The following is a 57671-nucleotide window of genomic DNA, read 5'->3' on the forward strand; positions in this document are numbered from 1 at the left end:
AAAGAGTAGGGTAAAGTTTAAATTTTTCTTAAATTCTTTATAAAATTTCAATTGGAGCATTTTCCTGCGGTAAACGTACTTCAAACACAGTACGTATCAAATTACTTTCAGCTTTTATCGTACCATTATGCTGCTCCACAATATTCTTTGCAATGAATAAACCAAGGCCTGTGCTATTTTCTTGCTGAGTTCGTGCTTTATCACCTGTATAAAACATATCAAAAAGAAAAGGGTGTTCTTCAGCCGGAATACTATCTCCATAATTCACAATCTGAACAACTACTACATTTTCTTCAACAAAACCATTAATGTCCACATACCGGCCATCATATCCATATCGAATAGCATTAGTTAAAAGATTTTCAAATACACGAGCTAATAACTCTCCATCTCCCCAAATAAGTAAACGGGGGAGAATATTTATTCGGGCAATCAAATCATTTTTTTCGAAAACAGGATATAATTCTTCTTTTAATTGAAGAAGTAAATCACTTATATTAATTTCCTTCTTATCAATTGGCAGCATCCCATAGTTCATTCTAGTAATTTCGAATAATTCATCAATCAATCTTTCCAAACGCTGGGATTTAGTATAAGCAATCGTTAAAAAATGCCTCCGTTGTTCTTTAGTCAACTTCTCATCCTTCAGGATTAAGTCTAAATAACCTAAAATAGAAGTTAAGGGAGTACGCAAATCATGAGCCAAATTTACAACTAACTGTTCCTTACTACTTTCTGAAAAGTCGCCTCTTTGTATGGCATCTTCTAATTTCTCGCTAGCCAGATTAATTGCTTGTCCAATATCTCCAAATTCATCATTTGAGTTGATTATTACTTTATGTTTAAAATTCCCATGAGAAAGATAATGAATTCCATTGGATATATCCTTGAAATAATTTGAATAAGGCTTTGTGAGTATATAAAAAAACAATAAGGACAGGCAGAAAAATAATATAAAGAAGAAGGCAAAATCTCCAATACTTTTGATGAATTGACGAAGTAGTACTAGTGAATCACCATATTGAACCATCGTATGATAGTAAAGTTGTAACACTTTATAAATGAAATAAGTGATGATACCTGTCAGAAACATACTGGCAGCAAATAATGCAGTTATTCTAGCACGAAAACTGCGCATAAATTTAGCCATTGAAAGCATACCCCACTCCCCATACAGTTTTGATAATCTTATTTTTCCGCTTATCTTCTCCAAGCTTCTTCCTCAATGTACGTATATGCACCATTACCGTATTAGCTCCTTCAAAATATGCATCCCCCCATACTTTTTGAAAGATATTTTCAACACTATAAACTTTTTTCGGATGACTGGCTAACAAATGTAATATATCAAACTCTTTCGGTGTCAGTTCAATCGTTTCTCCTTGAAGCAATACAGTACGTTGCTCAAGTGAAATGACTATTTCACCAAATTCCAAGATTGTTTTATTAGTGCTTGCGATTGGATTATTCAGCTTCATAAATCGTCGTAACTGAGCATTTACACGTGCCACTAATTCAATGGGAGTAAATGGCTTTGTCATATAATCATCTGCTCCAATCACTAATCCATGGACTTTATCAAAATCAGAAGTTTTTGCACTCAAAAAAATGATAGGCATATTATATTTTTCCCGAATCAGGCGAGTTACGTCATATCCATCCATTATCGGCATCATTATGTCTAAAATCACTAAATCAATGGACCGTGTCTGGATAGCTAATATTGCATCTTGGCCATTAAGCACTTTCACGCAATTGTAACCTTCTTTTTCTAGATGGATTGCAACCAGATCAGCAATCTCTTCCTCATCATCTGCAATTAAAATCGAAATAGTTTTCATCTGTTTCACTCCTTTAAGAAGTTTCATAGCTTTAATAGCACAACTCCAAGCTTCAATGGTTAGGAGGAATACCGTTTTTCAATATATCCTCTCCGAGTTCTATTCATTACTATAAGCTGTTATACTACTTTTACGCAACTTCTCCTGTCCCTATTTAGTATCACATAAATTCATTCTCAACTTTCAGCTATAAAAAAACCTCTTCATTAATATTAAGAAGAGGTTTTTTGGGAGAATGTTTTCAATTCAGCCATTTTTCTATATCTAAAATTTATTAAAGTCCACATTTTAATTGTGTGTTGCAATTCGTACAAGTATTACAGCCGCCAATTTCTTCGACGACGCCTTGTCTGCATACAGGACAAGTATCGCCTATCTCTGACCCAATCGTTACGTTTGTTGATTGCAATTCATTTATTGTATCAACAAGAACAACATATGTTTTTTCCTGTTTTTGTAGTAGTATATCTTCGAATGTATTCTCTTCTGCCTTTAATGTTAGCACTTGACTGTCACGTGAACCATCAACATATACCGTACCACCCTTAGCGCCGCCACGGTATAATCTCTCATATACTTTCTGAACCTGCTCTACACTATATCCTTTTGGCGCATTTACCGTTTTACTAATAGAGCTGTCAATCCATCGCTGAATGATACATTGTACATCAGCATGAGCCTCAGGTGCCAGATCCATTGCAGCAACGAACCAATTGGGAAGATTATCTGAGTCTGCCTCTGGATGTGCATCTAAATATTCTTGAACAATATCTGCTTTTACTTCGATAAATTTTCCAAGTCTCCCGCTTCGGAAGTAAGAGAAGGAGAAGTATGGCTCTAGACCAGTTGATACCCCAACCATTGTACCTGTGCTTCCGGTTGGTGCAACAGTTAGTAAATGGGAATTACGGATACCATATTGAAGAATATTGTCTCTAATATCCTCAGGCATTTTTTTCATGTAGCCAGTATGAATAAAAGCATTGCGTAATCCCGCTTCTTCCTCTTCTGTTTCTGCTTGTAAGAATGGGAAGCTGCCTTTTTCTTTTGCCAAGTCAATCGATGTTCTGTATGCAGTTGTTGCAATCGTTTCAAATACTCTATCTACTAAGACATTTCCTTCTTCACTGCCATATTCTGTTTCACAGTATATGAGTAAATCATGAAGGCCCATTACTCCAAGTCCAACACGGCGCTCTCCTAGAGCCTGGTTTTTATTTTCTTCCAAGAAGTAAGGTGTGGCATCAATAACATTATCCTGCAATCTTACGCCTACTTCTACTGTTTTCTTAAGCTTCTCAAAATTAACGGTCTTGTTTTCTTTATCTGCCATTTCTGCAAGATTAACAGCAGCAAGGTTACATACACTATATGGTGCCAGCGGCTGCTCACCACATGGGTTTGTCGCGACAACTTTTTGACCGTAGCTAGTTGCGTTTGTCATTTCATTCGCATTATCAATATAGAAGATACCGGGCTCTGCAGAATAAGTTGCACAGATATTAATTAGATTCCATAATTCCTTTGCCTTCATTTTACGATAAATACGAACTCTATTTCCCTTTGCCTCCCACTCTCTTACATCACCAACTTTATGCCATTCTTCATTATAATGTTGCATTTGCTCCTCATCGTAACTTTCTACATCTGGGAAACGAAGTGCATATTCTTCATCCTTTTCCACCGCTTCCATAAATTCATTTGTTAAGCAGACAGAAATATTTGCGCCAGTTAAAAATTCTGTCTGATGAACGGAATATGTCCCGCCGATTGAAAGCTTTTCTTCTGCATCCCTGAAAATTTCCTCGTTAAAACCACCTTGGCCAGGGATATTCTTATAATTTAGAATGCCTCGATACATGGCACGCTCTTTTTCCGTTAATGGCGTAAATTTTAATTTATCTTGTGCATATTTTTTAATGGTTTGATCTTGTGTATTATCGATCAAGAACCGTAAAATGCGGGGATTTTGCATTTTCGAAATAATGAATTCAATAATATCTGGATGCCAGTCAGCTAGCATAATCATTTGAGCGCCACGACGAGATCCACCTTGCTCTACTAAATGGGTTAATTTTGCAATATCATCCAACCAAGAAACAGAACCTGAAGATTTTCCATTAACTCCTTTGGCTAATGTATTCCGCGGTCTTAATGTAGATCCATTTGTTCCTACACCGCCTCCACGACTCATGATTTCCATAACCTGCTTACGATGCTCAGAAATACCTTCTCTTGAATCTGGAACAAAAGGCATTACATAGCAATTAAAATATGTAACATCTGTTCCTGCACCTGCTCCATATAACACACGACCAGCCGGGATGAAGTTCAAATTAACAAGCTCATGGTAAAACTTTTCGAACCATTCTTTTCTTTTCTCTTCCGTCTTTTCTACTGACGCTAGACCAGTTGCATTACGCTTAGCGATTTGCTCATAATATAGCTCCAGTGGTTTTTCAATAACCTCTAAAGAACGAATGACAACACCTGTTTCTGCTTCTTTTCCTTCCAGCACACCACGATAATCTTTTTCTACTAACACTGTTGCCGTGTTTAAGACATGATCAATTTCTTGAATAAATCCTAGTCCTCTTGCGGGAAACTTAGGATCCTCTTTAATAGTTAAAACCACAAAATCACCAGCAGTTAATGTAATTTTCTCTGTATCTTTATACGTATAACGATCAAGCATTACCAGTCGAGAAACGCCTTTATATGTTAGCTTCATATCTGGGGTAATTGGATGGACCTCCGGAAATAAAGCAATATCCTTATTCAGCTTCTCAACATTTAACTTAATACCCTGGCTTAACAATACTGACATGCAGACAACTCCTTCACTCATAAAAAAATGCTAACTAATTGATGAAAAATTTCTATTAAACTTAAATTAAGAAACTTCTATCCATAATCATGGTTAATTGATCCATACATACCTTTCCAAACAGTTGATATCTACCCTTCTCCTTATAGAAGTTTGAGAGTGGGATAAATCCATCAATAGGTGTCTAGTAATGTGATAACCTAAATCTATCACACAAAAACAGCGAAATCAATATATAGTATATAAACAAGTGCAAAACATCTATATATTGTATATAGATAGAGTGTTAACCTATTTGTCAAATGATAAAATAAATAGATTCTAAAGAAAAGGAAAGAGAAATTAAGATAACGGGTTATTTAAAAGGATTTTCAACTCTTTTTGCACTTGCAACATACAAAAAAGCATAAGCCATTGGAATAGAGCGATTTATCGATTGATAAAATAGCTCAAATTTTTTTGCATTTATAAGCGAATACTCGTTTTTCACATTAACAATTGTCCACAAAAAAACACGAAATTCCATTAATAAAAGAATTTCGTGTTTAAGGATGTTATCGTCTAAGGTTCCATTCATCGTTTTCATATTTTTCTTTGGCAATTTTTTCAACATATTCTACTTCTTCATCTGTTAGTTGATAGTTTTCTAATTGAATTTGCAGCCCTTCTTCAAACCCTTTTTTAAAGGCCTCTTTCGCCATTTCAATGGTAATATTTCTTGTGGTTAACTCATTAATTGCCACTGCTTTGCTCTTAAATGCTTTTTGCATTCTCTCTTTAACACGCTCATTTGGATACTTAAATAAACGGAATAATTTATCCTCATCTAAATCAAGTAAAATGGAACCATGCTGCAAAATTACACCTTGCTGTCTTGTCTGTGCACTTCCAGCAACTTTTCTGCCTTCCACAACTAATTCATACCAGCTAGGAGCATCAAAGCATACTGCGGACCTTGGGCTTTTTAAATTATTTCGCTGCTCTTCTGTTTTCGGCACTGCAAAATAGGCATCCAAATCTAAAAAATGAAAACCTTTTAAAATGCCTTCCGAAATTACACGATATGCTTCTGTAACTGTTTTAGGCATATTAGGATGCTCTTCTGAAACAATAACACTATATGTTAATTCGTGTTCATGCAGTACACCTCTTCCGCCTGTCGGTCTTCTAACAAATCCAAGTCCCAATTCTTTCACTGCGTCTAAATCAATTTCTTTCTCTACCTTCTGAAAATATCCAATAGATAAAGTAGCAGGATTCCAGCCATAAAAACGGATAACCGGCGGAAAAACTCCTTTAGAATGCCATTCTAATAAAGCTTCGTCTAATGCCATATTAAAAGAAGGAGAATGATTGCCTGAATCAATAAATCTCCATGTTTCTTTTACCATGATGAACCCTCTTTTTCTATGTATGATGTATTCCTAAATCCTTACTAAGGATATCAAAATATCAGATTATTTAAAAGTAACTTGCATGAAAAACATGCTATTCTTCAAACTTTAGAAGGTTCATGTAAGTATTTACTTTACTACTATACCAGTTGATAGATATAATAGAGATAGTGCAAGTAATTGAAAGGAGAAATGAGAATTGACAATGATTTATACTCTTCTCATCATTTTAGTCGCATTCCTTGTATATTCATTAGTGATGTGGCTGTATCAACGCCGAATTGTTAAAACTGTTAACCAAGATGAATTTCGTCAAGGCTACAGAAAAGCACAATTAATTGATGTACGTGAACCGAACGAATATGAGGCAGGACATGTACTTGGCGCAAGAAATATTCCACTATCACAGCTAAAGATGAGAAAAAGTGAAATCCGTCCTGATAAACCAGTATATCTATACTGTCAAAATGGGATGAGAAGCGGCAGAGCTGCTCAATTTCTATATCGTAAAGGGTACAAGGATTTAACCCAATTAGAAGGCGGATTTAAAAAGTGGACAGGGAAAATTAAAGCAAAAAAATAATAATGCTCTTATTGAAATTATTATATAGAAGAAAGCTGATGCCAATTTACTTGGACATCAGCTTTTTTATTACTTAAATCATAGCACCCAGACGAATTACTTTGTATAGCGTAAAACAGGTTTTCTCGCTGCTAATGTTTCGTCCAAGCGACCGATCACCGTTGTATGTGGAGCCTCCTGAACGATTTCCGGTGTTTCTTCTGCCTCTTTTGCAATTTGGATCATTGCATCGATAAAGCTGTCTAATGTCTCTTTTGACTCGGTCTCAGTCGGCTCAATCATTATACACTCCTCTACATTAAGCGGAAAATAGATAGTAGGTGGATGATAGCCAAAATCCAGAAGCCTTTTGGCTATATCAAGTGTTCTGACACCTAGCTTCTTTTGTCGTCTTCCGCTTAATACAAATTCATGTTTACAATGACGATCAAATGGTAAATCGTAATATTCAGCCAAACGACGCATCATGTAGTTTGCATTTAATACAGCATTTTCTGTGACCGCTTTTAAGCCATCTGGTCCCATAGAACGGATATAAGTGTAAGCACGGACATTAATCCCAAAATTACCATAGAATGGCTTAACTCTGCCGATCGATTGAGGTCTATTGTAATCTAATACAAATTCTTCCCCTACTTTAGTCAATACTGGCTTTGGCAAGAATGGAATTAAATCAGCTTTCACTCCTACCGGTCCTGAACCCGGTCCACCGCCGCCATGTGGTCCTGTAAATGTCTTATGCAAATTTAAATGAACAACATCAAAGCCCATATCTCCAGGTCTGGCTTTAGAAAGAACAGCGTTTAAATTAGCGCCATCATAATATAATTTCCCACCGGCATTATGGACTATTTCCGCCATTTCTAGAATATTTTCTTCAAATAGACCTAAAGTATTAGGATTTGTTAACATTAATGCTGCAGTATCTTCTCCTACTACTCGTTTTAAATCCTCTAGATCAACAAGTCCATGTTCGTTAGATTTAACCGTTATTGTTTCTAAGCCAGCAACAGTTGCCGAAGCAGGATTGGTTCCATGCGCAGAATCGGGAACAATTACCTTTGTACGATGCATATCTCCATTGGCTTCATGGTATGCTCTAATCAGCATTAAACCCGTCCATTCGCCATGTGCACCTGCAGCCGGCTGCAAGGTTACTTCATCCATCCCTGTGATTTCGACGAGATGCTGTTGTAAATCATACATTAACTCAAGAGCCCCTTGTACAGCTGACACTTCTTGGAGCGGATGAATATGGGCAAACCCATTAAATCTTGCCACATTTTCATTTATTTTTGGATTATATTTCATCGTACAAGAACCTAATGGGTAAAAACCAGAATCCAAGCCATGATTTCGTTTGGATAATGCAGTATAATGACGCATAATATCTAATTCAGAGACCTCTGGTAGTTCTGGATTTTCTTCTCTTATATAATCATTCGGCAGCAATTCCGTAAGATCTGCTGCTGGAATATCCATTTCTGGCAAACTATAGCCAATTCTGCCTGGTGTACTGCTTTCAAAGATAAGAGGTTGATTTTTATTAGACATGATAATCCTCCATTTCTGCAACGAATTCATCTATTTCTTCTTTTGTACGCAATTCGGTTACGGCAATGAGCATATGATTTTCTAATTGTTTGAAGTCTCTTCCTAAATCATAGCCACCAATCATACCTTTTTCTAATAACGCTCGGTTTACTGCCGAAATAGAGGAATTACATTTAATAATAAACTCATTAAAGGATGGTCCCTCATACACTATTTCAAATCCTGCTTCTTTTAATTTGGTTTTAGCATAATGGGCTTTCTGGATATTAGCAATCGCCATTTCCTTCACGCCATGTTTTCCAAGTGCGGTCATAGCAACGGAAGCAGCTAATGCATTAAGTGCTTGGTTCGAGCATATATTAGAAGTTGCCTTGTCACGGCGAATATGTTGTTCTCGCGCCTGCAGAGTTAACACAAAACCTCTTTGACCATTGTCATCTACAGTTTGCCCCACTAAACGCCCAGGCACTTTACGCATTAATTTTGACGTTACCGCAAAATAACCACAGTGCGGACCTCCAAAGCCCATTGGAATTCCAAAAGGTTGCGCATCCCCCACGACAATATCTGCCTGAAAATTTCCTGGTGGTGTCAACGCCCCTAAAGCTAATGGATTACTAGATACAACAAATAATGATTTATGGGCATGAATAATTGCCTCTAAGTCCTTAAGCGGCTCAACTCTTCCAAAAAAGTTCGGATATTGAATCATAACAGCTGCAACTGTATCATCTACCATATCCTCTAATGCCTCTATATCTGTTATCCCGTCTTTATGAGGAATTTCTTGAACTTCAATATACTGTCCCTTTGCATAGGTTTTCACTACTTCTTTTGCTTCAGGGTGGACAGCACTTGAGAGAAGAATTTTCTTCCGTTTCGTCGTACCGGCACTTAACATTCCTGCTTCTGCTAATGCCGTTGCTCCATCGTACATAGAAGAGTTTGCTACGTCCATTCCCGTCAGTTCACATATCATTGTCTGAAATTCGAAAATAGCCTGTAATTCCCCTTGAGAAATTTCTGGTTGATATGGAGTATAGGCTGTATAAAATTCAGATCGTGATAAAACATGATCGACAATAACAGGCGAATAGTGATCATAAACTCCTGCACCTAAAAAAGAAACATTCGCTTTTGCATCAGCATTCTTTTGGGCAAGTTTTGTTAATTCTTTCAATAAAGCTGATTCACTTTTTGCGCGTTTAATCGAATAGTTTCCTTGAAAACGCACTTTTTCTGGTATATCTGAAAATAAATCTTCTACTGAACTTACTCCTATTGCCGCTAGCATTTCCTTTTGATCCTGTTCCGTCATCGGTAAATAACGATGCTTCATTCGTTTTTCCCCCAGTCATTAGCCCATTTGATTTATTTGTAGAAAAAAGCCTAAAAATTACTTTCGTTTATAAAAAGGAATTTTGGTTACTTTTGCCTTTAAATACTTTCCTCTAATTTCTACTTCTACTTCTGTATCTATTGCTGTATAATCACTTTGAATTAATGCAAGACCAATGTTTTTCTTTAAGGTTGGTGATTGTGTACCAGTAGTTACTTCCCCAATACATAATCCATTTGCATATACTTTATAGCCATGTCTCGGTATTCCTCTATCTACCATTTCGATACCGGCTAATTTTCTAATCAGTCCTTCTTCTTTTTGCTTCGTTAAAGCTGCTTTTCCAATAAAATCTGCTTCTTTATTTACTTTAACAGCAAAGCCAATTCCAACTTCTAAAGGAGAGATATCTGCTGATAATTCTTGCCCATATAAGGCGAGTGTTGCTTCAAAGCGCAACGTATCCCTTGCACCTAACCCACAAGGAAGTACACCTAGCGGCTCTCCTGTTGTCAAAATTTCTCTCCATAAGTCAATAGCATCTTCACTTTGGCAATATATTTCAAATCCATCTTCACCTGTGTAGCCAGTACGGGATAAAAGAACTTCTTTACCTGCTATATTCACCTTGTTCTGAAAGTGAAAATATTTAATAGAAGCATAATCAATAGAAGGGGTTATTTTCCTTAGAACCTCTTCTGCTAATGGACCTTGCAGTGCTAATTGAGCAAAATCTTCTGATAAATTACTTAAGATTACATCCCCACTTGCATGCTTTTGTAACCATTCGAAATCCTTTTCAATATTGGATGCATTTACAACTAATAAATAGTGGTTATCCGCTAGCTTATATGTTAATAAATCATCCACAGTGCCACCATTTTCATAGCACATTGCTGAATATTGAGCAGCACCATTTTTGATTTTTTCAATATCATTCGTAAGCATTTTTTGCAGAAAAGCTAAACTATCGTTCCCTTTAACCTCGATTTCCCCCATATGAGAAACATCAAATAAGCCTGCTTTTGTACGAACAGCCTCATGCTCCTGTTTTATGCCAGAAAATTGTACAGGTAAATCCCAGCCTCCGAAATCGATTGTCTTTCCGCCATACTGTTTATACACCTCGTATAACGGTGTTTGCTTTAATAAAGTCAATGAACAACACTCCATTCCCCTATGTATTAGACATTCTCATTTATTGCATATCATAAAATGGCAACAAAAAAAGACAGAAACCCCCCTTTTAAAAAAAGTAAGGGCTCTGTCCTTGCACCTGAAAGTTTACCGATATAATGTCGGCTGTCCCCTTTGGTGGCTTACACATGTACTTGTAAGCACTCTCCAGAGCTGCGTCCAAATAGAGTTCTTTTGCCTGAGAGATTCACAAATAGTATTGCTTGCTCCTTCGGCGCTACGAACGTAGTCTCTCCCCTATTTCTCATCCGCGATTCATAAAATTTTCTCCATTGGTCATACTAAATACTACCAGAAATAATGTTTGTTTATGTACTTAGCAAAATACGATTAATATTTGATCATTTTTCATTTAATGTTCATGTTTTGTCCCAATATAAATAAATTGTGACAAAATTAAAAACTTTTTTACCCTTTTATCCTAACATCCGAATGAAAAGGTGGCAATAAGTTTTTATGTTTACTAGCTCTCTTTTTTTAATTCTTATATACATAATATTTTAGCTTTACCAAAGGAAACATTAGAAAGGATGAATAAAGATGACGCTCCAAATCAATTTTGATGATTCGTGGAATAATCAGCTATTAAAGCGAATTTCAGATGATGGCCCATGGGCCAATTGGGAACTATATAAGCTAGCAGTAGAAGTGGAACAACATAATATCATACCAGAATTCGAAGGTCTCCAAGCCCCTAAATACCTATCAGACCTTTCTCCATTACCTCACCAGCTGGAGGTTGCGAAAAAAGTAATAGAAGATATGAATGGAAAAGCTATTTTGGCAGATGAAGTAGGTCTTGGAAAAACGATTGAAGCAGGATTGATACTAAAAGAATACATGATTCGTGGTTTAGTAAAAAAAGTGCTTATTTTAGTTCCTGCCTCTCTAGTCACACAATGGGCGTATGAGTTAAATAGCAAATTTTATATTCCTGCAATGGTTCAGCGCAAAAGCTATGTTTGGGAGCAATGCGACATTGTCGTGTCTTCTATTGATACAGCAAAAAGACAGCCTCATCGTGATATTATAAACAATCTGGACTATGATTTGGTGATTATTGACGAGGCCCATAAACTCAAAAACAATAAAACAAAAAACTATGAGTTTGTCCAAAATTTAAAAAAGAAATTTTGTTTGCTATTAACAGCTACCCCTATCCAAAATAGAATTAGCGAAATTTTTAATTTAGTATCTTTATTAAAACCAGGTCATCTAGGAAGTGAATCATCTTTCTATGAAAAATATAAAAAAGATGCTCGCTCCATTGATGACGATGAAAATCTAAAAGCATTGGTCAATAAAGTCATGATCAGAAACAGACGCCATGATACAGGGATTGAATGGACCAAAAGAATTGTTGAAGCCGTTCCTATTGAATTTACGAAAGAAGAAAGAGCATTGTATGAAGGACTGGTAGATTTAAAAACAGAAACCAATCTTTCTAGCAACATCGAAAATTCCCGCAGTCCTTTTTCGATGATTACATTACAAAGAGAGGCATGCTCCAGCAGGGAAGCAGTATATTATACACTGCAAAACATGGTGAGAAAAGTGGAAAATCCAACACCACAATTCCAACAAAGAATACAAGAACTAATAAAAAAAGTCGAAGCAGTTCAGCAAAACTCAAAGGCAAACAAGGCACTAGAGCTTATTAAGAAGATAAATGATAAAGTAATCATCTTTACCGAATATAGGGCTACGCAACTTTATTTACAATGGTTTTTGAAGCAGCACGGTATTACATCTGTTCCATTTCGCGGCGGCTTTAAACGAGGCAAAAAGGATTGGATGCGAGATCTCTTCCAGAATCATGCACAAGTATTAATTGCCACAGAGGCCGGCGGTGAAGGTATCAACCTCCAATTTTGTCATCATATTATAAACTTTGATTTACCATGGAATCCAATGAGATTGGAGCAAAGAATTGGCCGGATTCATCGACTTGGTCAAAAAGAAGATGTGAAGATTTATAATTTTGCCGTAAAAGACACAGTGGAAGATCATATTTTAAAATTACTTTATGAAAAAATCCATCTTTTTGAAAAAGTTATTGGCGAGCTAGATGATATTTTGACGAAATTGGATTTTGGCAATATGGATGATTATATGATTGATATTTTCTCCCACTCTAAATCTGAAGGAGAAATGAAAATCAAAATGGATAATTTAACAAGCATGATTGAATTCGCACAAAGTATGAAGGAGGATCAGCCGTATGAAGCAGCAGGAAATTCATCAATTTCTTGAACGATTTTTTGTCGCAAATGATTGTGAGATAGTGGAGAATAAACCTGGTTATCTCATTGTCCAATTAACAATTGAAATGGACAAGGAGTTAATGAATCGACCGTTTTATTGGCATTATCTTGAAAAGACTGGTGGTGTTCCGAATCCTGCCAGTCTTACCCTCATTACTGATCCAAAGCTGGCACCAGAGGATTTGAAGGGTGAACTGATTCACTTTGGGTCTCCCCGTCTTCATCAACTTTTTGCTTCTGCAAAAAACTTATCGAAGTATATTCGTTTATATGAAAATAAGATAACACACGGAAAGCAGCAAACCGCTTTACAACCATGGCTTGCACTTAATGTGAAAATTTCGTATCAATGTGACAGAAAACGAGATGTATTTCAATCGATTGGACTGCAGCTTATCAATGGTCAAATCGCAACAGATTTCCAAGCAAAAGTAGAGAAAATGAACCTTTCTGCCAAAATTCCTGATTATGCGTTCACACTTTCTCCCTTAATCATGCCAATAAGTGGGATAACAAGAATTGAGAATATGATAAAGCAATCTTTATTAGCAGAAGATCATACATGGGCAGATGAAGCAAAAAAAAGGTGGAAAAAGGATTTAGACTTGCTAGAGCATTTTTATGAAGATATGGAAGGCATGGAGGAAGGACAAGAAACCTTGGAGACGGAAAGATTAGCTCTACAGGAGCAGTACGAACCAAAGATTAATATTTCGATTATTAATGGCGGACTTTTTTATTTAGCTTCAGAAGCTGTTTCGTAAAGATCATCTTTAGTTAAAAAAGGAGTAAATTACTGTCAAAGGCAGTATCTACTCCTTTCCCAAACTATTTTTTTAGTTTTCTACGCTTAAAACTGAATAAAATTAAATAAGGTAAAATCCCAAACCACCTCAACATGAAAGGTTCTTTCAGTCCTTTTCTTTCCGCTTTTAACTTTTTTCTTTCTTCTTTGGGCTGATCCATGTACTGGACAAATGTTTGGGTTAAATACTTCACATAATCATTGGTATTCATCTAATCACCTACTCTAGCATTTGTACTAGGATAGCCCTATCATTTGTTTTTTATTCATTCAACCCATTTCGTCATTTTATTCTGCTCTATATCAAAGTAACTTATCGCATAAATCGGCTTTATCGCCCCTTGCATCTTTAATTGATAATCGATTTTAACAGTCGTACGTGAATTTTTTTCCATTGTATAAAAGACATTACCATGTGAAAAATTCTTTGTACCTGAAAGGTCAGGATGTTCATTTGTAGAGAGTTCGTGCTCAATTTCTTTTAAGGAAGATAGAAAATAATATTCTTGAATATTGCTATTTTTCACTCCTGCATCTATCCCCTTCTTATTCACATAAATTCCATACAGTATAAATAAAAAATGGATAAAAAGAATATATACACATAAAGATAATGGGTAAATAAATCCTTTATTGTTCTTGATCAATTCCGATCACTCCAAAAATGTAAGATAAGATCTTATACTAGACTCTTTTTCCCTACCAAATCGGTCTACTACCTTAACTCGAAATCCGTTCTTCTGCATAATAAACTCTACTTTGTTAATAGCTTGTAATGCTACCTCATGCCCTGTTGAATCTACTCGCCTTCTAATGCTGCTGCCATATTTTTCATAAGTAACAACCCTTCCATCCACATAGAGCACCAATTTATTGTTTGAAACAGAAATCCCTTGTGACATTTTTGTTTCTTTTTTTAATTCAAGAATGAACACTTCCCACTCCATTTCTTGTAATTCTTTTTCCGAAAAGTGCTTGTCAAGCATAAGTCGCAAAGGAGTTAACAGGAGAGTAAGTATAATCGTGAAAATAAAAAAAGAAAGAAGCATTTCTGCCAAAACATAGCCCTTATTATTAAGAAGTATTCGTTTAATCATTCTTTCCACACTTCACAGATTTTTTTGTTTTTTTGAAATACATTTTTATATTGCAAACAGACAATACTATCTTTTTCCCAGACAATCGAGTAGCTCGTACCTTCGTTTTCAATAGTCGTATTTCCTCTTTCCACTTCCCCTAATTTAAGCTCTATTAAATGGTTATAAAATAATTCATTTACTAGCTTACTATGCTCGGAATCTTCTAGCTGTTTTAGCACATGGACATAAACCGGCATCCATGTTAGCGCTATCAACAACCATATCGTAAAGGACAATAAATAATCCGGCAGCATAAAGCCTTTACAATTTAGTCGCATAAAATCTTCCTTTCCCTATTAAAACGGTTAATTTATAGGGTTGTTTACCAATTCTAAATTCATAAGTGCCAAATTTCGAAAAATTACCATTTGAATTAATGTTAAAGGAAAGTGTCGCGTTAGTAGAAAAAATAATATCATCTGCATAATAACGTTCCACAATATTCCCAGTATTAGCATCAGCACGCATGTAGTAATAATGTAAAGTTGGATATATCCTCACTTGAATGGGCATTTGATTTTCTAGCGCATACGCTTGAGCATAATAAAGATCACCTTCCAATTGGGTTAAGAAGTGAGTTTCATTAAGAGAAGTTTGTTGGGAAGTAACAAGGAATATGGATAGAGAGGAAAGAACAACTAGTAAAGACATGGCAACAAACATTTCCATTAACGTAAAACCTCTTTGATTATTTATCATGGACTGTCTGATCCCGAGGTAGTAATTACTCCATTTTTAATAATTAACGCCTTGCCATTGGGACATTTTTTTTGGTCTGCTGTTATATAATTTTCTTCTTCCAGTTTAGCAAGATTCTCTGGATACGCTTTATGCTCTATATAGTAAGATTGAACCTCTGCTTGTACCATCTTTGTTAATGCTTCACACCCAGTATTATTGATTTTGGAATTATGCTTGGTTATATTGGGAATGGTGATAATCAATAATATGGAAATAACTACCAAAACAATCATCATTTCAATTAGGGTAAATCCTTGCTCATTCTTCATTTTTTTCTCCTTTCAAAAGCCGTCCAGTAATTGAAACATTGGCATTAACACAGATAAATAAATAGAAATTATTAGAATTCCAACAGCTGTATACAATGTAGGTTGAAGGACTTTTAATGTTTTTTGTAAATTTTCTTCTATTTGTGTTAAGCAATAGTTTCCGAAATAATAGAATTCCTGATCAAGCTTTCCATTTTCCTGGCCGTGCTGAATAATTTGTAATAGCTCTTTTTCCAAAAAATCAAAGGAAGCAAAAGCTTGTTCAAGTCGCACTCCTTTTTTTAACTGTGAAATAGTGATTTCGCCTATTTGGGAATATAGTTTTTGCTCCTTGTTTTCAAGAAAAAATTGCATACACTCATAAATCGAAAAACCACTTGATAATAAATAACTTAACTGCACGGATAGTAGATAGGAAAAATAACGTCTAACAAATATTCCAATCATCGGAATACTCGCTAGTGCATTTATTTGCTTGATAACATCTAATTTTCGAAAAGAAAAATAATAGTAGAGAAGCGCGGAAATAAAACATAGGGATAAGAAAACAAGAAGAAATGGAATAATGTGACCAATAAATTGGAGAAATAGGAGAAAGAAATTCTTGTTAATATTCATCGTTAAAAAGATAGAATTAAACTTCGGGATGAGGATACTTTGAACAAAGAAAAATAAAACGAAGGTAAAACACAAAAGAAAAAGAGGATAGGTAAGGATTTTTCTTAATTTTCTTATCGTATCTTGCTTATTCTGAATCATTCTACTTGCATCTTGAAAAGCACTAGCAAATCCGCCATGCTTTTCAGCAAAGTAAACAAAACTTATCACTTGATAATCAAAATTGAATCTTACTAGGTTCTCAAAAAACGACTCTCCTCCTTTTAAAGAACCGTAACATGCATTAATATCTTCCATTCGACGATCGGGCATATAGTAACGAGAAGACTGGACTGCCTCTGCCATCGAATAGCCTCTATCCAGCAGCTCACCAATACACTTTAAAAATTTCGCTTGTTCTATATTAGACCATGCATGATTATTTTTCATCATAAATCCACCGTTCATATTCTCCTTTCTTTATATAGCCTAGGGCAATCCCTTTACAAATAATATCTCCTAGTGATTTATAGTTAGCTCTCTTAGTTTCTGTTCGGTTATAGAGAATATCAGAAATCATCCTGCCTGTAATCATTTCAAACACTGTTGATCTTTTTAAGCGGTTATCTAAACGGTAACAGTTAGGGGAACAATCTTTATCACAAAAAGGACATACCATTTCAACTAGTCTTTGAGCAGTAATAGCGATTAAGGTTTGTTCAATCTCAGTCTCTTTAATACCAAACTCTAACAGTCGATGAATCGCACCTTTCGCATCTCTCGTATGCATTGTGCTCAATACTAAATGACCTGTTAAGCTCGCCCTTATCGCAATATGAGCAGTTTCTTTGTCGCGGATTTCTCCAACCATAATAATATCTGGATCATGGCGAAGAATTGCTTTTAAGCCAGTGGAATACGTAATACCAGCTTTCTCATTGACTTGAATTTGCAAAACGTTTTCCTGCGTTTTTTCAATGGGATCTTCTAAGCTAATCACATTTCGCTGATAAAGATGTGCATTTTCATTTAGGAGAGAGTAGAGTGTTGTTGTCTTGCCAGACCCAGTTGGACCGGTCAGAATTATTAATCCGTGTGCATGCTTTAACAAGGAGATTAATTTACGAGAAATATTCGGAAATAAAGAGATGTGATAGATTGGAAGCATATTTTGGTCGGAAAGTATACGAATTACTAAACTCTCATGAGGGTGAGATGGTAAGGTTGAAAGTCGTAAGCCAATATACTGACCTTTGACTGTTGTGGAAATAGATCCATTTTGCGGTTTTCTTCTTTCGCCAATATCCATAGATGCTGTAAATTTGAAATGAGAGATCAACTTGTCGCATTCATTTGCTGAAATTACTAAGTGATTAATTAAATGATTGGCAATTCGGAATTGGAGGACAGATTCCTTTTGTTTTGGGGTTATGTGAATATCAGTAACATTCTGTTCTACTGCCTCACAAATAATACGATTTGCTAGAGCTTCAATTGATAACACTTATATTTAACACCACCTTTATATTTATTCAAATATATCTTTCGACAAAAAAGGGTAAATTCCTTCTTTCTTTTTAATTTTTTTACGAATTTAATATTAGAGCTACTTATACAATTGAATTGTATTTTTCCATTGATACATTGATTAACAATCTTTCCAAGAAAGTTCCAATAGTCTGTATAAAAAAACAGCTCCTATCCATACTATATATATCAACTATTTTGGGCTATAGCCAAGTGGTAAGGCAACGGACTTTGACTCCGTCATTCGTTGGTTCGAATCCAGCTAGCCCAGTAGCGACCCGTGTTTCGGGTCTTTTTTTTGTCAAAAAAGAAGGGCGGACAAAACAAAATATATATTGGATAAAGACGAACAATCTCTAACTTAGTGGTGAAACCAATTTGTTCCATTACGCTCCAGTCACTCGCTTTCCGCGGGAGGAAGCTAAGCCTCCACACTGCGGGGTCTCAGCCTTTCCTCTATTTCCCGCAGGAGTCGAGTGTCTTCCTCTCCATTTCACTAATCTTATAAAATGGGGTGAAAACAAAAATAGATTCTATTTATCATTTGTTTAATTCAACAAATTTATTATTCAGCTTTAAGCATAGCCTTTTTAGTTTTGTTCCAGTCCCTTATTTTTTATTATACATTCATATCCTCATGCTGAATCTGTGACTTTTCGATTTGGATTGTTGTATGTTCCATTTTAAATTTAGTCTTCAGACGATCAATCGCATTCTGTAGAATCACTTGACTATCACTCTTATCATCAATTAATAGATGGCAGCTTAGTGAATCTAATCCTGAGGTGATTGTCCATATATGCAAGTCATGTACATCGATTACTCCAGCGATTCCTTCCAACTCCTTTTTTACCTCTTCTTGATTAATAGTGGTTGGTGTTCCTTCCATTAAAATATGGATCGACGTTTTAATTACTCCCCAGCCGCTTTTCAAAATTAATAGCGCCACTACAACAGATATGATTGGATCAGCAATATACCACTTAAAGAAGAGCATGAGGCAGCCTGCAATAATTGCGCCAACAGAACCTAACGCATCCCCTAAGATATGTAAATAAGCACTTCGTAAATTAACATTGCCCTCTACATCGCCTTTTCTCATTAAAGCTAAAGCACTAATCATATTCGCTAATAGTCCAATTACAGCTATTATCATCATCGTTCCACTTGAGACAGTCGGTGGTTGGGAAAAACGTTCGATTGCTTCCAATATGATAAAAAAGGCAATAACAAATAAAGTAACACCATTAAATAAAGCCGCTAAAATTTCAAAACGATAATAGCCGTAGGTTTTATTCGAAGAGGCAGGCCGTGTGGCGAACCAGATTGCTAGAAAGCTTAAAAAAAGAGAACTTGCATCACTTAGCATATGTCCAGAATCTGACAATAAAGCAAGACTATTTGTAAGTAAGCCGCCAAAAAACTCTAACATCATAATACCAGCTGTTATGATTAACGCTATAAGTAAGCCCTTTTTATTTCCTTCTCTTATTTCTGAGAATCCATGATGATGTCCATGATGACTATGGTCGTGCCCATGAGAATGTCCCATCTTATCTTCCTCCTGTTTCTAATAATATGATATTTACTTCTTTATTCCATGTTTCTCCGTACATGTTGATAAATATATGCTGCATCATCCTCAACTCCTTGAAGCAGACTGGAAGCTCTATTTCTTTGCCATGGTAATCCTAAAAAATACAATCCAGCAATATTCGTTATTCCCTTTTTATGAATAGGATCGCCTTTTACATTCACTACTTGTGGAATGGTAATCCAACTATAATCATGATAAAAACCGGTTGCCCAGATAACAGTGTTAACTTTTAGTGTCCGTTTATCTAGAAACTCAAAAGTATCATCAACAATTCTTTCTGTACGCGGAAATACTGTTATTGCTCCACTTTTTATTTTTGCTCTTAAGTCAAATCCAAAAAGTGGGTCTGGTTTCTTCCTTAGCCATTGACCTATTTTAGAATTGGTACTTGCTTTATATATTCTCATTTTCTCAAACCACCAGAAAATACTCTTATTCCCTATATTTTGTGGTAAAAAACGAATTTTATGACCTACTGATAGGTATACCAAATATTTGTCTGAAAGCTCCGCTGCAACTTGCGCCCCTGAATTCCCAGCTCCTACAATTAAAACCGGTCCTTCTTTAATTTGTTTCGGATTATGATATTGCGATGTATGAAGCTGGACCACATTTTTAGATAAGGTAGAAGCGAATGAAGGTATCAATGGTTTTTGAAAGGATCCAGTAGCAATAATCACTTTTTTAGCTGCTAATAAACTGGCATTCGTGACTACCTTAAAACCTTCCTTGGTCTTTGATAGTTCTTTTACCTCTGTATTTAATTGAACTGGCAACGAAAACGTTGTTGCATAATCAAATAAATAGTCTGCTATTTCTTCTTTTGTGGGATAGCCATCTAAATCCCCATTCAGCGGCAACCCAGGTAGAGAACTGTAAAAACGTGGAGTAAATAAAGTTAATGTATCATATCTTTTTCTCCAGCTTTCACCTATGGAAGTTTCTTTTTCTACTATGAGAAAAGATAAGCCGCTTTTCTTTAAAAAGTAGCCCATCGCAAGTCCAGCTTGCCCGCCGCCAATTATTATTACATCGTAATCCATCACAATCGCCCCTATATTATATGAATATATGTTCATATATACATTATAAAATTTAAATAATAAATCTGTCAATAAAAATTAACAATAAGTTCCACTTCTCTTTTAATAATCCATTTAAAACGTTGCTCATGCTTCAAATAGTGAATATGTACAATTTATGAACAAAATATTTGTGAAGTTGTGAACATTTTATAAACTTATCGTTTTAACCATGTTTATGGTAGATTGCTATATTATAATAAAGAAAATTAGTCCTTAGGAGGAACATTTAATATGGAAAATACACTAAAAGTTACAAATGTATTATCTGATCCAACTCGTTTCTATATTTATCAGTACATTACGAAACGTCATCAAGATGTCACGGTTCAAGAAATAGCGGATGAATTTTCCATCCATCCAAACGTAGCTCGCTTGCATTTATCTAAGTTAGAAGATGTAAGAATGCTACGCTCAGAAACAAAAAAGACAGGCAAAGGTGGTCGCCCCAGCAGACTATATCGTTTATCAGATGAAGTTATTCAATTTAGCTTTCCTTTTCGAGATTATCAATTATTAAGCAGCATTTTATTGAAAACGTTTGAAAGTCTTGGAGCAGATGGGAGCAAGGCACTTTATGAAACAGGAAAAACATTTGGTAAAGAGATGATGGAGCAGGAAATTGCTCGTATTACAAACAACACAGCTCTATTATCGAATGAGGATAAGCTACGTTTATTACAAAATGCTAGTTTAATGACTGGACAGTTACCTGCATTGGAATGGAATGACGATCAAACATCTTTATATTTTGAAATTTATAACTGTCCATTTAAAGAAGTTGCTATAGAACATAAAAATAAAGTGTGTACTATGCACCAATCCTTCTTTACGGGCATGTTTGAAGCTTTGTTTAAAGATGTCCAGTTAATTGAGAAACAAAATATTATTTCTGGTTGTGATCAATGCGCATATAAAACAATGGTGCAATAAGAAAGAGGGTGGGACAAAAGAATTTTACATAAAGAAAAAGCCAAACTATAATACAATAAAACATCGTAATAGTTCGGTTTTTTCTTTTCGCTGATTTATCTTTTTTATAGCTAAAAAACAAGTTCGTTCCATTGCGCTCCAGTCACTCGCTTTCCGCGGGGAGGAAGCTGAGCCTCCTCACTGCGCTGCGGGGTCTCAGCCTTCCTCTATTTCCCGCAGGAGTCGAGTGTCTTCCACTCCATTTCACTAACCTTATAAAATGGGGCGAGAAACAAAAATAGATATTATTTATCATTCGTCTAATTGAACAAATGATTATTCAGCTTTAAGCATATCCTTTTTAGTTTTGTCTCAGCCCCTTTTTCTTTATTTAAAAGCCATTAATATATGGATTATGATCCATTTCATGCTCAATCGTCGTTTTTCTACCGTGACCGGAAAGCACTAATGTGTCTTCAGGCAAATTCAATAACTTTTCATGGATACTTGTTAGTAATGTTCTTTGATTACCGCCAACTAAATCTGTTCTGCCAATACTTTCATAGAAAAGCGCATCGCCTACAAATGCCCAATTCTCTTTTTTAAAATAGAACGTAACACTGCCTGGAGAATGCCCTGGTGTCTCCATCACTTGAAAAGTAAAATCACCGATTGTCATGCTTGGATTTTCATCTAAGAAATGCTCGGCCGGTCTTGTTACAATCGGATTTGGCAGTCTAAATGCTTCGCTACCGTTTAATTTCGGATTAATTAGCCATTCTTCCTCTTTGATATGTACATAAACGGGAACACTATACTCTGTTCGAACATCTTCCACAGCACCAATATGGTCAAAGTGAGCATGTGTTAACAGAATAGCTATCGGAGATAATCCTAACTCCTGAATTATCTTGATTAACTTTTCTCCATTTGCCCCAGGATCTATCACCAAACAATCCTTATTTTCATTCCATATTAAGTAACAATTGGTCTGGATTGGCCCTAAAGGAATTTGTTTATACTCCATCCCATACCCCCTCCTATTTACTCTCTAATTGACTTACAACACGTTCTACTTTATCTTCCATTTTTCTACTTATATCCCGTCTATCATCAATTCGGATATTCGTACAAACACGAACAAGACCTTTTTCAAAAGGAACTTCATGCATAGCTTGGATTACTTCAAATAAAACAGGAAGCTCTCCCTCAATAATTGTATTCATCGGTGTTAATTGGAACCGAATTTGCCCTTTTTCTTCATAATGCATAAGCACTTTTTGTATATCTGCTACATATGCACTTACACTTGGTGTTTGTGTTCCTACTGGTATAACTGTTACATCTACAATTGCCATTAACTATGTTCTCCTTTCAACCGGCTATTTAATCTTATTTAAGACAAAGATACTTGATTTAAGTTCCATGATTATGATGGCATATTTTTATGCCATCATCAACTATTGTGAATAGTGGTAGAAAATAAGGAGCTAATTTCACCCGTTTTCATATCCAGCATATTTTCATAGTAATAACCAAATAGAATATACTTTCCATCACTCGAAATTTGGATGGGCTGATCTTCTAATTCCATTTCCGTATCTACCTTTTGGCTTTCACCTGTTTCCATATTTATTTCAACAAGATCAAAGCCATCTTGATAAGTTTCCGCATTACCACTATTTTTGGGAACAAAAGTAAGAAATTTATTCTCATAAAAAGTATAGTTTGGTATCAACCAATTGGAAAATTTAGATAATCTTGGTAGGCGGACACTTCCTTGCTCCTTTAATTCAGAATCATAAAAAGTATAAATGGCTTCCTCCTCTTTAGATGAACCGGCCAGAGTAAGGAGATAACCATTTTTCTCTTCTATAAAATAAATATCAGGTACGTCCCATTCTTTTTCTTCTTTTGTTTCCAAATTGAATAGTTTAAGAGGAGCGTAAAAGGAAGGGGAGCTTTGGTCCCAATCTAAATACATTACTTGTTCCTTTGATTGCCATTGAGGAAAGGGCGTAGACACAGGAAAATCACTTAATTCATTTTCTTGAATATCCAATACAGATACTTTACTTTCCCAATCCTTGGTGAAGGTCGTAATTAACAGTTCATTTTCATTATAAGGATTCCACACAAAATCTGTTTCATAGCTCTGCAGTTTTCTAGTAAGCACTTCATTTCCTTTCATATCAATTATATGAATTTCCCCTTCTTCATCAGAAAGAGCATTGTATATTAAAAGTTGATTTTTATTTATTATCACATTTGACAATTCTGTTACCGATTTATATAAAGGGCTATGCTTTCCAGTATAGATGTTATATGTATAAATTTTATTAACACCCTCTACTTTCGCCGAATAACAAATTGTATCATTTTTTATCCAGCCATATACTTGCTCAAAATCTCCTTCAATTGGACTAATAGGAGGAAGCATCGTGTTGTTATGGATATTTTTGTTCTTCGCTTCATTTTCACTGGCTGAATTAGTCTGTCTTGGGACACAACCAGACAGAATAAGTGTGAAAAAAGTGAAGAGAAGAACTATTCCTAGTGTGTTTCTCTTACCTAATGGAAACATTTTTCACACTCCTATACTACTTTTCATGTTTTATTTACTCTATAGAATAGTAACATAAAAAAGCCGATTTTTTCGGCTTTTTTTCAAATATGCTGTGATATTTTAATAAAATAAGAAATATCCCTCAATATTAGGCACTTATTGACAATCCATGCTTACATTTACTGTAAAACTACAAATATAAAGACGCTAAGAAGATTGTAGATGTGTCATGATAGATTTCAGTAAATTGGGATAAAGGAAGAGGATTTATCCCTTTACCCAGCTCTAAAGTAAATCCAGGCTTTCTAAATTCTTGAATAAACCAATCTTTATAGCCTGCATGACTATCTACATTTTGAATGGCCTTATATCCACTCACTCTAAAAAATTCATTCGCTATCGTTTGCGATTCTGCTGGTTCTAATCCTTCATAGCCCCAATAAAATTCTTTTCCTTGCGTATGCAATGCTAATAAGCAGTCAAAGTTCTCTTTATATGCGAGCTTCGCCATCACTTGAGCCTCTGGTTCAGACAAAGGAGCGTCTCCTGGATAATCTCTTGGTGCTGGCGCTTTTGGTTCTTTCCGTTCCTTTTCAATTTCCCAATTTGCCGGAAATTGATTATTCAAATCGACTCCTCGTATATTCGCCTTCCAGCTAGTGAAATCAGTGCTTCCTTCATTTATCGAGATAAGTTTCTCTTTCTCTTCTTCTGGGGGACCATTCAAGACTAAATTAACTCCATCTGGATTGACCATCGGTACAATGGAAAGATCAATAGACTGATATAATGGCATTGTATGAACACAATGGATATTTGTCCCATTCGTTAAAGATAGTAAAAAATCATTTAAAAATACCATTAAAATCGGCGTAGTAATCCATTCATTGGCATGGAAGGATGCATTTATATGAACCTTTTTTGTACCTTTTCCTATTCTAATTTCCTCAATATTATGTCCTAATACACTTTTACCAATTGTCTTCACTTGAATGAATGGAAAAAGCTTCTTTAATCTCGTTAAATCGACTTGCAAGGATTGATAATCATACTTTTTCTTCCCCTGCACTATTCTTCCAATAATGCGATTTGGAATATAAATTTCATCGCCTACTTGAAGATTATTTGGATTTAAATGTTGATTTAATAACAAAATACTATCCACCGAAATATTTCTTACTCCTGCCAATTTCCACAGAGTTTCTCCTGACTTTATCTGATGAACCTGTAATTCAAATCCAGGTATTTGGATGGTTTCAGAAGCTGCTAATTTATTCGGGTTAACATGTGGATTACTGTCTAAAATAAGATTCAAGGGAACCATAAAAAGCTGACTATAGTACCAAAGTGTATCTCCTGGTCTTAATTTGATCTCCATATGCCCACTCCTCTCCCTATATATATATGAACCTCCCTAAAAAACATTCATTATGGTACATTTCCTTATTCATAAAAAAAAGCTTTATGACAAAGTAGATATTTCTACATTTATCACAAAGCTCTATTACTCTACTCTTTTTTATTCGCTTCTTCTACTATATCAAGCATCCCTTTTTCTTTATCATAAAACCGCAATAAGTCTCCATAAATAATACTATCAGAATACTGCAATTCTAAATTCGCCTGCTCTATATAAGGCTCACATCTGTCTCCATCGACTGCTTCTCCAGTTGCTCGATCATAACAAACTTCTTTCGTATACACATAATCATCTGTGATAAAGCTGCCATCTCGTAAGACAACAAATGGATCATTGTTATCAGAGAAAAGATCAGATCCAAATTGAATATCATTTTTTGTCTCAATCCCAAGCAAATGAAGAAGAGTTGGCTTAATATCCACTTGACCGGACACTGTTGACAATGTTTTCCCTTCCATTCCGGGAATATGGATAACAAAAGGTACTCTTTGTAATTGAGTGCTTACAAAAGGAGTCACTTCTTCTCCTAATAACTCACTCATTGCTTTATTATGATTTTCGGAAATGCCATTATGATCTCCATACAGGACAATAATGCTATTATCATAGAGACCTTCTTCTTTTAGTTTCTCAATAAAAATTTTCAATGCTTCATCCTGATAACGGACAGTAGGAATATAATTATTCAGTGTTCTGCTGCCAGTTGTTAATGGCTCGATAAATTTGTCTTCTTCATCTAACTCGAAAGGAAAATGATTTGTCAGCGTAATAAATTTACTATAAAAAGGCTGCGGCATTTCTTTTAAATGAGCAATTGATTGCTCGAAGAAGTCAATATCCTTCAAACCCCAGCCAACAGAGTTTTCCTCCTTCACATCATAATCATTTATCTCATAAAATCGTTGGTATCCTATACTTTGGTACATAATATCACGATTCCAGAAACTCTTATTATTTGCATGAAGGGAAGCTGTGTAATAACCATTTTCATTTAAAATCTCAGGAGCCGCTTGATATTCATTCCCAGAATGAGTAAAGAAAACAGCCCCTCTACTTAATGGATACATTGAATTTTCTACAATAAATTCCGAATCTGAAGTTTTACCTTGTCCAGTTTGGTGGTAGAAATTTTCAAAATAAAAGCTCTCTTTAATAAAGTCATTTAAAAATGGTGAAATTTCTTCGCCATTAACTTCTCGATTGATTGTAAACGACTGAGTAGATTCTAGACTAATCATAATTACATTTTTCCCCTTAGCAATACCAAACATGTCCTTATTTGGTTCTATATAATTAGCCTGATTATAATTAACCATATCTGTTAATTCACTACCATCTGCAAAAGCTCTTTGTGCAGAAGTCTTTGTTTGCAGGAAAATATCATAAAGTTGATAATTATACGTTCCTATATTTTTCACTAAAAGCTCTCTATCAAATGTTCTAGTTAGCAATTGCGTTCTTTGCGTTTCTGCTAAACTTAAATTAAAAAAAGCTAAACTTATTGTAAGTAAATAGAAAATACTCTTGTGAACCCTTGTGTATTGCGGAATTTTTACAAAGGCTGGTTTCTTTTTCATAATGACAACTAGCAAAATAATATCAACAAAGAAAAGAATATCCGTAACATGAATTAACTCCCTAATACTACTCCCTAAATCACTCATATTACTTGTTTGAAATAAAAGCGGCAGGGTTAAAAAATCTGTATAAACTCGATAAAAAACCACATTTGCGTACAAAACAAAAGAAAGAATCAAACTTGAAATAAATATATATCGCTTTTGATTTTTTTCTGAGAAAAACATGGATATTCCTAGTATAAATAATATCGAACTTAAAGGATTAATGATTAATATGAATTGTTGAATCCAATTTTCAATTTTAATATCAAAGCTAGTAATATAGGCAATATTTGTTTTAATCCATAGTAAAACTGTTGCAATCGTTATAAGTGATAGCTTTGACCACTCCAATTTATTCTTAAACAATGGTGAATCCTCCTAACTATTGATCAAACAAAATCTCGAAAATTATTACTTTACACATTTTACAATAATTTTATTATATAAAGCTAATCTTTATGAAATTTTAATCAAATTTTCATCTTTGTGTATTATTATAATAGCTTACTCTTTTTTAAACGTCCAATCTGACGAAAAGTTTCATGAATTTTAACGACAAGTTTCTTTTTTGTTTAAAGGCAGCAAAAAAAATCTCCTTCGCAGCGGAAGAAGATTTATTATCATGCTTAATATCCTATCTATTTACACTTAGCTCGATTAATTTTTAGCCAACCACGCAGCACCAATTACCCCTGCTGTATTTCCAAGTGTCGCAACATCAATGACCGTTGACTCTGCTACACTTTTAAAGGAAAATTTCATAAAATTCTCTTTTACAGGATCTAACAGGACATCTCCGGCTTTTGATACTCCTCCACCTATGACAATTTTCTCAGGATTTAACGTATTAGCAATATTTGCTAATACTAGCCCTAAATGAAATGCAACAAATTGAACGATTTCATTAGCTAATTCGTCCCCTTTCTTCGCTGCATCGAATACATCTTTTGCTGTAATCGCCCCTTCTTGATCTAGTAACGAATGAAGCTCGCTTAATGTATGTCTTTCCGCTAATCTTTCTTTCGTTAAACGAACAATTCCCGTTGCAGATGCAATCGTTTCTAAACAGCCAGTTTTCCCACAGTTACAAGGAGCTCCATTTTCCACAATTGCAGTTAGATGACCTATTTCACCAGCAGCTCCTTTAACGCCTTGCACAATATCTCCATTAATAATAACGCCACCGCCAACACCAGTACCCAGTGTTACGCAAACTAAATCCTTTGCTCCCTCTCCTGCTCCCTTCCACATTTCACCTAAAGCAGCACAGTTAGCATCATTATCAATCGTTACTGGCAATCCTAAATCTGCTTCAAGGCGAGCCTTTAAAGGAAAATTATCGGGCCAGCCTAAATTTACCGTATTAAAAATAATTCCTGTTTCATAATCAAAAGGACCTGGCGCACCCATTCCTGCACCTAAAACATCGTCTTTCGAATGACCTAATTCCTTCAATTTAGCATCTATGGATTTTGCAATATCAGATGTTATATTTTTCCCTTCCTCAGAATTATCTGTTGGGATTTCCCAATGATCAATTAAATCGCCATTTAAAGATAAAAAAGCAATTTTCACCGTTGTTCCGCCTAAATCTATTCCAGCTACCCATTTTTCTTGCATCACACATTCCCCCGATTTCTCTTATCCTCTAAGTATTGTATTTCTTGATTAAGCAGTCGCATAGCAGAATCGAATTCTTGTTCTTTTATTAATTGAGATTGATATAATTCTTTAATTTCGGATTTCATTAATTGTAAATCGCCTACTCGATCTCCAACATAAATGATTGTCCCGTACTTTTTTAAAAACTGCTGTACGTCATAAATTGTTTGCATGGTACCCCTCGATTTCATTCTTTTTCTATCCACTGCAAAGGTTTGCATAAAGTGATAAATTAATCGTTTTCAAATTAAGTATAAAGGATACGGACTGTTTCCTCAACAGCAGATTCTTTTCCCTTATTAGGAAAGTAAATATATGGTTAAAGCCAGAAAACAAAAGATATTCCCTCCTCTTTCTTCTTTTATCATAATTTTCTTTTCCATACATATATTGAAAGAAGTATAGATGAGACAGGCTCATATTTTGAGCATACTTAACATGGAGCGGTGAAAATAATGAAAAAAGATTTTATTCGTTTAAGTCTTTCTCTTATTATCCTTATTTCTATTTTCTATATTTTTCAGCAAAAGCAGATTGCTAAGGAAAGTATCACCTATTTTCCGATTGATCCTACAGTCACCTTTCCGAAAGCAAACACGACCCTTACTTTTAGCAAAAAAAGGTTCGATGAATACAGCATACATTGGGAGAGCCATTCATCCATTAATAAAGTAGCATATTTACGACAGGATATGAGCTTTCTGTATGCAAATGGAAAACTAATAAATAAAATGGGAGAATGGAAACAAAACACATTAGAGCTTTCAGAAAAAAAAACAATTGTGGAAAGAGAAAGTAACTTTTTACAAACAATAACTTTTCATTATGCGGAAATACATGATAATAGTGAAAGAATTTTCAGTTCACAAAAAACTTCCGCAGACAGCTTATATATTATTAACTCCAAATTTGAAAATGCTCCCCTAAACTTTCATACTCCCAGTAACTTAACAGAGAAAGATTGGGCAAAAGCTTTGGAGAAAGAAACATTAAATTATGTAGAGTATGCTTATCTTCAAGCATTAAAAAAATTCCATATTTCACCCGAGCAATATCAGACCAAACTATTACTTACAGACTTAATCAACTATAACGATGCACCTCTTCCGAACTTTTCAAAAGAACAAAGCGCAAAAATAATCGGCCAATTAACAGAGGGTCTCTATAAAAATTATTTTCTTGGCGTTATTAAAGAAGATGGAACCATTGCTGATCCCATCGGTAGTTCTATCCCTGTATTATTAATTAATGATAACCATCTTCTTATCTTATTTACAACAGCAGATGGTGAAGCAATTGTTTTAAGACAGCAAATATCTACTCTTTAATTTTATCCCATAATAGAAGATATTCAGGATTGTTTTTGTCCAAAGCTAAAGCTGCTTGTATATATTCTCTTGCTTCTTCCAATTTCTTATTATATAGACTAACAACCGCTAAATTATAATATGCTTCATGAAACTCTGGATTTATCGCGATTGTTTTTTGTAGGTTCTTCTCTGCATCATGTAGATTACGCTTCTTAAGTTGAATATAAGAAAGTAAAAAGTAGTAATCTTCATTATCCTTTGGTTCAAGTTTCTCTAAAGCCAACTCAGCCTGTTGAAGTTTTTCATCTTGAATATAATCATGGACCAGCATATAGGCTGATTGATCTTGTCTTTGCAGTACATCTTGATGGAATGTATAAAGAACACCAATTCCCAAAAGCAGTATAGTAACAAAGGCGGCACCAAGCTGAATTTTCCAGTTTTTCTTCTTTGGAAAATGAACAATCGCTGTGGCTAAGAAGCCGCCTAGCAAGCCACCAATATGTCCTGCATTATCAATTCCTTGTATAGTAAAACCAAATATAAGATTGATAATAATGACAATAATGACGTTCCAACCCATAACACGAAAAAAAAGCTGTGGAAAGCGCCAGGCAAAATAAAGAAGAGCTCCAAAGCAACCAAAAATTGCGCCGCTTGCACCAGCCGATAAAGATGGACTTAATAAATAACTAGCAAATACCCCACTAAACCCAGCAAATAAATAAATAAACAAAAATCGGCATGATCCAAAAATCCGCTCAATTAGTGGCCCAACATAATATAGGGCAATGGAATTCATAAGTAAATGCAATATACCAATATGTAAAAAAACAGGTGTTATAAATCGCCACCATTCCCCATTGGCAATTAAATAATTTACTTTTGCTCCCCATTTAATTAGCGTTTCACTGTTTGTACTTCCGCCGCTTAATTCCATTAAGAAAAATACAATCACTTGTATAGCAATGAAAAGATACGTGATAAATGGTTTTCCAAAATTAAATAACTGTCTTTCTTCTTTTTCTTTTTGTCTTAAGCTCGTAAAGATTGCTTCTTTATATTCTTGTATATGGGTTTCTCGCTCTGCTTCCGTTTCTGGCATACGTTGTAATTCAGCTATTTTATGCTCTCCTATTTTCCAGTCTTGAACGGATCGATCGAGAAGTATTGATTCAATTTGTACTTTTTTATTTGGACTTAAAAATAATGGATTGATAATATGTTCATATGAGTCTACAGGCGGATAAGCGGATATATAAATGCTCACCACTTTAAGGGAACGACTATGCAGCGAACTTCTTATCCTTTCAGCATTTAACGCTGTCCTTTCTATGTCCCTGCTTAACCAATTACTCCAGTTAATATCAAATTGAAATAGACGAATAACGGGGGATTTTGATTTATTCTCTTGAGCCTCGAGCCATATTTCTTGTTGATCTTCTGTTAAGTAGATAATTTTATACTGATATTCATTTACTAGTATATGGATGATTCTCCAATACTTATAATGTTCTAGCTCCATCTGTTCTCTCCCTACTCTCCGAACATCTTGAAAGGTAATGACACTATATTCTTCAAGTTCTTAAATAGTTCCTTTTTAAGGAAATACGCTTTCTATGTAACAATACTATATATGTTTCTTTTTTTCCTTCATTTCTTTTAAATGTCACAAAATCCATCTTTCATTTTAGCTTATTTTATGTATTTTATAAATGAGAGTGACATTCGATAAACATACCGCTTGAAGACGTAAAGGTTATTATTTGTTATTACCTTTTTAAGAAGATTAAAAACACATTGGCAAAATGAAAAAAAGGATAGAACAAAAGTAACCCATTGATGCCCTTATGTTATGAACACTTTGCGCATCCCCTTTCCTTTTCGATGTCTATTTATCAAATTTTCACCACTCAAACAAATGATATTTGATATATGTCGATATTCTTGATATTATTCATATAAGAACAATTGTTCGATTCGATATTAAGATAGCAAGTATTTAGCACTATGTCAAAGGATATCAAGCAATTATCGTATATAAAAAGCGGAAATTTTTCCTGTATGAAATTAAAAAACTTTGACATTTGACTATGGAGGTATTTTTATGTATGTAACGATTACAGACTTTATTAGAGAGTGGAAGTGGGAGGCAGAGCTGACTCAAAAGGTTTTAGAAGGTTTAACCGATGAATCTTTACAGCAAAAAGTCTACCCTGAAGGTCGAACATTAGGAAGAATTGTTTGGCATTTCACAACCAATATCCCTGAATATTTAGCTCATTTCGGCCTAAAAATAAATGAACTAGATAACGCAAAAATAATTCCAGCTACAGCTAAAGAAATAGCCGCAACATTTAAACTTCTCAGTTCTACTGCAATCAAAGTGATAGAAGAACAATGGACAGACGAATCCTTAAAGGACGTGCAAACCGCATTTGGCAGAGAAGAAACAAATGCTCAAATTTTAATGGGTCTCATTAAGCATATCGTTCATCACCGTGGACAAGTTACAATTCTGATGCGTCAAGCTGGAATCAAGCCTTTTGGAGTTTATGGACCATCAAAAGAAGATTGGATTCGCATAGGGGTAGACAATCCACCACTTTAAAAGTAAAAAAGATATCGTTTGTAATACTAATAGGAAAACTAAATACACTTAGCTTAGATTAGCGGGACAACTGAGTTTTTACAGTTTAAAAGCAGAGCTTAGATTCACAAGACTTTGCGCATTCAGGCATACACTGGCTGTCCGTAAATTTTTAAAAGCCAATAAGAGCAAACAATTACGTTACTTCTCTGTAATTGTTTGCTCTTATTTTTGTGAGGTTACTTATTCCCAGCTCATTTAAACGCTATTTTCCGTCTCATCAGTTCATTTTTATTCATTGATAAATCGTATTTTGCGAACGTCCAAAAACAGAATTCATTGTCATTCTTTTTACACTTGGAATATTCATTAATATTCTAACTGCATATTTACGAATAAATGGACTTCTTAATACCGTATTAATGACACGATATCGTTTTTGAAATAAATAATATCCACCTAAAACAATTAGTAAAACGGAGAATACTTTTGACATTTTTGAAATCCCTCCTATTAACTAGTTTGGTAATAATATTATTTTTTATCCATATTAACGAATGAAAATGTTCTTGTATGGACCCGGTTAAAATATTACTAAAAGAAAAAAACATATACCAACGCAGCTAAAAAACCGGAAAGAACATTTACCATATCATTATTAAAAAGTGCAAAACCCTTTGTTTTCACTAAGGTAGTGTGACATTCTACTTTTGATTCAACTATTCGACCACAAACAGGACATTTATATTCCACTTGGACAAAGGCACCTAAAAGTGTATCCACGATATTACCTAAAAATCCAAAAACAAGGATGACCACAAAACTACCAGGCTCCAGAGCAAATAAGAAATTCGCTGTTAAAGCTATTAATAGTGATCCAGCAAATGCTGCAATTGTTCCTAGGACACTGACCGCTCCCGACGTTCCAGTGGCCGCTTGTTTAAACGTTCGAACAGAGATTGGCTTTTTCTTGCTTAACGATCCAATCTCTGATGCCCATGTGTCCGAGTTGGCAGCCGCTAGAAGTATGGCGAATACAATAATCCAGACTGATTCTTTTGTAAAAAAATAGATGATACCAACTATTGCTGCAAAGCCTCCATTCGCCATAACTTGCCATGCATCACGTCTCGACCCTTTTTTGGTTTTGTCCTCCATCGTCTGTTTCGTTTTGCTTTTGTATTTTGAAAACATACTAGAAGAAACAAAAAATACTCCTAGAACTACTAATCCTTTAGAGCCAAATCCTAGCGCAATTCCGCTCCCAACAAAAAAAGCCGCGATCGCACCACTCTTCGTTAATGACCTGCGTTTATATGCCAAATAAGAGACAAACAAAATGACTACTGCATACATCATACTACTCATTTGCGCAAATAATTCCTTCATTTGTAATGATTTTCTGAACAGCTAGATCATGGTTCTCAATGGGAATTTGCTGCTGTATTTGCATGGAAAATGCCAGTGATATTGTTTGTCCATCATAATTTTGCAAAAATCGGTCATAATAACCGCCCCCAAATCCTAATCTATATCCTTTAGGCGAAAAGGCTAATCCAGGAACTAGCAGTAAATCAATTTGTTTGGAATCCGTTTGTTTCGTTTTTTCTATAACTGGTTCAAACAGGTTACTATAGACCGATTCAAGTTGATTAAATTGCTCTAATTCGCGAAAACTCATTTGTCTAGTTGCAGGTATGCACTTTGGAACACTTACTTTTTTGCCTAATTTCCAAGCTGTACGAATAATTTGGTATGTATCCACCTCAGGAAATTTGGAAATGGTTATCCCAATATGACTAGCAGAGATAAAGGCAGCATCATTATATAATCGGGAAGCTATTTGGTAGGACATATGCTCATATAGTGGTTTATTAATTGACTGGAGTTGTTTTATCATTTCTGATCGGAAATGTTTTTTTTCCTGCATTTTATGTACACCTTCTTTACAATTTTCGTTATAAATATGAAAAAAAAACAGAAGGGATATCCCCCTTCTGCTTATTTTGTTTCACGATGAACTGTAGTACGTTTTTCTCTTGAGCAATATTTTTTTAGCTCAAGACGATCTGGATTATTTCGTTTATTTTTTTTAGAAATGTAGTTACGATCACCACATTCAGTGCAAGCTAACGTAATGTTTACACGCATGTTTATTTCCCTCCAAACTATAGGTTGCTAGTTCGTGCATACGACTTTTATATGATAACATCTTTTGTTAGGAAATGCTAGTACTTGTTTGCATTAGAATATGATTCATATCTAAAATATCCTTTTTTTCTGTCCCCATAATGGACCAAGCGCGACTAATACCAGTTGATTGAGGCATTACCTCCATATTTAAAGAAAAAATACTTACACTGGAGCCTTTTGCCATAGGCTGATATTTTAGGACTCCATTTTGATTATTGCTCCATATATGATCAGTATGCACATTCCAGAGAGGTTGTACGGTTCTCTGTTCCATGCTGTTTGAGTTATGTTCTCCATTTACTAAATATAGCTGGTCATCAATGGAATGATAGATAACGTTTTCCGTAGGTGATACAAAAGAAAGATGATTATGAAAAGCTTTTGAAAAATAATTCAACACTAGGATTTTCATTTTTTGGGGTTCTTGAGAGTGATTTCTGACGAAAATCTCATTATATTGAATTTTCGAGTGCTTGTGTATTTGTTTTACATGAACGGAAATAGAATGTTCTGGTATTAATTTTTCATAACCATTTTGAATCCAATACGTTTTTCCATCAACCCAGATTCCAGGAGTTGTCGTTATTTTTTTTACTAATAACTTTCTTTGAACACTTTGATAGTCTTTTTGTAAATTGGCCTCAATTTTCATTCTTCCTTCACCTACTCTAATATTTTTAATTAGATATGGATTCCTTCACCTTTGCCTGTACAATCAATTCATCAAAAACTCTTTTTGTCTCTTCGCCAATTCGATTCCAGCTAAAAAGCTGGCTAACTAATATTTGCCCCTTCTTACCAATTTCTTTACCTACGACTGGATTTTCTAACAAATACTCGATATTCTTTACTAAGTTCTCTGCATTATTTGTTTCCATATATAGTCCTGTTTCTCCATCCTTAATAATTCCTTTTAAGCCGCCTGTCTGGGATACAATCGTTGGAATGGCGAAAACAAGGGATTCTAATGCTACGATTCCAAATGGTTCATAGGAACTTGGTATAACAACTATATCTGCTTGTGCATAGAGTGCATTCTTCTGTTCTTCCTGCAAATAGCCTATTAAATGAACACTTTCTGCTAATTGATGTCTCTCAATAAATTGTTGATATTCGTCATACATTGGACCGATTCCAGCAATAACAAAACATAGATCATTTCGCTTTTTATGCAATTTTCTTGCTGCTTCTAATAATGTTCCAAAGCCTTTTTCTTTTACCATTCTCCCCATGGCAAAAACAACTTTTTTGTTGTCTCTTGAGAAATTATCAACCGGAGCTGCTGAAACGGCTTCCTTTTTCAGCATTTCGACTCCATTGGGAATGATATTAATTTTCGTTTGTTCTACATCAAAAATAGTCATTATCTCATTCTGCATATATTCACTGCACACAATTAAAGAATCAGCTGTGTCTATTAACTGTCTTTCTTGCCTATGGATAAATTTCTGCATTTCCGTATAGATACCACCGTTTCTTCCATGCTCAGTTGCATGGATGGTAGCTATTAAAGGAATATTTAATTGATTCTTTAAAGAAATAGCAGCTGCACCTACTAGCCAATCATGTGCTTGCACTAATTCAAATGTTGTGTTCTTTCCTATCTCTATTGCTTTTTCCCACATTGCTAAATTTAAGCCGCCAATCCAGTGAATAAAGTTTTGCTCTTTACTATAAATCGGCTTAACTCGATAAACAAATAAGCCAGCCTTTTCTTCTACATCTTCTGGATTTTTGTTCATCGCTTGTGCTGTAACAAGATGAACTTCATAGCCATTTTTTATTAAACTATTTGTTAACCCAACTACATGAGCACCAAGACCACCAACTAGATTGGGCGGGTACTCCCAAGATAAGATTAAAATGCTCTTCTTGTTTGTTGGTTCCTTTTGAGACCGAACCGTTTTATGGTTCTGGATTGTTGTATTTAAAATTGGTTGTTCTCTTTCTCTTAAGGAAAGCCAGTCTTTATCGATTGGTCCTATCCAAAATCCGCTTAACTTCTTTGCCGCTTCTAGATGGTTTGTTACTTCTTCACTTGTCCAATTATCTTGATAAAGGAGAGCGCTTAATAACAACCATTCCTTTTCCAATTGCTTTTGCACTCTATTAGTTGCTGGTGGTAAAGAAATTTGTCTCCATTCATGAAGCTCTCTTTCCAAAAATGCTAAAGCAGCATAGAAAGAACTATGTGTAACAACCGCCTCTCCCCCTCTACGTTCTAGGAAGGAAGCACAGAGATGGACACGATCCATTCCTTGACTGAATTGCTTTATATATGTTTCAGGCATGATATGAACCACATAGCCTTCATCATTTAAATAACGAATACTTTTATTCAGCTCGTCTGTTATCTTCACATAGTCAGCTAAATCAATTGATAAGGATAAAATGGACTCATTTATGTATGGAGGATAGGATTCTAGCAAATCTAATAACCATTTATCCCATATTTGTTTCGTTACATTCTCCCCTTTAAAAAGTTGATACAGCTTTTCTTCAACAGGAAAAAACACAATATTATGTGGTGATTCAACTGCAATACCTGTACCGCTTGGTAAGGGATCACTATGATTGATTGTCTTACTGTTAAGATAGCTATAAGAAAAGTTCTCTTTATTCAAATATAAATCTAAACCAGGTGAAAAATTTCCTTCTGGAAACCAGAATCCTGTCGGTCGGTAGTCTAAATAATCATCAATAATAGATAAGCCTATCTCTATTTGTAATTGAATACCTGTACTTGTCGATACATTTGATAAAGGCGAAAAGGAAGCGGGACTTGCCAGCAATTCGATCCGCTTTTCTTGAAGAAGCGACTTAAGGACCTTTAATAGATTTTTTTCTTTTTCTATCCAGAAAGAATACAATTCATCATCGCAACAGTATTTTTCTAAAAATTCTGTTATTTCTTCTCGAAATGACTGCACATCAAGCAGTTCGAGAAAAATTGGCGGCACAACAATTTGAATGGTATATGGAAGTTGATTCTTTTCTGTTTCGAAAAGAAACTTGATAAAGTTAATAGTTTGTGTATATAATTCCTTTTTCTTCTGTTTATCTTTTGAAAAATAGTTCATAAAAGGAATCTTATTAATTACAATCAGCTGAAAATAAGAACCATTCATTTCTTTTTCACATCCTCTTGCTCTTCTAATTCATAATAACTATAAGTGCTTACATGTTCAATCCAATTCGGGACAGAAACATCCCCATTCTCCCACTCCTGTAAATCCTTTGCTAGTTGGCCTGTTTGGTTATGGGCAGTTCTCGGTGTATGCAAGGGATTTGACTGTAATATCGGTAAAAAGGATTGATACACATCAAGAACCCCTATTTCAAAACAAAAACTTCTATTTGGTGATAAGTCCTGTAACACAACTGATTCTTGCCTATTTTCAACAGGCAGAATACGAGAATTATGCGCATTTCTTCCATTATAGATAATGCTAGTTATATCATTAATCTTTACTGCAAGCGAACAAGTTTCCGGATCAATATCATAATAAGTTGAAATTAACTGCCATTTTCCTTCGGGAATTCTCCAAAATATTAATGCAGTGTCTTCTGACGTTAACCAAGCCTCCATCCCATTTTTCTTTGCTAATAAATCAACGCTTGTCCAAAAGCTTTCCGTTATATATGATTCCTGCTTTTGCATTTGGATTGCCTTCTTTTGCTCCTCTGCTTGTCCAACATTCCCATCTTGTTCTTGTTCCTTCACATATTTTTTCCATTGGTACTGAACTTTTCCTACAGTTGAATTTAGTTCGATGGCAATTTTCCGGAAAGACAGTCCTTTACGTCTTAAATTTACAATTTGTTCAATCAATAGAAATTGCACCTCTTTCTAAATTTTATTTATCAAATGTCATTTCATTTCATAGGTGTATGTACCGCAATTTACTAGTATATGCATACAAGATTCCTTTTAGTTCGCTAATTATATCTATTATGTTACCACTGAATGAGTATTGCCACAACGAACAGATTTTGTCGGATTATGCTTAAACATACATACGTTTATTGTAATGGAGCAAAAAATTTTTTTTTGCCTTTTTCCATTAGCTATTACAACATCGATTCGACATATGGTTTTAAAAATTCCAGATGAATTACGACATATTCTTAACTGTTTCGCACATCTATTCGAATATTGTCACCCACGATCTTGATTTAATAGGAATTACCGATAGTTAATGATAAAATATCTTTAGCTTGCATTGTTCTTCTTTAGGTCTCTTATTATTTATATCATTTGAAATGAAGATTTTATTCTGAGGTGAATTATGTTAATTGTAATGTTAGTAATTATAGGAATTTCTTTATTCCTTCTTATTCTGTCTCTTTTCCTTCGTGATCCCATTAAAGATTTACGAGAGGAAATAGATCAGCTTTCCATTCAACAAGTACAAGAGCTATACAAAATAAAAAAGAAATTAAAACTATTAGAAGAAGAGTTAATGATCGGTGAGGAAGATTTTTCTTTAAAGCCATCTTCTACCCTAAAAAAACCATCCGCAATGGAAAGGGATAAACCACAGCCCATTCACGCTATTATTAAAAACCAAGTCTGGACCCTTGCAGCAAGTGGTGTACCAATTGAGCAGATTGCCAGTCAATCTTCCTTATCTATCACTCAAGTTCAGCAAATTATAAAGGAAAGGGTCGAAAAGTAACTAAATGAAAAAACATAGTTTACGTTCATTTGCCATCGGAATGCTCCTTTCAGCAAGCATTATTGGAAGTTTTTATTACTATTTAGAAAATAAAAGTCAAGAACAAGCAACGATAAGTGTATCTGAAGCAACATCCTATCTTCAAACAAAGGGGTTTACTGTGTTAGCAGAGGACGAATATAATAATTTACAAAAGCAAATAGCAGAGAAGAAACAAGAGCAAGCAAAATCAGCAGCAAATGAAAAAGAGAAAACACAAGAAGAGCCAACAGAAGAACAACAAGATAACATTGCCTATACGTTAAAAGTTAAAAGCGGTATGAGCATTTCTGAAATTGCTGAGTTATTATATAAAGAAAAAATCGTCAAAGATCAAGAAGAGTTTGAAACATACTTAATTGATAATGGCTACCATACCAAAATTCAAGTTGGCAGCTTTCCTTTAACTAGTGACATGAGTCATAAAAAAATTGCCGAAACTCTTACAAAATAAACGAACTGGAACATAATTAAATAAGTAATCTAAAAGGTCGAACAATCCATATTTAGCTATTAAGTATAAATGAAGCACACTAATTAGTTAAAAGCTATGAAATAATGAAACCCCAAATATTATAGAGATGTTGTTAGTATCTCCGTATAATATTTGGGGTGAAATCCTTTGTTCCGGTCTTTTTTTATTTACCAATCATATTGTCGGCCTTTAACTAAATAGAAAATATTTTCAGCTATATTAGTAGTATGATCTGCTGCTCTTTCTAAATAACGACAGACAAATGTCAATTGCGAAATTTGCTGTAAATACTCAGGTTTATTTTTACTAATTTCTAAAAGCTCCACAAACGCTTGTTTATTTAAAGCATCTACCTCATCATCCATTTCCGCGATTTTTCGAGCTAGTTTTGTGTCTTCTTTATTATAAGCATTTAAGGATAAGCGCAGCATTTCGTTAGTAATCCCTAACATTTTTTTAACATGTATCATCGGTTTCACTAATTCTTGATTCCCAATTCGAATAGTAGCTTTTGCAATATTAACAGCAAAATCTGCGATTCTTTCAATATCAGTCGCAATCTTAATTCCAACAATAATCCTTCTTAAATCAATTGCTACAGGTGCCTGCTTCGCAATTAATAGAATCGCAAAGTCATTTATTTCTTCATACAAATGATCAGCCTTTTGATCATCATCAATAATTTCTAAAGCCATTTCTATATTTTGTGTTTCAAGTGCTTCTAATGATCTTTCAAGAGCTTGAATCGAAAATTCACCAAGCTCTGTCAGTTTCTCTTGCAGTTCCTTAAGCCCTGCTTCAAATTTCTCTCTAACTGGCATAGTAAGATCTCCTTTTTCGGAATTCAGCTTAATTAATTATCCAAATCTACCTGTAATATAATCTTCTGTTCTTTTATCCTTTGGATTAGAGAATATTTTATCGGTTACATCAAACTCTATTACTTCTCCATTTAAAAAGAATGCTGTTTTATCAGAGATACGGGCTGCTTGCTGCATATTATGTGTAACAATAATAATGCTGTAGTTTTCTTTTAGTTCTTGAACTAACTCTTCCACTTTTAATGTCGAAATTGGATCAAGTGCAGAGGTTGGCTCATCCATAAGAATAACATCTGGTTCAATTGCAAGACATCTTGCAATACAAAGACGCTGTTGTTGTCCACCAGAAAGTCCATATGCATTTTGGTTTAATCTATCTTTTACTTCGTCCCAAATTGCCGCTCCCCTTAAACTTTTCTCGACAATTTCATTTAAAATTTTCTTATCTCGTATCCCATGAATTTTTGGTCCATATGCAACATTTTCATAAATAGATTTGGGAAATGGATTTGGTTTTTGAAAGACCATTCCAACTTTTGTTCTTAGTTCTTCCACTCCGTAATCTTTATCAAAAATATTTCTGCCACGATAATTAATTTCCCCTGAAGTTTTTACACTTGGCACTAATTCAATCATCCGATTTAAAGTTTTGATATATGTTGATTTACCACAGCCTGATGGTCCAATAATAGAAGTTACTTCATTTTCGATAATGTCTAAATCTATATTTTTCAGCGCATGGTTATCCCCATACCACAAATTAAGCTGATTTGTTTTATAAACAGAGTTTTTCACTCTACTGTCTGTAGCATTTATTTCTACTGCTTTTTTAATTTTATCTGCAAAAACTGTACTCATTTGAAGTTCCCCCTACACGTTTAATAACGTTTTTGAAATTTATTTCGAATTAATACTGCAATAGAATTCATTAAAATCAATAAAACTAAAAGAACAATTATTCCTGCTGCTGCAAGACTCTGAAACTCTTCTTGCGGTCTTCCTGTCCAGTTATAGATTTGCATTGGCAGCACTGTAAACATATCAAAAACAGTTCTCGGCAAGAATGCTAGGAATAAAGGTAAACCTAATACTACTAGTGGAGCAGTTTCGCCAATTGCCCGAGAAAGTGCCAATATTCCTCCAGTTAAAATACCTGGTATAGCTGCAGGCATGACTACTCTGACAATTGTCTGCCATTTCGTTGCTCCCATTCCAAGAGAGGCTTCTCTTAATTCACTAGGAACGGATCGAATAGCTTCCTGAGCTGCAACAATAATGATTGGCAATACTAATAAGCTCATTGTTAAGCCTGCTGCAAGGACACTTGTTCCAAGTGTCAAAGCACGAACAAATAGTGTCAATCCTAATAGACCAAAAACAATGGATGGTACACCCGCAAGATTCGATATATTAATCTGAATAAAATTCGTAAATCTATTTTTACTTGCGTATTCTTCTAAATATATCGCCGTGCCCACTCCAATCAAAAGTGATACAGGTGCAACTACCGCCATAAGCCACACTGTTCCTATCAATGCAGTATAGACGCCAGCATTTTCAGGTTTACGGGAAGGTAAGCTTGTTAAAAACTGAAAATCTAAATAGCCAATTCCTTGAGTCAATACTCGATAAAAAAGGACACCAAGAACAATTAAACCAAATAAAGTTGCGCTAAAAAATAATCCTTTCATTATGATGTTTTTCATTAATCTTGGTTTCATTCGCTTAATAACTTCTGCATGGTTTACTAACTTCATCTTAATATTCCTCCCTAAAACGACGAGAAATGTACTGAGCAAGCAGATTCATCAAGAAAGTGAACAGGAATAATGTAAATCCAACCGCATAAATGCTGTAATAAATCGTTGTTCCATATCCTGCATCTCCTTGACTTACTTGAACAATATAGGCTGTCATAGTTTGTATAGATTCTGTTACATTGAAGCTTAGATTAGGTGTACTGCCTCCTGCAACTGCGACAATCATTGTTTCCCCAATTGCTCTTGATAAAGCTAATACAATGGAAGAAACAATTCCAGAAACTGCAGCAGGTAAGACTACCTTTAAAGCAACTTCTAATTTAGTAGAACCCATTGCTAATGCTCCTTCCCGCATTGCTCTGGGAACAGCACTCATTGCATCTTCTGATAAAGAAGCAATCATTGGCGTAATCATAATCCCAATAACAATTCCTGGACTTAAAGCATTAAACATTTCTAAAGAAGGAATAACGGATCTAAGTAATGGTGTTATAAATGTTAAAGCGAAAAAACCGTAGACAATTGTAGGAATACCAGCAAGTACTTCTAAAATTGGCTTAATTATTCTTCTTGTTCTATCACTCGCGTATTCACTTAAAAAAATGGCAGATGCCAACCCTATTGGCACAGCAACAATCCCAGCAATCAGCGTTACTTTTAACGTTCCAGACACAAGTGGCATGATTCCAAAAGAACCTGGATCAGAAAATGGATACCATGATTTACTTGTTAAGAACTCTTTTATATTCACTCTTTCGAAAAAAGTAAATGTTTCCATTACTAATGTAAATAGAATACCGAGCGTCGTTAATACCGAAAAGATTGCAGTAATCAATAATACTTTAGGCATAATTTTTTCTAACAGCTTACTTAAATTATTTTTTTGTTTTTTTTCAGCAATTAATTCTTGTACAGATCTTGCATGCACATTTGTCGTTTGTTTAATCATGCTTTTAAGTCCCCCTTAATCCAACAGCAAGATGGAAAGCTAAGTACAAAGCTTTCCATCAAAACTTATTACTTAAGTCCTTCGATTAATTCTAAATCTTTTTTGTATTCCTCATCTGGCAATTTTACATAGCCTACATCTTCTGATAAGTCAGCCGCATTTTCAATCATGAATTCTACAAAATCAGCTACTTCATCTTTTTTCACCGATTCATTTTTTACATAAGTGAATAATGGTCTTGATAATGGGGAATATTCGCCACTTTCAACCGTTTCATTTGTTGGTTCAACCGGGCCGTTCCCTCCGTCGATTGGTACTACTTTCAACTTATCTTTGTTTTCAGCATAATAAGCATAGCCAAAGTATCCAATTGCGTTTTTATCGCCTGTTACCCCTTGTACTAAAATATTATCGTCTTCTGATAATGTCGCTGCTTTAGCAATTGGCTGCTCTTCTAAAATCACTTCATCAAAATAATCGAATGTTCCAGAATCAGTTCCTGGAGAATAATATTTAATTTCTTCTTCTGGCCATCCTTCACGGATATCAGACCATTTTTTTGTTGTACCATCTTCAAGCCAGATTTTCTTTAATTCATCTAATGTTAAGTGGTCAACCCATGTGTTATCTTTATTCACTACAACAGATAAACCGTCATATGCTAATCTTAATTCTGTATAGTCAATTCCTTTTGATTCTAACTCTGATTTTTCTTCATCCTTAATTGGACGGGATGCATTACTGAAATCTGTTTCCCCTGCAATAAATGCTTTGAAGCCACCACCTGTACCAGATGATGCTACAGAAACTTTCACGTTTGGCTGCTCTGCTTGGTATTCTTCAACGATTGCTTCCATAATTGGATATACAGTTGATGAACCGTCTAATTTTATTTGGCCAGATAATTGTTCAGTTCCATTATCTTTTGATGAATCAGATGACTTAGATGAACTGGCATCGTTATTTCCACCACACGCTGATAATGCTAACATTGTTCCAATCATTGCTGTCAATCCTACTGTTTTAAGGCTCTTCATTTTTCTCTTTACCCCCTAAGGATGCTTGTTTTGTTTACAAGATAACTATAAGACTTTAGTATTAACTTGGTTTTAACTATTTGTAAATCAATGTAAACACATTGTAAATTTAGAGGGTTTTCGCCCTATTTTTGTTAATTGGGGTATTCCTTGTTTTTTTTATAAAAAAAGGACAAAACTAGTAAATGGTAGTTTTGTCCTTTTTGATCCTATTATTTGTCTTTTTTCTCTTCTTTTTGTCTTTCTTTTTTCAAATCAAAGTACGCATCCAATACACGTTCCCCGATTTTCTTATTGGAACCATTATCTACACTTCCTTGGTATGCCCATGGAACCATTACAGCCATTGCTACTTCTGGGTTATCGGAAGGTGCGTAGCTGATTAAGCTTAGATTCATAACTTGCGGCGGTTCTTTTCCATACTCACTGCGAGAAGGTCCATCGTAAAATGCCTCTGCTGTCCCTGTTTTTGCCGCAGGTGAATAATCCTTCCCACCTAGATTAGAATAAGCAGTACCTTTTGGAGTTTGTGCCACCATTTTAAATCCTTGCTGCACTCGTTTGATCCATTCAGGTTTAACATCAACCTTATTTAATACTTTGGGTTTAACTGTTTCTACTACTGGTCCAAGTGTACTGTCATCTGCCACTGGTTCGCGAATCTCTTTTACAATATGCGGTTCCATTCTGTTCCCGCCATTAGCAATGGTTGAAACATATTGTGCAAGCTGCATATTCGAATACGTATCATATTGTCCAATGGATAAATCCAGTAAGAAACCTGGTAATGTATCTTGTCCTTTAAAGCCAACTTGCTCATTCGGCAAATCAATACCAGTACGGATTCCAAGTCCATATTGGGCAAATTCATTTCTCACTAACGAAAAGTCAGCTAATGAAACAGATAGTGGTTTACCGTAAACATAGTTAGCACCAGCCATCTTCATCACCGTTCTAAACATATAAACATTGGATGAGCGTTGTAAAGCGGTAAGATCGCTGATTGGCCCCATAGTTGTCCACGATTTTTTGGTAGTATTTCCAATTTTCACAGGAGTATCATTCCATACGGTGCCAGGAGAAATGGCTCCTGTTTTATAACCAGTTAAGACAGTTGCACCTTTGACAACAGAACCTACGTTGTAAGTGGTTGTAATATTACCAAGCGCGTCATCTTGAACTTCCATTTTACCTGTTTTATCATTTCTCACTAGTCGTTTCCCTGCCATTGACAGGACATCCCCTGTATTTGGATTCATTAACACAACATAGGCTCGATCAAGTAATTTAGTTCCCGCAAATGTTTTTGCTTTTTTTAATTCTTCCTCAATGATTTTTTCTATTTTTAATTGAAGTTCCATGTCGATTGATAGAATCAGATCATTACCGCGTTTTCCTTCTGTAATGACGTCGGTACTGACTATATTACCTTTTTTGTCTGTTTTATTGCGAATTTTCTCTTTTTGCCCTTTTAGAACATCCTCATATTGAAGTTCTAAGTAACTGGTACCGACCCGATCATTTCTGCTATATCCTCTAGAAACATAATAATCTAATTTCTCTGCCGGCAGTCCTCTTTCGGCGGAGCTTACATTCCCTAAAACAGATTTTAGCGTATCTCCAAACGAATAGGATCTCTCCCAGTCTGTTGTGGTACCTACACCAGGTAAGGCTTCTAAATTTTCACTAACTACAGCAAATTCTTTGTCGCTTACCTCTTTATTTTTGACCATTTGCGGTGTTAGTTTGTATCCACTTATAAACTCACGATAGATAGCTAACACTTCTAAATCATGATTAGTAAGTGTTTTTATATCCTCTTCGGTAATCCGATCAAGCTGCAATTGATACACTTGCTTATTATATTCCTCTTGATCTGGATACTTCTCAGCTAAAGCTTTTTTTTCCTTTTCAGTGACTTTCTTTTCCGCTTCTTTTTTATTTTTTATAATCCAATAGTCTTTTTTCTCGCGCTCCGTCACCTTTTTCGTATCTTTCATAATATATTTTGATAGTAATTCAGCGGTTTTGAGCATATCTTCTTGTTTCGCACCAGAATTCGTATAAGTAATTGCTTTTTCTGCTACATTATCTACTATCACTTTTCCTGTTGCATCATACATTTTGCCACGTGGCACAGAGGTATTTACTGTAACATCTTCTGTTTTCTCTAATTCTCTTTTATAATCCTCACCATAAACAATCTGCACAAAGCCTAGACGCAGAATCAATGCGGAGAATAATAAAAAGACAAAAAAGAAAATAATATTAAGACGTACAGGTATCGTTTTTTTCTTTTTCTTTTTTCCCAACGTTTAATCACACTTTCCTTCGATATTCTTTTTCTATTGTAATAGAAAATCGTAGATTATTCTATTAATAACTAATTGGAATAATATGCTAGGATTATTGACTGTATCAAACCATGCTATAACTTACTCTGTTATTCATTAATATGAGAGTAAATACCTCTATATATCCACGTTTCTTTTATCCAAAAAAAACCAAAAACACTATCTAAAAGGTAGAATTGTTTATACCCTTAGATAGTGTTTTTATTTATAAATCTCTTAATCTATTCTTTTTCTTTCTTTAATTCAAAATATTTATCCATAACACGCTTTCCGATAGTTAAGTTTGGTGATGGTCCATTGTTGGTTGTGTACACCCAAGGAACCATGACAGCCATGGCAACCTCCGGGTTTTCGGAAGGCGCATAAGTAATTAAGCTGACATTCATTACTTGTGGTGGTTCTCCATCTTTATTTTTTCTTAAAGGTCCGTCATAAAAGGCTTCAGCTGTCCCCGTTTTTCCCGCTGGACTATAAGAAGAACCCGCGAAAGCTTTGGCTCCTGTACCACTTGTCATAACAAGACGAAATCCTCTATGAATTTGCTCCATCCATCCAGGCTTCAATTCCAACTTATTTAATACTTTTGGTTGAATTTCTTGAACAATTGGTCCTAACTTCCCTTCTTCCTTAGAAGTTTCACGTATTTCTTTCACTAAGTGTGGCTGAATACGATACCCTCCATTAGCAATTGTTGAAACATATTGGGCTAACTGCATGTTTGTATAAGTATCATATTGTCCAATCGACAAGAACATTAGGTTTGCTGGCTGGTTTGGATCCACTACTCCTCTCAACCCAGCCGTTTCATTTGGTAAATCAATTCCAGTCCGAATTCCTAAACCAAATTCCGAAAAAGAATTCCTTATTTTAGGATATGCTTCCAAATCAATGTTTAATGGCTGCATATAACCATAATGCCCTTTTCCAATCATGATAGCTGTTTGAGCCATATAGACGTTAGATGAGTCCTGTAATGCTTTCAAATCACTAATCCTGCCCATTGGTTTCCATGATTTAAAAGGAGGTGATCCTTTAATTTGCATGGTTGCATCATATATTTGAGTTCCCGGAGAAATAACCCCTTCTTTATACCCGGTTAATACCATTGCACCTTTGACAACGGAGCCAACATTATAAGAGGTTGTAATATTTCCTAATGCAAAATCCTGCACAACTTGCTTGCCTGTTTTCTCATCTTTGCCTAACTGCTTTCCGGCCATCGTTAATACTTCGCCCGTATGGGGATCTATTAATACAACAAATGCTCTATCTAAATATTGGGTGCCAGCATAGCCATATTTCGTCTTTTTCAGCTCTTCTTCAATAATTTTCTCTACTTCTAGCTGTAATTTCATATTAATTGTCAATACTAAGTCATTTCCGGCAGCTCCGTTGGCAATCACTTCTGAATTAACAATTTCATCCTTTTTATCTTTGATAAATTTAACCTTTTTCTTTTGCCCTTTTAAAATATCCTCATATTGCTTTTCTAAATAGCTTAGTCCGACTCTGTCGTTCATGCTATAACCTTTAGCGATATAACTATCTTTTTCTTCTGCAGGAACCCCTCTTTGTGAAGTACTGACATTCCCTAATACGGTTTTTAATGTCGAACCAAAATCATATTTTCTGTCCCAGTCTCGAACTGTATCGACACCTGGCAGTTTGTCCAAATTTTCACTGATTATAGCGATTTCCTTATCAGTAACACCTTCATTTTTAACAATATGTGGTGTATAGTAATATCCGCTTTGAAATTCGCGATAAATAGCTAATGTTTCCATATCTAGATCTGTAAGTGTGTTTAAATCCGCTTCTGTTATTCGCTCACGTAAAAGCTCATCATATGCTTTTTGGTATTCTTTATTGTCATCCTTATGTTGTTGTTGTAGTTTCTCATTTTCTTTTTTGGATATTTTCTTCTTTGCTTCTTTCGGATGAATGAGAATCCAGTAATCCTTTTTATCTCTTTCTGATATTTTTTTTAGATCTTTTTCACTGTCCATCTTAATAATTTTTGCTAATTCTTCAGCGGTATCCCGCATTTCATTCGGTTTATATTTTTTCCAATTCGTATAGGTAATCGCATTTTTTCCGACATTACTTACAATGCTTTTTCCCGTTCGATCATAAATTTCTCCTCTTGGAACAGATGTGCTGATAGTAATGTCCTCTTTTTTCTCGACTTGCTTTTTATATTCATCTCCATAAACAATTTGGACAAATCCTAATCTTAAAATAAGTGCTGAAAACAATAAAAATACCGCAAAGAAGATAATATTTACCCTTAAAGGTATTGGATTTCTCTTTTTTTTCTTTTTTTCCCCCACGATCGATCCCACCTTTTCCTCCAAAACTTTCCTATTTTCTATTTTAAAGGAAATTTACAAAGATTACTATATGATTATTTTATATTTAACTGAATACTCTTTTCTCAACTTATTGATAAAGCAAAAAAAGGATCTGTAAAAATGACAAATCCTTTTTTTGCTTTATGCCGTTTTCCATCTAATCTTTCGAGCAAAGAAATAGATCAGAGAATGTCCGCTCCCAAGTATAAATAACAGTATTGGGATTACTTTATTTGGATTGAATACACTGACGCCAATGATAAAAAGAATAACCGATAAAAGTCTTCCCAAATTGAGAAATAATTCTCTCACTACTATATATTCTATTCTCATTTCTCCTGCTTTCCAGCCTTTTCCGATAACATCAAAAGTCAAGCTGGTGTAAGGTACTAAAATCAGTGGGTAAGCAATAGCTATTATACCTGCATAAATCAATAATTTCGTATAAGAAAAGTCAAAAACAATAATAAACATCGATAAGAATAACATTATTCCGCCAATTAAAATGGACTTATTACGATTCTTATTTTTGACTGTCCTTGAAACAACATAATAGGCAATAAAGGAAATTCCTGAATTGATCAACCCAAATTTTCCTAAAGCCAATTCACTATCTGTTGCTATATAAACAAAGACAGTTATTATAAATGCAAAGACACCTTCTCGTAAACCTTGGAAAAAATGGGCATTCGTAATCAATTTCCAGTTATAATTATGTTTTCTCTCTTTGACAATTCTTTTAAAAAAATATTTACCTTCTGCTGGCCGTCTTTTTAGAAAGAAACTTGAAACAACTGCGAGAAGAAAAAGCCCAAGAGACATTCCAAAAACAATCATATACCCTGTTGACTTCGTGAGCTGGGAGATAATATATCCTGCAATCATTGGTCCAATCATTCCAGCAACAGAATTTAACAATCCTAAAAAACCATTAAAGAAATCTCTCGTATCTGGTTCTGTCACTTCAAAAGTTAAGACATTATAAGCTAACCAATAAAATCCGTTGCCAATTCCAAGAATGGCTCCCAGTACTAACAGAAACGTTGATGCTTTATCTCCTATTAATAATACTGTTAAATAGAAGATGGTAAGGAAAGCTACTCCAATTCGAAATACAATAACTCGATCAATTTTCTTCGCCCATCTGCCAGCAAGTGTAAAGGTAAATAGCTGCAACAAGATTATCGCAAGATTATACAAGCCTAAATCTCTAAATTCACCTGATTGTTTCCATAAAAACACGTTAACGAAAGTATTAGAAAGTGCTACACTAAGTGAGTACAGCCCCCCTGTAAGCAACAAAATTTTCAAGTCTTTTGTTAGCTCTACATCACCTATTAATTTTCCTATTTTCATCATAGAAACTCCCCTTTGTTCTAGAGTAGTTTCTAACAAAACAAATTTCGTTATGCATTATATATAAAAACTAACAATTATGAAAATAAGACCAAATTATGATAAATAAAATGGGACAAAAAAACCTGTAAGCAATATATGCTTACAGGTTTTTACATTTCTATTTCTTATTTTGCAGCAGCAAAACGTTTAGCTACTTCATCCCAGTTAATAACATTGAAAAATGCATTAATGTATTCAGGACGACGGTTTTGATAATTTAAGTAGTATGCATGCTCCCAAACATCTAATCCTAAAACAGGTGTTTTACCTTCCATTAATGGATTATCTTGATTTGGTGTGCTAGTAACTTCTAATTCACCGTTGTTCACAACTAGCCAAGCCCAACCAGAGCCAAAACGAGTTGTAGCAGCTTTTGAAAATTCTTCTTTAAAGTTTTCAAAGCTTCCAAACTTGCTGTCAATAGCAGCAGCTAAATCACCAGTTGGTTGACCGCCACCATTTGGAGAAATTACTTCCCAGAATAATGAATGGTTTGCATGACCGCCACCATTGTTACGAACTGCAGTGCGAGCAGATTCTGGAACTGCATCAAGATTAGATACAAGCTCTTCCACTGTTTTAGAAAGTAATTCATCATTTCCTTCTAATGCATTGTTTAAATTTGTCACATAAGTATTGTGATGTTTCGTATGGTGAATGTTCATCGTTTCTTTATCAATGTGTGGTTCTAATGCATCATAAGCGTAAGGTAATTGTGGTAATGAATAAGCCATGTCTAATTCCTCCTAATATTTTATGTATTATGTTCTTCCCTCTAATAGTTTGCCCTATTCCGACAATTATTATATGAGAAGGCCTTTAACAATACATTATCAAATAAAGTGCTTACTTTCAATCAATTTGCTTGAAAAGATTCCCTCTTTAAAGTACCCATTTGTTATTATTTTAAAACATCTGAATAAATGAGCTTAAACACCTAATGCCAATTGCCTTTTTCCTTTCGCGTTCAGCAAGTAGAAAATCATTTTATTGCTTTAAATTTTTAACTTTCTCTCTTGGAATTCTTAAGTAACAATGCTTATATTCTCTTGTGATTAACATCACCCCAAAGAATTACCTATTTATAAATATACTAATTATATCTAAAACTTCTCCTTGAATAAGTTCGTTAAATTGTCATTTTTCCATTTTCGCCCTATGCATCAACATTCCTGATATTCCTAAATATTATTACACTTTCTCCTATTCCAATATATCCCATTTTCAGATTGACAAATATTTCACAATGTTTTTTAATCAAGGAAAGAGGCTTTTTAGAGGAGTGCTTTCCTATGAATGAAGTGCAGCTATCATTATATAGTTTACTTATACAACATTTTTTTGAGATTGAAAAAATAGAGCATATAAAAAAAGGGACTTTACTTTTCCAAGAAAAAGACCCTGTCCAAAAGATATATATATTATTAAATGGAACCATTTCGCTTGGAAGAGTACACGAAAAAGGAAAAGAATTCGTCATTAAAATCCTTCATGATGAGGAGTTGTTAGTAGAATATCAATTATTTAAACATTCTCCTAAATACTATTTTTTTGCGAAAAGTATGACTGATTGTGATGTCCTTGCTATAGATCGAACAGAATTTGAACAATTAGCATTAAAAGATCCAGTCTTATTAACTTCTATTACAAGTTGGTTAAGTACAGGCTATCTAAAAGCACATATGAAATGCCAAGATCTTATTATGAATGGAAAAAAAGGGGGACTTTACAGTATTTTAATCCGATTATGTCATTCCTTTGGAATAAAAAATAATGAAGGAATTTTGATTGATATCCCTATCACTCATCAAGAATTAGCAAACTTAACTTTTGGAACACGAGAAGTGATTCAACGAATATTAAAAGATTTAAGAGAAAGGGAAGTAATAGACTATAGCAACCAAAAAATCACCGTGAAAAACCTTGCCTATTTAAAAAGAGCAGTTGATTGTCAAAACTGTCCGGTCGATATTTGTGGACTTAATTAAAAGAAGCTGATATACCATTACTTCAAACAAATAGTTACCCGAACAAGTATCTGAAGATGCCAATGCTTTCGAATAATCGTTCGGGTTTTTTATTCATTTTTTTAGAAAGAGGTTTGTAAGTTTCATCTTATAAGCTTTTTTTATATTTTAAAGAGGAAATAAATAATCATGATTGCTTGGATAATTCCTTTTGTTACTACACTGCTTAGGAAGCCTATTAATGAACCTACTCCTATTTTCAGGGCATTCTTCCAATTTGTCTTACTAACCACGAGTTCAGCTAGGACCGCCCCAATAAATGGGCCAAGAAGAATTCCTACCACAGGAATAACAAAAGGACCTATAAGTAACCCTATTGTACTTCCCCAGATACCAGCCTTTGACCCTCCAAATTTCTTTACTCCAATCCAATTGGATACGGAATCGGCAAAGAATAATAAGATTACAAACATACCTTGGATAATCCAAAAAAGGATACTAAGTTCTTCGAATGAAAAGAACAGACCATATAAAAGATAACCGGCTAATATAAAGATCACGCTTGGAATGATTGGATAAATCAGTCCAATAAACGCAATAATGAATAATATACTGATAATTGTCCAATAAATAATATCCATAACGATCCTCTTTTCTTCTTATTTATCTATTATGTTACCCATTCATCTTGTTTACCACACTTTTTTCTGCAAATCAAATGCTCGGACTTGTATCTATCGGTTGTAAAAAGATACAATAGGGATGAAACTTTTGAAGGATGTGTAAGAATGAATATTTTTAAGCAGTTTTATCGAAGCCTCTATTCTCCAAAAGATATAGCAAGCTTCCGTTTTCAAGGTATCGGAAAAACCATTATTTATTTGTTGCTTTTGACGATTATTGCCTCACTACCTAATCTATATTATTTAAATAAGGGAATAAATGAAGCAATACATACGTTTAGTGTAACCATGGAGGACGAAGTACCTTCTTTTACAATAAGTGATAATATCCTACATACAGATAATGATGAAGAACCTACTATTATTGAAAAACCGGATTTAACAATCATTGTTGATTCCTCAGGAACTTATGATCACGCGAAGGTTAGTTCCTACGGCAATACAGTAGCCCTTTTAAAGAATGAATTCGTAATAGTAACTTCTGGACAAGCTCAAACATTTGCCTATTCCTCATTCGGTAACTTTACCATGACAAGTGAGGAGCTCATTGACTTTATCCAAGGAATGGATTCATTATCCTATGTGTTTATCATTATATTAGTTGTTATTTACATTCTGTTCATGCTTCTCTATAAAGTCTTACAAACTCTTGTGCTTGCTATGTTTGGAAGCTTTTTCGCGAGAATATTCGGCAAAGGATTGACTTATGCACAGTGCTGGAAAATCACTGTCTACAGTATCACTATTCCAGTAATTTTCTTTGCTATTATGGATTGTTTACAGACAGTTGTCCCTAATGGATACTTATTAAATTGGTTTATTAGTTTATTCCTTGTCTGCTTAGCTATTAAAGAAATACAAACAGAAAAGCCACTACAACCTTAAAAAAATAGGCTAGGTATTTTAGAAAAAAAGCCAAACAATCACGAACGCTTTGTGCAATTGTTTGGCTTTTTTATTTATAAAGGATATTGTCTCCCTTAAGCTACGAACGGGATTAGTCGTCTGATCATTTAATTTATTCGCTCCCATCCTTAGGAGCTGTTTGTTCTTCCATCTTAATATTCTCTTCTAAGGCTGCTACTAACGTTGTTAATCTAGCACTTATCTCTGCATTTACCTGAATACTCTCTTGCTGTATGTCTCCTATTCTTTTCATTTCATCAGAACTAGCAAGTGTTTGTTGACTAATCGATGTAACATGGAGTGTACTATGTTCCATTTTAGGAAAAAAGGCTTGAAGTTCATTTAATAAATAATGATTTTCCTTTAGTCCCGTATTGACAAGAGAAATTCCTTGCAATAACTGATTAATGGAAACTGTTGCTTTTTGAACTAAACCCTCACTTTTCGTAAAGTTCATTTGAATATCTTCTAAATCAGATGATGACTTTTGAATAATTAGATCCATATCGAGTGTGAAGGATTTAATATCTTCAGCGGATTTAGATGATAAAACAGCTAGTTTTTTCACTTCATTTGCTACTACAGCAAATCCCTTTCCTTGGCTGCCTGCTCGAGCCGCTTCTAATGTGGCATTCAAAGCTAAAAGCTTAGTTTGTTCAGCCAAACCTTTAATATCTTCTACCACCTTTTTAATCGATAATGCATGGTTATTTAAAAGATCATTATTGCTATATATCACTTTCACTTTGTCTTGTAGCATATGTTGGCTGGCAAACAAATTATTCATATTTTCTTCACCATGAATAGCAGCGAGATTCATTGCTTCCGTATGATCCTTTATTTTCTGGCTGCTTTTTTCAATTTGCTCGCTTAATGCCTTCATTTCTTGAAAAACACTAATATTATGTTCGGAACTAATAGCTGTTTGCTCAGCTCCATTTTTCACCGTATTTATCATTTCCGTGAGGCTTTTTCCACTTCCAATCATCTGCACAGCTTCAGTATGTAATATATCATTTGTTTTGGATAAATGAGCGCTTGTTGCTTGCATCTCAGATAGGACAAGCTTTAACCGCTTAATCAATAAATTGTAACTGTTTATAAGCGAATTTATTTCTGGTATTGAGGTTTTAATGGATGTTACCTCATTTAAATGACCATTTCTGGCAATCCTCATGATTTCCCGTAATTTCAATAAGGGACTTACCATCGTTTTGACAAAAAAACGAATAACCATTGCTATAATAATAATACTCAATGCCGAAAACAGTAGTAGACTATTTTTTAATTGCTTTACATTATGCAAATATTCTTCTTGCGGTACAACTAATAAATATATCCCCTTCAATTCTTGGATTTGCTGAAAAGCAACGGTATATGTTTTTCCATTCCATTTCGTTTCCAATACTCCTGACTCTAAATCATGTATCTTCTGAATGAAGGAATTCTCCCACGTAAAATCAGACGTTTGACTTACTTTAAAAGGCTTAACCTCCTTTTCTGTGAGTACAAAAAAAGAGGCATTTAAACCTTCTTGAGCAAAACTAGCATCTTGATCTCTAATTATTTGTTCCATTTTTGTTTGGAACTTTTCTTCCTGGCCAACATACATTAACATTGTATTTTGCGCCATTACGTAAATAGTATTTGCCTCTTTTTCTAATCTTTCATGCATCATCTTAATCATCATTTTAGTAGAACTGTTAATAGAAATAAATGTCAAGATTAAAATTGTAATAATAAATAACGGTAAAATAAACAGAAATAACCGATTTTGAATAGAAAGCTTTTCCTTTTCTTTTTTCCTGTCCTTGGTTTTATTCATCTACTTGTCCCCCCTACTCAAACATTTTCACAAATATTTGTTAAGAACATGTAAAAGCAAAGTAATTTAATGTTAATTTTTATGACTTTTTACCTATATCCACCTTCCTAGCATTTTCATTGGTCTAATCGATAGTGGACAAGCATATAATTTCCTATAATCAGTTTAGGGGGATTTACGATGAAAAGGTTTTTTATTACCTTTGTTGTTCTAGTTACCATATATGTCATTTATATTGATTTAAACGAAGGCACACTCTCCTCCCGAAAAGAACAAGAACCGACAATAGAAACACAGGGCACACCTCAAGATTCGGCCTCATCCTTTGAGCAAAAAGTAAAATCTGGTGACACCGTTCTCTCAATTGTTGAACAATATTCGACTGGCGGTTTATCCGTAAGTCTTGAGACAGTAGTGAACGACTTTCAAAAATTAAATAATGGACTAAAACCGGAAGATATTCAAATTGGCAAAACCTATCTCTTTCCGATTTATAAATAGCATAAAAGAGAACTTCCAAAAATAATCTAATTTGAGGAAGTTTTTTGTTTTAATCAACAAGTTAGTTATCCCCATCCTTGAGGTGCTCCCAGTAAAAAGCTAAGCATTTTTTAGCAAGTTTCTTGTCAATTTCAATGTTTCATTGATACAATAGGTAAGGATATCAAGATTTAAATAAAAAGCTAATTATTTTGGCTTGTCCAATATAAAAGGAGCGAATCACCATTGAGTGAAATTATACATCGTACAAAAACCCGACCAATAAAAGTAGGTAATATCACTATTGGGGGAAGTAATGAATTATTTATCCAAAGTATGACCACAACTAAAACACATGATGTGGAAGCTACTGTAGCCCAAATTAAACGCTTAGAAGAAGCTGGCTGTCAAGTCGTGCGCGTAGCATGTCCAGATGAACGTGCGGCAAATGCTATCAGTGAAATTAAAAAGCAAATAAATATACCACTAGTAGTGGATATCCATTTCGATTATCGTTTAGCTTTAAAAGCAATTGAAGGCGGAGCAGATAAAATCCGAATTAATCCGGGCAACATTGGGAAAAGAGAAAAAGTGGAAGCTGTTGTAAAAGCGGCAAAAGCGAAAGGAATTCCTATTCGAATTGGGGTTAATGCCGGATCGTTAGAAAAGAAAATCTTGGAGAAGTACGGATATCCAACAGCAGATGGCATGGTTGAAAGTGCCCTGCATCATATCAAAATATTAGAAGACCTTGATTTTCATGATATCATTGTTTCCATGAAAGCTTCTGATGTTAATTTAGCAATAGAAGCATATGAAAAGGCTGCAAAGGCTTTTGACTATCCACTACATTTAGGAATAACAGAATCTGGTACGTTATTTGCTGGTACTGTAAAGAGTGCGGCTGGGTTAGGAG

Annotated in this window: 56 protein-coding genes, 1 tRNA gene and 2 riboswitches (1 of these 59 only partly in view); of the genes, 13 read left to right on the plus strand and 44 right to left on the minus strand. The window is 34.7% G+C overall.

Going from position 1 to position 57671, the window contains the following annotated elements:
* Positions 1 to 37: 37 nt before the first annotated feature.
* From NST77_RS11725 to NST77_RS11745, 5 genes are all read right to left on the minus strand, one after another.
* Positions 38 to 1150, minus strand: a complete 1113-nt coding sequence (locus NST77_RS11725) for a HAMP domain-containing sensor histidine kinase (RefSeq protein ID WP_095332897.1) — start codon at positions 1148 to 1150, stop codon at positions 38 to 40.
* Positions 1143 to 1841 carry a response regulator transcription factor gene (locus NST77_RS11730; protein WP_095332797.1) on the minus strand — a complete coding sequence of 233 codons (699 nt, stop codon included), beginning with the start codon at positions 1839 to 1841 and terminating at the stop codon, positions 1143 to 1145. The genes NST77_RS11725 and NST77_RS11730 overlap by 8 nt, the downstream gene beginning before the upstream one ends.
* Before the next feature lie 274 nt (positions 1842 to 2115).
* Positions 2116 to 4668, minus strand: a complete 2553-nt coding sequence (locus tag NST77_RS11735) for a vitamin B12-dependent ribonucleotide reductase (RefSeq protein ID WP_341122995.1) — start codon at positions 4666 to 4668, stop codon at positions 2116 to 2118.
* Between the two features lie 355 nt (positions 4669 to 5023).
* A complete protein-coding gene (locus tag NST77_RS11740; protein WP_341122996.1) occupies positions 5024 to 5245 on the minus strand; it encodes a hypothetical protein in 222 nt (73 codons plus the stop codon).
* Positions 5223 to 6059: a lipoate--protein ligase family protein gene (locus NST77_RS11745; RefSeq protein ID WP_341122997.1), complete on the minus strand. Its 837-nt coding sequence runs from the start codon at positions 6057 to 6059 to the stop codon at positions 5223 to 5225. Before NST77_RS11745 ends, NST77_RS11740 begins: the two co-directional genes overlap by 23 nt.
* 208 nt (positions 6060 to 6267) lie before the next feature.
* On the opposite strand from NST77_RS11745, the gene NST77_RS11750 reads away from it, so the two are divergent.
* Positions 6268 to 6645 (plus strand): rhodanese-like domain-containing protein, encoded by a 378-nt coding sequence (locus tag NST77_RS11750; RefSeq protein WP_371000273.1) that lies wholly within the window; start codon positions 6268 to 6270, stop codon positions 6643 to 6645.
* Positions 6646 to 6741: 96 nt separating this feature from the next.
* Here the strand turns inward: NST77_RS11750 and gcvPB are convergent, their stop codons facing one another.
* Genes gcvPB through gcvT form a run of 3 tightly spaced genes read right to left on the minus strand, consistent with a single transcriptional unit; the run spans position 6742 to position 10696 of the window.
* A complete protein-coding gene (gene gcvPB / locus NST77_RS11755; protein WP_095332789.1) occupies positions 6742 to 8199 on the minus strand; it encodes an aminomethyl-transferring glycine dehydrogenase subunit GcvPB in 1458 nt (485 codons plus the stop codon).
* Positions 8192 to 9538, minus strand: coding sequence for an aminomethyl-transferring glycine dehydrogenase subunit GcvPA (gcvPA, locus tag NST77_RS11760; RefSeq protein ID WP_095332787.1), 1347 nt, complete (start codon positions 9536 to 9538; stop codon positions 8192 to 8194). The genes gcvPB and gcvPA overlap by 8 nt, the downstream gene beginning before the upstream one ends.
* 57 nt (positions 9539 to 9595) lie before the next feature.
* On the minus strand, positions 9596 to 10696 hold the full coding sequence (gene gcvT, locus NST77_RS11765) for a glycine cleavage system aminomethyltransferase GcvT (protein WP_341122998.1): 1101 nt from the start codon (positions 10694 to 10696) through the stop codon (positions 9596 to 9598).
* 103 nt (positions 10697 to 10799) lie between these two features.
* Positions 10800 to 10889: riboswitch (glycine riboswitch) on the minus strand.
* Between the two features lie 2 nt (positions 10890 to 10891).
* A riboswitch (glycine riboswitch) is annotated at positions 10892 to 10983 on the minus strand.
* A 292-nt stretch (positions 10984 to 11275) separates the two neighbouring features.
* Here gcvT and NST77_RS11770 point away from each other — a divergent pair.
* The gene (locus NST77_RS11770) at positions 11276 to 12988 is read left to right on the plus strand and encodes a DEAD/DEAH box helicase (RefSeq protein ID WP_095332783.1); all 1713 of its coding nucleotides are present in this window, start codon (positions 11276 to 11278) and stop codon (positions 12986 to 12988) included.
* Positions 12957 to 13763, plus strand: coding sequence for a YqhG family protein (locus tag NST77_RS11775; RefSeq protein ID WP_095332781.1), 807 nt, complete (start codon positions 12957 to 12959; stop codon positions 13761 to 13763). The genes NST77_RS11770 and NST77_RS11775 overlap by 32 nt, the downstream gene beginning before the upstream one ends.
* A gap of 64 nt (positions 13764 to 13827) precedes the next feature.
* Here the strand turns inward: NST77_RS11775 and NST77_RS11780 are convergent, their stop codons facing one another.
* The 8 genes from NST77_RS11780 to comGA are packed head-to-tail and all read right to left on the minus strand — an operon-like array spanning position 13828 to position 18054.
* Complete coding sequence (locus NST77_RS11780; protein WP_095332779.1) at positions 13828 to 14016, minus strand: YqzE family protein; 189 nt, start codon at positions 14014 to 14016, stop codon at positions 13828 to 13830.
* Positions 14017 to 14070: 54 nt separating this feature from the next.
* A complete protein-coding gene (gene comGG / locus NST77_RS11785; RefSeq protein WP_095332777.1) occupies positions 14071 to 14451 on the minus strand; it encodes a competence type IV pilus minor pilin ComGG in 381 nt (126 codons plus the stop codon).
* Between the two features lie 6 nt (positions 14452 to 14457).
* Entirely contained in the window at positions 14458 to 14901 is a 444-nt protein-coding gene (comGF, locus tag NST77_RS11790) for a competence type IV pilus minor pilin ComGF (protein ID WP_235850334.1), read from the minus strand.
* Complete coding sequence (locus tag NST77_RS11795) at positions 14898 to 15221, minus strand: hypothetical protein (RefSeq protein ID WP_095332775.1); 324 nt, start codon at positions 15219 to 15221, stop codon at positions 14898 to 14900. The genes comGF and NST77_RS11795 overlap by 4 nt, the downstream gene beginning before the upstream one ends.
* Complete coding sequence (gene comGD, locus NST77_RS11800; RefSeq protein WP_095332773.1) at positions 15205 to 15642, minus strand: competence type IV pilus minor pilin ComGD; 438 nt, start codon at positions 15640 to 15642, stop codon at positions 15205 to 15207. The genes NST77_RS11795 and comGD overlap by 17 nt, the downstream gene beginning before the upstream one ends.
* A complete protein-coding gene (gene comGC, locus NST77_RS11805; protein ID WP_095332771.1) occupies positions 15639 to 15953 on the minus strand; it encodes a competence type IV pilus major pilin ComGC in 315 nt (104 codons plus the stop codon). Before comGC ends, comGD begins: the two co-directional genes overlap by 4 nt.
* 12 nt (positions 15954 to 15965) lie before the next feature.
* Positions 15966 to 17000 (minus strand): competence type IV pilus assembly protein ComGB, encoded by a 1035-nt coding sequence (comGB, locus tag NST77_RS11810; protein ID WP_164463654.1) that lies wholly within the window; start codon positions 16998 to 17000, stop codon positions 15966 to 15968.
* The gene (comGA, locus tag NST77_RS11815) at positions 16990 to 18054 is read right to left on the minus strand and encodes a competence type IV pilus ATPase ComGA (RefSeq protein WP_341122999.1); all 1065 of its coding nucleotides are present in this window, start codon (positions 18052 to 18054) and stop codon (positions 16990 to 16992) included. Before comGA ends, comGB begins: the two co-directional genes overlap by 11 nt.
* A gap of 222 nt (positions 18055 to 18276) precedes the next feature.
* On the opposite strand from comGA, the gene NST77_RS11820 reads away from it, so the two are divergent.
* Positions 18277 to 18348, plus strand: a tRNA-Gln gene (locus NST77_RS11820).
* 348 nt (positions 18349 to 18696) lie between these two features.
* On the opposite strand, the gene NST77_RS11825 is transcribed toward NST77_RS11820, so the two are convergent.
* Both NST77_RS11825 and NST77_RS11830 read right to left on the minus strand, forming a co-directional pair.
* Entirely contained in the window at positions 18697 to 19629 is a 933-nt protein-coding gene (locus NST77_RS11825; protein ID WP_095332765.1) for a cation diffusion facilitator family transporter, read from the minus strand.
* A gap of 41 nt (positions 19630 to 19670) precedes the next feature.
* Positions 19671 to 20717, minus strand: a complete 1047-nt coding sequence (locus NST77_RS11830) for a flavin-containing monooxygenase (protein ID WP_341123000.1) — start codon at positions 20715 to 20717, stop codon at positions 19671 to 19673.
* A gap of 273 nt (positions 20718 to 20990) precedes the next feature.
* On the opposite strand from NST77_RS11830, the gene NST77_RS11835 reads away from it, so the two are divergent.
* The gene (locus NST77_RS11835) at positions 20991 to 21689 is read left to right on the plus strand and encodes a helix-turn-helix transcriptional regulator (protein WP_095332761.1); all 699 of its coding nucleotides are present in this window, start codon (positions 20991 to 20993) and stop codon (positions 21687 to 21689) included.
* Positions 21690 to 22059: 370 nt separating this feature from the next.
* Here NST77_RS11835 and NST77_RS11840 read toward each other — a convergent pair whose 3' ends face one another.
* From NST77_RS11840 to NST77_RS11870, 7 genes are all read right to left on the minus strand, one after another.
* Entirely contained in the window at positions 22060 to 22695 is a 636-nt protein-coding gene (locus tag NST77_RS11840; RefSeq protein ID WP_123257981.1) for an MBL fold metallo-hydrolase, read from the minus strand.
* Between the two features lie 13 nt (positions 22696 to 22708).
* Positions 22709 to 23026, minus strand: coding sequence for an MTH1187 family thiamine-binding protein (locus tag NST77_RS11845; RefSeq protein ID WP_095333912.1), 318 nt, complete (start codon positions 23024 to 23026; stop codon positions 22709 to 22711).
* Positions 23027 to 23124: 98 nt separating this feature from the next.
* Positions 23125 to 24252: a YqgU-like beta propeller domain-containing protein gene (locus tag NST77_RS11850; RefSeq protein ID WP_341123001.1), complete on the minus strand. Its 1128-nt coding sequence runs from the start codon at positions 24250 to 24252 to the stop codon at positions 23125 to 23127.
* 172 nt (positions 24253 to 24424) lie between these two features.
* Complete coding sequence (locus tag NST77_RS11855; protein WP_095333908.1) at positions 24425 to 25612, minus strand: M14 family metallopeptidase; 1188 nt, start codon at positions 25610 to 25612, stop codon at positions 24425 to 24427.
* Between the two features lie 131 nt (positions 25613 to 25743).
* Positions 25744 to 27642 (minus strand): LTA synthase family protein, encoded by a 1899-nt coding sequence (locus NST77_RS11860; protein WP_095333907.1) that lies wholly within the window; start codon positions 27640 to 27642, stop codon positions 25744 to 25746.
* 291 nt (positions 27643 to 27933) lie between these two features.
* Positions 27934 to 28896: an ROK family glucokinase gene (locus tag NST77_RS11865; protein WP_095333905.1), complete on the minus strand. Its 963-nt coding sequence runs from the start codon at positions 28894 to 28896 to the stop codon at positions 27934 to 27936.
* Positions 28896 to 29111 (minus strand): YqgQ family protein, encoded by a 216-nt coding sequence (locus NST77_RS11870; protein WP_047941253.1) that lies wholly within the window; start codon positions 29109 to 29111, stop codon positions 28896 to 28898. The genes NST77_RS11865 and NST77_RS11870 overlap by 1 nt, the downstream gene beginning before the upstream one ends.
* Positions 29112 to 29393: 282 nt before the next feature.
* On the opposite strand from NST77_RS11870, the gene NST77_RS11875 reads away from it, so the two are divergent.
* Positions 29394 to 30266 (plus strand): hypothetical protein, encoded by an 873-nt coding sequence (locus NST77_RS11875; RefSeq protein WP_341123002.1) that lies wholly within the window; start codon positions 29394 to 29396, stop codon positions 30264 to 30266.
* Here the strand turns inward: NST77_RS11875 and NST77_RS11880 are convergent.
* On the minus strand, positions 30256 to 31773 hold the full coding sequence (locus NST77_RS11880) for a rhomboid family intramembrane serine protease (RefSeq protein WP_341123003.1): 1518 nt from the start codon (positions 31771 to 31773) through the stop codon (positions 30256 to 30258). The genes NST77_RS11875 and NST77_RS11880 overlap by 11 nt on opposite strands.
* Before the next feature lie 582 nt (positions 31774 to 32355).
* Here NST77_RS11880 and NST77_RS11885 point away from each other — a divergent pair.
* Positions 32356 to 32859 carry a DinB family protein gene (locus NST77_RS11885; RefSeq protein WP_095333899.1) on the plus strand — a complete coding sequence of 168 codons (504 nt, stop codon included), beginning with the start codon at positions 32356 to 32358 and terminating at the stop codon, positions 32857 to 32859.
* 274 nt (positions 32860 to 33133) lie between these two features.
* Here the strand turns inward: NST77_RS11885 and NST77_RS11890 are convergent, their stop codons facing one another.
* The 7 genes from NST77_RS11890 to NST77_RS11920 form a co-directional block, all read right to left on the minus strand.
* Positions 33134 to 33334 (minus strand): hypothetical protein, encoded by a 201-nt coding sequence (locus NST77_RS11890; RefSeq protein WP_095333897.1) that lies wholly within the window; start codon positions 33332 to 33334, stop codon positions 33134 to 33136.
* 98 nt (positions 33335 to 33432) lie between these two features.
* A complete protein-coding gene (locus tag NST77_RS11895) occupies positions 33433 to 34206 on the minus strand; it encodes a DUF92 domain-containing protein (protein ID WP_341123004.1) in 774 nt (257 codons plus the stop codon).
* Positions 34199 to 34768, minus strand: a complete 570-nt coding sequence (locus NST77_RS11900) for a 5-formyltetrahydrofolate cyclo-ligase (RefSeq protein ID WP_095333895.1) — start codon at positions 34766 to 34768, stop codon at positions 34199 to 34201. Before NST77_RS11900 ends, NST77_RS11895 begins: the two co-directional genes overlap by 8 nt.
* Before the next feature lie 71 nt (positions 34769 to 34839).
* On the minus strand, positions 34840 to 34989 hold the full coding sequence (gene rpmG / locus NST77_RS11905) for a 50S ribosomal protein L33 (RefSeq protein ID WP_016204868.1): 150 nt from the start codon (positions 34987 to 34989) through the stop codon (positions 34840 to 34842).
* 67 nt (positions 34990 to 35056) lie between these two features.
* A complete protein-coding gene (locus tag NST77_RS11910) occupies positions 35057 to 35683 on the minus strand; it encodes a hypothetical protein (protein ID WP_095333893.1) in 627 nt (208 codons plus the stop codon).
* A gap of 25 nt (positions 35684 to 35708) precedes the next feature.
* On the minus strand, positions 35709 to 38159 hold the full coding sequence (locus tag NST77_RS11915; protein ID WP_095333891.1) for a glycosyltransferase: 2451 nt from the start codon (positions 38157 to 38159) through the stop codon (positions 35709 to 35711).
* A complete protein-coding gene (locus tag NST77_RS11920) occupies positions 38156 to 38863 on the minus strand; it encodes a DUF4912 domain-containing protein (protein ID WP_095333889.1) in 708 nt (235 codons plus the stop codon). Before NST77_RS11920 ends, NST77_RS11915 begins: the two co-directional genes overlap by 4 nt.
* Positions 38864 to 39320: 457 nt before the next feature.
* Between NST77_RS11920 and NST77_RS11925 the strand changes: the two genes are divergently transcribed.
* Positions 39321 to 39710 carry a hypothetical protein gene (locus NST77_RS11925; protein WP_095333887.1) on the plus strand — a complete coding sequence of 130 codons (390 nt, stop codon included), beginning with the start codon at positions 39321 to 39323 and terminating at the stop codon, positions 39708 to 39710.
* A 4-nt stretch (positions 39711 to 39714) separates the two neighbouring features.
* Positions 39715 to 40203, plus strand: a complete 489-nt coding sequence (locus tag NST77_RS11930) for an endolytic transglycosylase MltG (RefSeq protein WP_095333885.1) — start codon at positions 39715 to 39717, stop codon at positions 40201 to 40203.
* A gap of 188 nt (positions 40204 to 40391) precedes the next feature.
* Here the strand turns inward: NST77_RS11930 and phoU are convergent, their stop codons facing one another.
* The 9 genes from phoU to NST77_RS11975 form a co-directional block, all read right to left on the minus strand.
* Complete coding sequence (gene phoU, locus NST77_RS11935; protein WP_095333883.1) at positions 40392 to 41045, minus strand: phosphate signaling complex protein PhoU; 654 nt, start codon at positions 41043 to 41045, stop codon at positions 40392 to 40394.
* A gap of 36 nt (positions 41046 to 41081) precedes the next feature.
* Complete coding sequence (pstB, locus tag NST77_RS11940) at positions 41082 to 41903, minus strand: phosphate ABC transporter ATP-binding protein PstB (protein WP_095333881.1); 822 nt, start codon at positions 41901 to 41903, stop codon at positions 41082 to 41084.
* 20 nt (positions 41904 to 41923) lie between these two features.
* Entirely contained in the window at positions 41924 to 42802 is an 879-nt protein-coding gene (pstA, locus tag NST77_RS11945; RefSeq protein WP_341123005.1) for a phosphate ABC transporter permease PstA, read from the minus strand.
* Position 42803: 1 nt separating this feature from the next.
* The gene (gene pstC / locus NST77_RS11950; protein WP_341123006.1) at positions 42804 to 43754 is read right to left on the minus strand and encodes a phosphate ABC transporter permease subunit PstC; all 951 of its coding nucleotides are present in this window, start codon (positions 43752 to 43754) and stop codon (positions 42804 to 42806) included.
* Between the two features lie 68 nt (positions 43755 to 43822).
* Positions 43823 to 44791 carry a PstS family phosphate ABC transporter substrate-binding protein gene (locus NST77_RS11955; RefSeq protein ID WP_095333875.1) on the minus strand — a complete coding sequence of 323 codons (969 nt, stop codon included), beginning with the start codon at positions 44789 to 44791 and terminating at the stop codon, positions 43823 to 43825.
* 212 nt (positions 44792 to 45003) lie between these two features.
* Entirely contained in the window at positions 45004 to 47103 is a 2100-nt protein-coding gene (locus NST77_RS11960) for a peptidoglycan D,D-transpeptidase FtsI family protein (RefSeq protein ID WP_341123007.1), read from the minus strand.
* A gap of 263 nt (positions 47104 to 47366) precedes the next feature.
* Complete coding sequence (locus NST77_RS11965; protein ID WP_123260851.1) at positions 47367 to 49475, minus strand: peptidoglycan D,D-transpeptidase FtsI family protein; 2109 nt, start codon at positions 49473 to 49475, stop codon at positions 47367 to 47369.
* Between the two features lie 162 nt (positions 49476 to 49637).
* On the minus strand, positions 49638 to 50855 hold the full coding sequence (locus NST77_RS11970; RefSeq protein WP_095333870.1) for an MFS transporter: 1218 nt from the start codon (positions 50853 to 50855) through the stop codon (positions 49638 to 49640).
* A gap of 164 nt (positions 50856 to 51019) precedes the next feature.
* Positions 51020 to 51628, minus strand: a complete 609-nt coding sequence (locus NST77_RS11975) for a superoxide dismutase (RefSeq protein WP_095333868.1) — start codon at positions 51626 to 51628, stop codon at positions 51020 to 51022.
* A 558-nt stretch (positions 51629 to 52186) separates the two neighbouring features.
* Between NST77_RS11975 and NST77_RS11980 the strand changes: the two genes are divergently transcribed.
* A complete protein-coding gene (locus tag NST77_RS11980) occupies positions 52187 to 52882 on the plus strand; it encodes a Crp/Fnr family transcriptional regulator (protein ID WP_095320794.1) in 696 nt (231 codons plus the stop codon).
* Between the two features lie 140 nt (positions 52883 to 53022).
* Here NST77_RS11980 and NST77_RS11985 read toward each other — a convergent pair whose 3' ends face one another.
* Complete coding sequence (locus NST77_RS11985; protein WP_095333866.1) at positions 53023 to 53502, minus strand: DUF456 domain-containing protein; 480 nt, start codon at positions 53500 to 53502, stop codon at positions 53023 to 53025.
* A gap of 147 nt (positions 53503 to 53649) precedes the next feature.
* Here NST77_RS11985 and NST77_RS11990 point away from each other — a divergent pair, with 147 nt between their 5' ends.
* Positions 53650 to 54429, plus strand: a complete 780-nt coding sequence (locus tag NST77_RS11990; RefSeq protein WP_095333865.1) for a DUF1189 domain-containing protein — start codon at positions 53650 to 53652, stop codon at positions 54427 to 54429.
* A 133-nt stretch (positions 54430 to 54562) separates the two neighbouring features.
* Here NST77_RS11990 and NST77_RS11995 read toward each other — a convergent pair whose 3' ends face one another.
* Positions 54563 to 56275 carry a methyl-accepting chemotaxis protein gene (locus NST77_RS11995; RefSeq protein ID WP_341123008.1) on the minus strand — a complete coding sequence of 571 codons (1713 nt, stop codon included), beginning with the start codon at positions 56273 to 56275 and terminating at the stop codon, positions 54563 to 54565.
* A gap of 180 nt (positions 56276 to 56455) precedes the next feature.
* On the opposite strand from NST77_RS11995, the gene NST77_RS12000 reads away from it, so the two are divergent.
* Complete coding sequence (locus NST77_RS12000) at positions 56456 to 56776, plus strand: LysM peptidoglycan-binding domain-containing protein (RefSeq protein ID WP_095333861.1); 321 nt, start codon at positions 56456 to 56458, stop codon at positions 56774 to 56776.
* 234 nt (positions 56777 to 57010) lie between these two features.
* On the plus strand, positions 57011 to 57671 hold the 5' portion of the coding sequence (gene ispG / locus NST77_RS12005) for a flavodoxin-dependent (E)-4-hydroxy-3-methylbut-2-enyl-diphosphate synthase (RefSeq protein WP_171510336.1). 458 nt of this gene lie beyond the right edge of the window; 661 of the gene's 1119 nt are visible here — the first part of the coding sequence; it begins with the start codon at positions 57011 to 57013; its stop codon lies beyond the right edge, outside the window.

The sequence above is a fragment of the Niallia sp. FSL W8-0177 genome, from assembly GCF_038006285.1.
Lineage (GTDB): Bacteria > Bacillota > Bacilli > Bacillales > Cytobacillaceae > Niallia > Niallia circulans_A.

Coding starts and splice junctions, on each gene's coding strand:
- NST77_RS11900 (WP_095333895.1), bottom strand. CDS start 34,768: ATGCAGGAAAAAAAACATTTCCGATCAGAAATGATAAAACAACTCCAG.
- NST77_RS11990 (WP_095333865.1), top strand. CDS start 53,650: ATGAATATTTTTAAGCAGTTTTATCGAAGCCTCTATTCTCCAAAAGAT.
- gcvPA (WP_095332787.1), bottom strand. CDS start 9,538: ATGAAGCATCGTTATTTACCGATGACGGAACAGGATCAAAAGGAAATG.
- comGB (WP_164463654.1), bottom strand. CDS start 17,000: ATGAAAAATAATCATGCATGGTCTAATATAGAACAAGCGAAATTTTTA.
- NST77_RS11830 (WP_341123000.1), bottom strand. CDS start 20,717: ATGGATTACGATGTAATAATAATTGGCGGCGGGCAAGCTGGACTTGCG.
- NST77_RS11750 (WP_371000273.1), top strand. CDS start 6,268: ATGATTTATACTCTTCTCATCATTTTAGTCGCATTCCTTGTATATTCA.
- comGC (WP_095332771.1), bottom strand. CDS start 15,953: ATGAAGAATGAGCAAGGATTTACCCTAATTGAAATGATGATTGTTTTG.
- NST77_RS11845 (WP_095333912.1), bottom strand. CDS start 23,026: ATGGCAATTGTAGATGTAACAGTTATACCAGTAGGAACACAAACACCA.
- NST77_RS11970 (WP_095333870.1), bottom strand. CDS start 50,855: ATGATGAAAATAGGAAAATTAATAGGTGATGTAGAGCTAACAAAAGAC.
- NST77_RS11835 (WP_095332761.1), top strand. CDS start 20,991: ATGGAAAATACACTAAAAGTTACAAATGTATTATCTGATCCAACTCGT.
- comGF (WP_235850334.1), bottom strand. CDS start 14,901: ATGATTAAACGAATACTTCTTAATAATAAGGGCTATGTTTTGGCAGAA.
- NST77_RS11740 (WP_341122996.1), bottom strand. CDS start 5,245: ATGAATGGAACCTTAGACGATAACATCCTTAAACACGAAATTCTTTTA.
- NST77_RS11890 (WP_095333897.1), bottom strand. CDS start 33,334: ATGTCAAAAGTATTCTCCGTTTTACTAATTGTTTTAGGTGGATATTAT.
- NST77_RS11735 (WP_341122995.1), bottom strand. CDS start 4,668: ATGTCAGTATTGTTAAGCCAGGGTATTAAGTTAAATGTTGAGAAGCTG.
- gcvPB (WP_095332789.1), bottom strand. CDS start 8,199: ATGTCTAATAAAAATCAACCTCTTATCTTTGAAAGCAGTACACCAGGC.
- NST77_RS11895 (WP_341123004.1), bottom strand. CDS start 34,206: ATGAGTAGTATGATGTATGCAGTAGTCATTTTGTTTGTCTCTTATTTG.
- NST77_RS11925 (WP_095333887.1), top strand. CDS start 39,321: ATGTTAATTGTAATGTTAGTAATTATAGGAATTTCTTTATTCCTTCTT.
- NST77_RS11730 (WP_095332797.1), bottom strand. CDS start 1,841: ATGAAAACTATTTCGATTTTAATTGCAGATGATGAGGAAGAGATTGCT.
- NST77_RS11880 (WP_341123003.1), bottom strand. CDS start 31,773: ATGGAGCTAGAACATTATAAGTATTGGAGAATCATCCATATACTAGTA.
- NST77_RS11930 (WP_095333885.1), top strand. CDS start 39,715: ATGAAAAAACATAGTTTACGTTCATTTGCCATCGGAATGCTCCTTTCA.
- NST77_RS11770 (WP_095332783.1), top strand. CDS start 11,276: ATGACGCTCCAAATCAATTTTGATGATTCGTGGAATAATCAGCTATTA.
- NST77_RS11915 (WP_095333891.1), bottom strand. CDS start 38,159: ATGAATGGTTCTTATTTTCAGCTGATTGTAATTAATAAGATTCCTTTT.
- NST77_RS11955 (WP_095333875.1), bottom strand. CDS start 44,791: ATGAAGAGCCTTAAAACAGTAGGATTGACAGCAATGATTGGAACAATG.
- NST77_RS11975 (WP_095333868.1), bottom strand. CDS start 51,628: ATGGCTTATTCATTACCACAATTACCTTACGCTTATGATGCATTAGAA.
- NST77_RS11775 (WP_095332781.1), top strand. CDS start 12,957: ATGAAGCAGCAGGAAATTCATCAATTTCTTGAACGATTTTTTGTCGCA.
- NST77_RS11795 (WP_095332775.1), bottom strand. CDS start 15,221: ATGCGACTAAATTGTAAAGGCTTTATGCTGCCGGATTATTTATTGTCC.
- pstA (WP_341123005.1), bottom strand. CDS start 42,802: ATGAAGTTAGTAAACCATGCAGAAGTTATTAAGCGAATGAAACCAAGA.
- NST77_RS11980 (WP_095320794.1), top strand. CDS start 52,187: ATGAATGAAGTGCAGCTATCATTATATAGTTTACTTATACAACATTTT.
- NST77_RS11725 (WP_095332897.1), bottom strand. CDS start 1,150: ATGGCTAAATTTATGCGCAGTTTTCGTGCTAGAATAACTGCATTATTT.
- NST77_RS11850 (WP_341123001.1), bottom strand. CDS start 24,252: ATGTTTCCATTAGGTAAGAGAAACACACTAGGAATAGTTCTTCTCTTC.
- NST77_RS11885 (WP_095333899.1), top strand. CDS start 32,356: ATGTATGTAACGATTACAGACTTTATTAGAGAGTGGAAGTGGGAGGCA.
- NST77_RS11985 (WP_095333866.1), bottom strand. CDS start 53,502: ATGGATATTATTTATTGGACAATTATCAGTATATTATTCATTATTGCG.
- NST77_RS11870 (WP_047941253.1), bottom strand. CDS start 29,111: ATGCAAACAATTTATGACGTACAGCAGTTTTTAAAAAAGTACGGGACA.
- NST77_RS11840 (WP_123257981.1), bottom strand. CDS start 22,695: ATGGAGTATAAACAAATTCCTTTAGGGCCAATCCAGACCAATTGTTAC.
- NST77_RS11745 (WP_341122997.1), bottom strand. CDS start 6,059: ATGGTAAAAGAAACATGGAGATTTATTGATTCAGGCAATCATTCTCCT.
- NST77_RS11780 (WP_095332779.1), bottom strand. CDS start 14,016: ATGAATACCAATGATTATGTGAAGTATTTAACCCAAACATTTGTCCAG.
- NST77_RS11825 (WP_095332765.1), bottom strand. CDS start 19,629: ATGGGACATTCTCATGGGCACGACCATAGTCATCATGGACATCATCAT.
- phoU (WP_095333883.1), bottom strand. CDS start 41,045: ATGCCAGTTAGAGAGAAATTTGAAGCAGGGCTTAAGGAACTGCAAGAG.
- NST77_RS11855 (WP_095333908.1), bottom strand. CDS start 25,612: ATGGAGATCAAATTAAGACCAGGAGATACACTTTGGTACTATAGTCAG.
- comGD (WP_095332773.1), bottom strand. CDS start 15,642: ATGATAAATAATCAAAGAGGTTTTACGTTAATGGAAATGTTTGTTGCC.
- rpmG (WP_016204868.1), bottom strand. CDS start 34,989: ATGCGTGTAAACATTACGTTAGCTTGCACTGAATGTGGTGATCGTAAC.
- NST77_RS11865 (WP_095333905.1), bottom strand. CDS start 28,896: ATGCAAGAAAAATGGGTAGCTGGAATAGATTTAGGCGGAACAACGGTG.
- NST77_RS11875 (WP_341123002.1), top strand. CDS start 29,394: ATGAAAAAAGATTTTATTCGTTTAAGTCTTTCTCTTATTATCCTTATT.
- pstB (WP_095333881.1), bottom strand. CDS start 41,903: ATGAGTACAGTTTTTGCAGATAAAATTAAAAAAGCAGTAGAAATAAAT.
- NST77_RS11995 (WP_341123008.1), bottom strand. CDS start 56,275: ATGAATAAAACCAAGGACAGGAAAAAAGAAAAGGAAAAGCTTTCTATT.
- NST77_RS12000 (WP_095333861.1), top strand. CDS start 56,456: ATGAAAAGGTTTTTTATTACCTTTGTTGTTCTAGTTACCATATATGTC.
- pstC (WP_341123006.1), bottom strand. CDS start 43,754: ATGATTAAACAAACGACAAATGTGCATGCAAGATCTGTACAAGAATTA.
- NST77_RS11910 (WP_095333893.1), bottom strand. CDS start 35,683: ATGAAAATTGAGGCCAATTTACAAAAAGACTATCAAAGTGTTCAAAGA.